At 48.4% G+C, this 57,186-nt stretch carries 52 protein-coding genes, 1 other RNA gene and 2 pseudogenes (2 of these 55 running past the window's edge); 32 read left to right on the forward strand and 23 right to left on the reverse strand.

Annotated elements, in window-relative coordinates; genetic code table 11:
• The 4 genes from ACS18Q_RS03250 to ACS18Q_RS03265 all read right to left on the reverse strand — a co-directional run.
• On the reverse strand, nt 1-910 hold the 5' portion of the coding sequence (locus ACS18Q_RS03250; protein ID WP_004729327.1) for an ABC transporter ATP-binding protein. It extends 221 nt beyond the left edge of the window; only the first 910 of its 1,131 coding nucleotides appear in the window; its start codon is at nt 908-910; its stop codon lies off the left edge, out of view.
• Nucleotides 911-1,028: 118 nt separating this feature from the next.
• Nucleotides 1,029-1,514: a glycosidase gene (locus ACS18Q_RS03255; RefSeq protein WP_441257368.1), complete on the reverse strand. Its 486-nt coding sequence runs from the start codon at nt 1,512-1,514 to the stop codon at nt 1,029-1,031.
• Between the two features lie 79 nt (nt 1,515-1,593).
• A complete protein-coding gene (lpxD, locus tag ACS18Q_RS03260) occupies nt 1,594-2,607 on the reverse strand; it encodes a UDP-3-O-(3-hydroxymyristoyl)glucosamine N-acyltransferase (protein WP_441257369.1) in 1,014 nt (337 codons plus the stop codon).
• 18 nt (nt 2,608-2,625) lie between these two features.
• Nucleotides 2,626-3,660, reverse strand: coding sequence for a porin (locus tag ACS18Q_RS03265; RefSeq protein WP_158107076.1), 1,035 nt, complete (start codon nt 3,658-3,660; stop codon nt 2,626-2,628).
• A 397-nt stretch (nt 3,661-4,057) separates the two neighbouring features.
• Here ACS18Q_RS03265 and ACS18Q_RS03270 point away from each other — a divergent pair, with 397 nt between their 5' ends.
• From ACS18Q_RS03270 to ACS18Q_RS03300, 7 genes are all read left to right on the forward strand, one after another.
• Nucleotides 4,058-5,287 (forward strand): sugar ABC transporter substrate-binding protein, encoded by a 1,230-nt coding sequence (locus ACS18Q_RS03270; RefSeq protein WP_238773096.1) that lies wholly within the window; start codon nt 4,058-4,060, stop codon nt 5,285-5,287.
• A gap of 2 nt (nt 5,288-5,289) precedes the next feature.
• Nucleotides 5,290-6,573, forward strand: a complete 1,284-nt coding sequence (locus tag ACS18Q_RS03275) for a carbohydrate ABC transporter permease (RefSeq protein WP_004729316.1) — start codon at nt 5,290-5,292, stop codon at nt 6,571-6,573.
• A 2-nt stretch (nt 6,574-6,575) separates the two neighbouring features.
• Entirely contained in the window at nt 6,576-7,409 is an 834-nt protein-coding gene (locus ACS18Q_RS03280; protein ID WP_038152777.1) for a sugar ABC transporter permease, read from the forward strand.
• A 15-nt stretch (nt 7,410-7,424) separates the two neighbouring features.
• Nucleotides 7,425-9,218, forward strand: a complete 1,794-nt coding sequence (locus ACS18Q_RS03285; protein ID WP_172561958.1) for a glycoside hydrolase family 13 protein — start codon at nt 7,425-7,427, stop codon at nt 9,216-9,218.
• Nucleotides 9,215-10,138, forward strand: a complete 924-nt coding sequence (locus tag ACS18Q_RS03290; RefSeq protein ID WP_004729311.1) for an ROK family protein — start codon at nt 9,215-9,217, stop codon at nt 10,136-10,138. The genes ACS18Q_RS03285 and ACS18Q_RS03290 overlap by 4 nt, the downstream gene beginning before the upstream one ends.
• Before the next feature lie 20 nt (nt 10,139-10,158).
• Nucleotides 10,159-10,971 carry a TrmB family transcriptional regulator gene (locus ACS18Q_RS03295; protein ID WP_038152741.1) on the forward strand — a complete coding sequence of 271 codons (813 nt, stop codon included), beginning with the start codon at nt 10,159-10,161 and terminating at the stop codon, nt 10,969-10,971.
• A 249-nt stretch (nt 10,972-11,220) separates the two neighbouring features.
• A complete protein-coding gene (locus ACS18Q_RS03300) occupies nt 11,221-11,814 on the forward strand; it encodes an acetate uptake transporter (protein WP_014205631.1) in 594 nt (197 codons plus the stop codon).
• Nucleotides 11,815-11,916: 102 nt separating this feature from the next.
• On the opposite strand, the gene ACS18Q_RS03305 is transcribed toward ACS18Q_RS03300, so the two are convergent.
• Entirely contained in the window at nt 11,917-12,639 is a 723-nt protein-coding gene (locus ACS18Q_RS03305) for a winged helix-turn-helix domain-containing protein (protein WP_172561960.1), read from the reverse strand.
• Between the two features lie 410 nt (nt 12,640-13,049).
• On the opposite strand from ACS18Q_RS03305, the gene ACS18Q_RS03310 reads away from it, so the two are divergent.
• From ACS18Q_RS03310 to ACS18Q_RS03340, 7 genes are all read left to right on the forward strand, one after another.
• Complete coding sequence (locus ACS18Q_RS03310) at nt 13,050-13,565, forward strand: fimbrial protein (protein ID WP_441257623.1); 516 nt, start codon at nt 13,050-13,052, stop codon at nt 13,563-13,565.
• Nucleotides 13,566-13,667: 102 nt separating this feature from the next.
• Nucleotides 13,668-16,094: a fimbria/pilus outer membrane usher protein gene (locus tag ACS18Q_RS03315; RefSeq protein WP_441257370.1), complete on the forward strand. Its 2,427-nt coding sequence runs from the start codon at nt 13,668-13,670 to the stop codon at nt 16,092-16,094.
• A 14-nt stretch (nt 16,095-16,108) separates the two neighbouring features.
• Nucleotides 16,109-16,858, forward strand: coding sequence for a fimbrial biogenesis chaperone (locus ACS18Q_RS03320; protein ID WP_441257371.1), 750 nt, complete (start codon nt 16,109-16,111; stop codon nt 16,856-16,858).
• A 12-nt stretch (nt 16,859-16,870) separates the two neighbouring features.
• Complete coding sequence (locus ACS18Q_RS03325; protein WP_441257372.1) at nt 16,871-17,914, forward strand: fimbrial protein; 1,044 nt, start codon at nt 16,871-16,873, stop codon at nt 17,912-17,914.
• A gap of 11 nt (nt 17,915-17,925) precedes the next feature.
• Nucleotides 17,926-18,939, forward strand: a complete 1,014-nt coding sequence (locus ACS18Q_RS03330; RefSeq protein ID WP_441257373.1) for an OmpA family protein — start codon at nt 17,926-17,928, stop codon at nt 18,937-18,939.
• A 43-nt stretch (nt 18,940-18,982) separates the two neighbouring features.
• Nucleotides 18,983-19,132 carry a hypothetical protein gene (locus ACS18Q_RS03335; protein WP_004729296.1) on the forward strand — a complete coding sequence of 50 codons (150 nt, stop codon included), beginning with the start codon at nt 18,983-18,985 and terminating at the stop codon, nt 19,130-19,132.
• A gap of 60 nt (nt 19,133-19,192) precedes the next feature.
• Nucleotides 19,193-20,149 carry a bile acid:sodium symporter family protein gene (locus ACS18Q_RS03340; RefSeq protein ID WP_441257374.1) on the forward strand — a complete coding sequence of 319 codons (957 nt, stop codon included), beginning with the start codon at nt 19,193-19,195 and terminating at the stop codon, nt 20,147-20,149.
• A gap of 110 nt (nt 20,150-20,259) precedes the next feature.
• On the opposite strand, the pseudogene ACS18Q_RS03345 reads toward ACS18Q_RS03340, so the two are convergent.
• A pseudogene (locus ACS18Q_RS03345) lies at nt 20,260-21,808 on the reverse strand (alanine/glycine:cation symporter family protein).
• Nucleotides 21,809-22,225: 417 nt separating this feature from the next.
• Here ACS18Q_RS03345 and ACS18Q_RS03350 point away from each other — a divergent pair.
• Entirely contained in the window at nt 22,226-22,774 is a 549-nt protein-coding gene (locus ACS18Q_RS03350) for a fimbrial protein (protein WP_286279930.1), read from the forward strand.
• A 62-nt stretch (nt 22,775-22,836) separates the two neighbouring features.
• Here ACS18Q_RS03350 and ACS18Q_RS03355 read toward each other — a convergent pair whose 3' ends face one another.
• Entirely contained in the window at nt 22,837-24,099 is a 1,263-nt protein-coding gene (locus tag ACS18Q_RS03355) for a D-amino acid dehydrogenase (RefSeq protein ID WP_014205622.1), read from the reverse strand.
• 185 nt (nt 24,100-24,284) lie between these two features.
• Between ACS18Q_RS03355 and ACS18Q_RS03360 the strand changes: the two genes are divergently transcribed.
• Nucleotides 24,285-25,175 (forward strand): LysR substrate-binding domain-containing protein, encoded by an 891-nt coding sequence (locus ACS18Q_RS03360; RefSeq protein WP_441257375.1) that lies wholly within the window; start codon nt 24,285-24,287, stop codon nt 25,173-25,175.
• A gap of 130 nt (nt 25,176-25,305) precedes the next feature.
• Here ACS18Q_RS03360 and ACS18Q_RS03365 read toward each other — a convergent pair whose 3' ends face one another.
• The 3 genes and pseudogenes from ACS18Q_RS03365 to parE all read right to left on the reverse strand — a co-directional run.
• Nucleotides 25,306-27,345 carry a TdeIII family type II restriction endonuclease gene (locus ACS18Q_RS03365; protein WP_441257376.1) on the reverse strand — a complete coding sequence of 680 codons (2,040 nt, stop codon included), beginning with the start codon at nt 27,343-27,345 and terminating at the stop codon, nt 25,306-25,308.
• Nucleotides 27,342-28,028, reverse strand: coding sequence for a SinI family restriction endonuclease (locus tag ACS18Q_RS03370; RefSeq protein ID WP_441257624.1), 687 nt, complete (start codon nt 28,026-28,028; stop codon nt 27,342-27,344). Before ACS18Q_RS03370 ends, ACS18Q_RS03365 begins: the two co-directional genes overlap by 4 nt.
• 51 nt (nt 28,029-28,079) lie before the next feature.
• Nucleotides 28,080-29,954 (reverse strand): annotated as a pseudogene (gene parE / locus ACS18Q_RS03375) (DNA topoisomerase IV subunit B); the annotation flags it as partial.
• 84 nt (nt 29,955-30,038) lie between these two features.
• Between parE and ACS18Q_RS03380 the strand changes: the two are divergent.
• Nucleotides 30,039-30,830, forward strand: a complete 792-nt coding sequence (locus ACS18Q_RS03380; protein ID WP_441257377.1) for a TdeIII family type II restriction endonuclease — start codon at nt 30,039-30,041, stop codon at nt 30,828-30,830.
• A 46-nt stretch (nt 30,831-30,876) separates the two neighbouring features.
• Here the strand turns inward: ACS18Q_RS03380 and ACS18Q_RS03385 are convergent, their stop codons facing one another.
• Complete coding sequence (locus ACS18Q_RS03385) at nt 30,877-32,217, reverse strand: DNA cytosine methyltransferase (protein WP_441257378.1); 1,341 nt, start codon at nt 32,215-32,217, stop codon at nt 30,877-30,879.
• A 142-nt stretch (nt 32,218-32,359) separates the two neighbouring features.
• On the opposite strand from ACS18Q_RS03385, the gene ACS18Q_RS03390 reads away from it, so the two are divergent.
• Nucleotides 32,360-33,070, forward strand: coding sequence for an Eco47II family restriction endonuclease (locus ACS18Q_RS03390; RefSeq protein ID WP_441257379.1), 711 nt, complete (start codon nt 32,360-32,362; stop codon nt 33,068-33,070).
• Nucleotides 33,060-33,443, forward strand: coding sequence for a MazG nucleotide pyrophosphohydrolase domain-containing protein (locus ACS18Q_RS03395; protein ID WP_140083128.1), 384 nt, complete (start codon nt 33,060-33,062; stop codon nt 33,441-33,443). The genes ACS18Q_RS03390 and ACS18Q_RS03395 overlap by 11 nt, the downstream gene beginning before the upstream one ends.
• On the opposite strand, the gene ACS18Q_RS03400 is transcribed toward ACS18Q_RS03395, so the two are convergent.
• From ACS18Q_RS03400 to smpB, 4 genes are all read right to left on the reverse strand, one after another.
• The gene (locus ACS18Q_RS03400; protein WP_193250996.1) at nt 33,440-33,718 is read right to left on the reverse strand and encodes a helix-turn-helix domain-containing protein; all 279 of its coding nucleotides are present in this window, start codon (nt 33,716-33,718) and stop codon (nt 33,440-33,442) included. The genes ACS18Q_RS03395 and ACS18Q_RS03400 overlap by 4 nt on opposite strands.
• Before the next feature lie 117 nt (nt 33,719-33,835).
• Nucleotides 33,836-34,561, reverse strand: a complete 726-nt coding sequence (locus tag ACS18Q_RS03405) for a DUF3581 domain-containing protein (RefSeq protein ID WP_441257380.1) — start codon at nt 34,559-34,561, stop codon at nt 33,836-33,838.
• A 450-nt stretch (nt 34,562-35,011) separates the two neighbouring features.
• Nucleotides 35,012-35,378: a transfer-messenger RNA gene (ssrA, locus tag ACS18Q_RS03410) on the reverse strand.
• Between the two features lie 67 nt (nt 35,379-35,445).
• On the reverse strand, nt 35,446-35,934 hold the full coding sequence (gene smpB / locus ACS18Q_RS03415) for an SsrA-binding protein SmpB (protein ID WP_004729276.1): 489 nt from the start codon (nt 35,932-35,934) through the stop codon (nt 35,446-35,448).
• Nucleotides 35,935-36,160: 226 nt separating this feature from the next.
• Here smpB and ACS18Q_RS03420 point away from each other — a divergent pair, with 226 nt between their 5' ends.
• Complete coding sequence (locus ACS18Q_RS03420) at nt 36,161-36,595, forward strand: SRPBCC family protein (protein ID WP_004729274.1); 435 nt, start codon at nt 36,161-36,163, stop codon at nt 36,593-36,595.
• Nucleotides 36,592-36,951 carry an RnfH family protein gene (locus tag ACS18Q_RS03425; protein WP_004729272.1) on the forward strand — a complete coding sequence of 120 codons (360 nt, stop codon included), beginning with the start codon at nt 36,592-36,594 and terminating at the stop codon, nt 36,949-36,951. The genes ACS18Q_RS03420 and ACS18Q_RS03425 overlap by 4 nt, the downstream gene beginning before the upstream one ends.
• 46 nt (nt 36,952-36,997) lie before the next feature.
• Here the strand turns inward: ACS18Q_RS03425 and bamE are convergent, their stop codons facing one another.
• From bamE to nadK, 3 genes are all read right to left on the reverse strand, one after another.
• The gene (gene bamE, locus ACS18Q_RS03430) at nt 36,998-37,357 is read right to left on the reverse strand and encodes an outer membrane protein assembly factor BamE (protein WP_038152730.1); all 360 of its coding nucleotides are present in this window, start codon (nt 37,355-37,357) and stop codon (nt 36,998-37,000) included.
• Nucleotides 37,358-37,511: 154 nt separating this feature from the next.
• Nucleotides 37,512-39,173, reverse strand: a complete 1,662-nt coding sequence (gene recN / locus ACS18Q_RS03435) for a DNA repair protein RecN (protein ID WP_441257381.1) — start codon at nt 39,171-39,173, stop codon at nt 37,512-37,514.
• 116 nt (nt 39,174-39,289) lie between these two features.
• Nucleotides 39,290-40,174, reverse strand: coding sequence for an NAD(+) kinase (gene nadK, locus ACS18Q_RS03440; RefSeq protein ID WP_158141036.1), 885 nt, complete (start codon nt 40,172-40,174; stop codon nt 39,290-39,292).
• Nucleotides 40,175-40,319: 145 nt separating this feature from the next.
• Here nadK and grpE point away from each other — a divergent pair, with 145 nt between their 5' ends.
• The 4 genes from grpE to dnaJ all read left to right on the forward strand — a co-directional run bounded on the left by grpE (nt 40,320) and on the right by dnaJ (nt 46,052).
• Entirely contained in the window at nt 40,320-40,922 is a 603-nt protein-coding gene (gene grpE, locus ACS18Q_RS03445) for a nucleotide exchange factor GrpE (RefSeq protein ID WP_055467113.1), read from the forward strand.
• Between the two features lie 323 nt (nt 40,923-41,245).
• On the forward strand, nt 41,246-42,520 hold the full coding sequence (locus ACS18Q_RS03450) for a dicarboxylate/amino acid:cation symporter (protein ID WP_055467114.1): 1,275 nt from the start codon (nt 41,246-41,248) through the stop codon (nt 42,518-42,520).
• Nucleotides 42,521-42,755: 235 nt separating this feature from the next.
• Nucleotides 42,756-44,666, forward strand: a complete 1,911-nt coding sequence (dnaK, locus tag ACS18Q_RS03455) for a molecular chaperone DnaK (protein WP_143679317.1) — start codon at nt 42,756-42,758, stop codon at nt 44,664-44,666.
• Between the two features lie 237 nt (nt 44,667-44,903).
• Nucleotides 44,904-46,052 carry a molecular chaperone DnaJ gene (gene dnaJ / locus ACS18Q_RS03460; protein ID WP_055467115.1) on the forward strand — a complete coding sequence of 383 codons (1,149 nt, stop codon included), beginning with the start codon at nt 44,904-44,906 and terminating at the stop codon, nt 46,050-46,052.
• Nucleotides 46,053-46,114: 62 nt separating this feature from the next.
• On the opposite strand, the gene ACS18Q_RS03465 is transcribed toward dnaJ, so the two are convergent.
• A complete protein-coding gene (locus ACS18Q_RS03465) occupies nt 46,115-46,552 on the reverse strand; it encodes a type IV pilin protein (protein ID WP_441257382.1) in 438 nt (145 codons plus the stop codon).
• A 96-nt stretch (nt 46,553-46,648) separates the two neighbouring features.
• Here ACS18Q_RS03465 and ACS18Q_RS03470 point away from each other — a divergent pair, with 96 nt between their 5' ends.
• From ACS18Q_RS03470 to ACS18Q_RS03490, 5 genes are all read left to right on the forward strand, one after another.
• Nucleotides 46,649-47,158 carry a GspH/FimT family pseudopilin gene (locus tag ACS18Q_RS03470; RefSeq protein WP_441257383.1) on the forward strand — a complete coding sequence of 170 codons (510 nt, stop codon included), beginning with the start codon at nt 46,649-46,651 and terminating at the stop codon, nt 47,156-47,158.
• Nucleotides 47,136-47,777: a PilW family protein gene (locus ACS18Q_RS03475; protein WP_441257384.1), complete on the forward strand. Its 642-nt coding sequence runs from the start codon at nt 47,136-47,138 to the stop codon at nt 47,775-47,777. The genes ACS18Q_RS03470 and ACS18Q_RS03475 overlap by 23 nt, the downstream gene beginning before the upstream one ends.
• On the forward strand, nt 47,774-49,102 hold the full coding sequence (locus tag ACS18Q_RS03480) for a hypothetical protein (RefSeq protein ID WP_441257385.1): 1,329 nt from the start codon (nt 47,774-47,776) through the stop codon (nt 49,100-49,102). Before ACS18Q_RS03475 ends, ACS18Q_RS03480 begins: the two co-directional genes overlap by 4 nt.
• On the forward strand, nt 49,092-49,508 hold the full coding sequence (locus ACS18Q_RS03485) for a type IV pilus modification PilV family protein (protein WP_206982310.1): 417 nt from the start codon (nt 49,092-49,094) through the stop codon (nt 49,506-49,508). Before ACS18Q_RS03480 ends, ACS18Q_RS03485 begins: the two co-directional genes overlap by 11 nt.
• Before the next feature lie 293 nt (nt 49,509-49,801).
• Complete coding sequence (locus tag ACS18Q_RS03490) at nt 49,802-51,361, forward strand: AbgT family transporter (protein ID WP_055467120.1); 1,560 nt, start codon at nt 49,802-49,804, stop codon at nt 51,359-51,361.
• A 60-nt stretch (nt 51,362-51,421) separates the two neighbouring features.
• Here the strand turns inward: ACS18Q_RS03490 and fghA are convergent, their stop codons facing one another.
• Entirely contained in the window at nt 51,422-52,267 is an 846-nt protein-coding gene (gene fghA / locus ACS18Q_RS03495) for an S-formylglutathione hydrolase (protein WP_441257386.1), read from the reverse strand.
• 107 nt (nt 52,268-52,374) lie between these two features.
• Complete coding sequence (locus ACS18Q_RS03500) at nt 52,375-53,505, reverse strand: S-(hydroxymethyl)glutathione dehydrogenase/class III alcohol dehydrogenase (protein ID WP_004729246.1); 1,131 nt, start codon at nt 53,503-53,505, stop codon at nt 52,375-52,377.
• A gap of 163 nt (nt 53,506-53,668) precedes the next feature.
• Here ACS18Q_RS03500 and ACS18Q_RS03505 point away from each other — a divergent pair, with 163 nt between their 5' ends.
• Nucleotides 53,669-54,556: a LysR family transcriptional regulator gene (locus tag ACS18Q_RS03505; protein WP_004729245.1), complete on the forward strand. Its 888-nt coding sequence runs from the start codon at nt 53,669-53,671 to the stop codon at nt 54,554-54,556.
• A gap of 27 nt (nt 54,557-54,583) precedes the next feature.
• Nucleotides 54,584-55,153, forward strand: a complete 570-nt coding sequence (tadA, locus tag ACS18Q_RS03510) for a tRNA adenosine(34) deaminase TadA (protein WP_158165015.1) — start codon at nt 54,584-54,586, stop codon at nt 55,151-55,153.
• Between the two features lie 224 nt (nt 55,154-55,377).
• Here tadA and ACS18Q_RS03515 read toward each other — a convergent pair whose 3' ends face one another.
• Both ACS18Q_RS03515 and mltF read right to left on the reverse strand, forming a co-directional pair.
• Nucleotides 55,378-55,509, reverse strand: coding sequence for a hypothetical protein (locus ACS18Q_RS03515; RefSeq protein WP_004729240.1), 132 nt, complete (start codon nt 55,507-55,509; stop codon nt 55,378-55,380).
• A 299-nt stretch (nt 55,510-55,808) separates the two neighbouring features.
• Nucleotides 55,809-57,186 carry the 3' portion of a membrane-bound lytic murein transglycosylase MltF gene (mltF, locus tag ACS18Q_RS03520; RefSeq protein ID WP_004729238.1) on the reverse strand. 182 nt of this gene lie beyond the right edge of the window, so 1,378 of the gene's 1,560 nt are visible here — the last part of the coding sequence; its start codon lies beyond the right edge, outside the window; it ends in the stop codon at nt 55,809-55,811.

The following is a 57,186-nucleotide window of genomic DNA, read 5'->3' on the forward strand; positions in this document are numbered from 1 at the left end:
CGTCATCCGTCGTGGCAATATTGATATGCTCCGGTCGGATGCCAAAGCAAACGGGCTTGTTAATATATCGCCACAGCGCTTGTTGTTTTTCGAGTGGAATAAGAATTCGAATGTCGTTGGCAATATCGATATAGAGTTGTCCATTATCCTCTCGGATCACTGTATCGACGAGATTCATTGCCGGCGAACCAATAAAACTGGCAACAAATTTGTTCGCCGGTTTGTTATATAAATTACTAGGGGTGTCTACCTGCATAATTTTGCCCTGATTGAGCACGCAGATTCGATCTCCGAGGGTGAGCGCTTCGGTTTGATCGTGAGTGACATAAATCATGGTGGCAGGGTTGCCTTCCTCTTTTAGCGATTTATGCAGTTGCGCTATTTTTACTCGCATAGAGACGCGAAGTTTGGCATCAAGATTCGATAACGGTTCATCAAATAAAAAGACATCGGGTTTACGAACGATGGCCCGGCCAACTGCGACACGCTGACGCTGACCACCAGACATTTCTTTCGGTTTCCGATAGAGTAAATCGGTGATTTCTAATTTTTCGGCGGCTTCTTCGACTCGGCGTTTAATTTCGTCTTTTGGCCGTTTCTGCATTTTGAGGCCAAAAGCCATGTTGTCGAAGACAGTTTTATGGGGATAGAGCGCATAGTTTTGAAACACCATGGCAATTCCCCGATCTTTGGGCGGCAGATCGTTGACCACTTGCTGACCAATACGTATTTCACCGTCAGAGATACTCTCCAGCCCAGCAATCATTCGCAGTGTGGTTGATTTTGCGCACCCTGATGGCCCAACAAACACCATAAACTCGCCTTCGCGAATATCTAAGTCGATACCATGTACTGCTTTAAAGCCGTTATCATATTTCTTTTCTACTTTACGTAGGCTTACTGTTGCCACGACTATCTCCACTGACCCGCTGGGTCTAAAAGGGGATTGAAATATTCCACTGGATTTGACGTTATCCAATTCGGGAAGAATGGGCAGCTATTATGCTACCCGATCACTGCTTCGGTTGTTATTGGCATTCCGCGATTGCTGCCAGAAGAGGTTTCTTGTCTGGGGCAATTTGTATTGTCCAGACATAACGGCCATCGGAAGGGATGGCTACGACCGTATTCTTAGCAAATCCGCCGCGTTTCAGCTCTTTGACTTCGCCGACTGATAACGCCATACCGGAAACGGTAAACTGCGGCGTCCAGCTCATGGTGGCAAATTGCAGGCTGACATTACCGGCTTTTTCTTGCGATACAACCTGGTAAATACCATCGCCTTTGTAAGCCATTTTATGGTTATCCATATGAATCCACTGACCTTCGGAGAAGGTACCAACAACAAACAGAGAAGGGCTAATTGGGCCGCGATCATTGGCAAGCGTTGGTAAATCACAACTGAAGAAACGGGTGTCGATGTCAGTGGCCAGTTTTGATGAGTCAGACGTGGTACTGGCACAACCGGTTATCAGGGTTGTTAAGGTAGCGGCAAACAGAAGTGTAAGTTTCATATCAAGTCCTTGATCATTTCGTCTTGTTTCAGTTATACAGTGCGGAAAGTCAGCGCTGTATTGGGATTAATCAGATATCCTATTCATTGACGTGTTTGTCAAAAAATCGGGAATACCAATGTTTGGTTTTAGTTGGAGATTTTTTTGTCCGTTCGTGGTGGTGGGTGAGTTTGTTGAGCACCGCCAGATTAAGGTAATAGGCTTTGGCATCTTTGGCTGGATAGCCAAACAAATCGCTGCCCGGTGGAAAAGAGTGGCTGACCCCGGATTTTGCTTTAATCACGGAATGGCTGCCAATTGTAATGTGTCCAGCTGTACCAACCTGACCATGAACAATGACGTGATCACCTAAAATGGTATGGCCGGAAAAGCCACATTGAGAAACAATCAGGCAGTGGCTGCCAATTCGGCAGTCGTGACCAATTTGTACCTGGTTATCAATCTTGCTGCCCCGGCCTATCACAGTGTCACCAAACGTGCCCCGATCGATGGTATTGTTGCTACCGATTTCCACATCATCTTCAATAATTACCCGCCCAATACTTTCGACACGTTGATAGCTGCCATCATGACCTGACATGTATTCGAAGCTGTAGTTACCGATTGAATTATTCGAATCAATGGTCACGTTATTGCCAATCACTGTGCCTTCTTTGATGACTGTATTGGCATGAATCGCCACATTGTCACCAATAGTTACAGCGTTCATAATTTTAACGCCTGGCATGAAATGGCAACCTTTGCCAATTTGGCAGTGCTCACCGATGTATACTCCCTCAAGGGTTGACGTATTTGATTGCTCGAATACGCGATACTTATTGACTTTGTAATAGCGCAGCAGTTGGTTAATTTTCATGACATCCAACTGTTCTATTACGACATGCGCTTTCGCAGGACTTTGCATAATTTCACTAGGCCCCACCAGAACATCTGCGCTGGTTTGTGCAATCTGTTTAAGTTCCGATTTGGCGAAGACGATGGCGAGGCCGCCTTGCCGGTCACTGACCACAGGACGAATGGTGTCGATGATAATCGACGGATCCCCAACAATTTTGCCTGATAGACGATGTGCAATCTCAGCAACACTTAGCATGATGGCCTCTCAATGATGTTAGAACCGATATAAAGCTTGTAAGTAAACGGTATGTTGTGAAAGCTCGCTTTCATTCTTCGCTTCCCAACCGGCCAGTTGACTTTTTTCTTCCACTTCATTGGCGTATTCATATTCGCCTTTCAGCAACCAGTTATCTCCCACAGCTTGTTCGTAGCCTAGAGTTGCTTTACGAATATCTTTGAAGTAGTCGACATTGGCATTGCCGCCTCCGCTACTGGCAGAGTTTTTCGTTTCGTTTTCTCCGAGGCGGAAGCGAGCGTAGAGAACACCGGCATCATCGAAGCTATATTGCACGATTGGTTCAATATACTTTTCGGTGAAATCGCTGATTTCATTGATGGCACCATTCGCTTGATGATCTTTGTTGTCTTTGATCTGATAGTACAGCTCGACGCCTAACTCCCAGTTCCCAAAACGCTTGTATGGTTTGAACAGCAGGCTGTAACCCTCTTCGACACGCTCTCCCCATTCGCTTTTGTCTTCTTTACTGTAGAGATATTCGAGATTAGAGTAAAAACCCCAATTATACTCATTGCTGAAATAGGTGAGATAAGGTCGAACGCTGTGTTCTGCCAAATCTTTGTGCAGTCCACTGACATAAGGAGAAAAAACCTTGCTGCGTGTGTATTCAAGTTCGTAGATAAGCCCGGTCGTCCAGCCGTCGGCGAGATAGAAGCCTTTATTTAATGAGAAGAGGTGTTTAAGGCCATCTTCATTTTCATGATATCCGGGTTCTTTTTGTTCGCGATTTTCTATTTTTAGTCCATATAGCGCACTGAAATTCCAGCGGGAATTGTTGTAATAGACACCAAAGACTTCATGGGTGGTTGTTTTCTCTTTCTTCTTGTTGCCATTGAAACCATCCGTCACTTTATATTCATATTCTAATGATGTACCGACATGCCCGCCAAATTGTAATGCTTCATTGAAAAAGCTGTCACTGGGGTCTATGCCTCGTTCACTAGCCGCAAAAGTGGGGACAGAAAGAGTCAGTGCAGCAGCGATAGAGGCAGAGAGTAAGGTTCTTTTCACGATAGGTCCTTATCAACCACTTGGTTGTTAGTCGTTAATATAATTTAAATGAATTCATAGTAGTTCACTGTGAACGCCTACTCATTCTTCTTGATATGAACCGGTTTTTCCTCTTCGCAATTCTTCAATTGAGAACTCCATCACTGTTACGTCCTTGACTTGTTGATTTTGGTCACAAATTTAATTTTATTGTCGCGTCTTTTTGTCTTTTGAGTTCGTTTTTTGCTCGGTGATCACTCGTCGTCGTTGATGCCAGTTCGTGACGCTGTTTACCTTGATTAGACAAGGTTTTGTTGATGTTTGTCACAATTAATTGCACGGCAATTTCGATAGTAGTTGACTTAAAATAGTCGCAATACACATAGTAGTATTAGTTGAACTACTACATGGTGTTGTGATGAGAAATACATGGATAAAAACCGTTTTGCTAAGCGCATGCGTCAGTTTGCCTCTGTGGAGTCAGGCTGAAGACATTCAACCTGAAGCGGGATCGGATCTACTGATATGGACGGATAGCTCTACGTTGGATTACATGAAGTATGCTGCGGAGTCTTTTAACCGGGATTTTGGTTACGACGTTACGTTTTCCTTTCGCGGGTTGGCGCCGATTGATGCTGCAAGCCGCTTGATTCAAGATGGTGGTTCAGCTCGTGTCGCAGATGTCGCCGAGATTGAGCATGATTTACTTGGTCGTTTGGTTGTTGCGGGGGGAGCGATGGAAAACTTAGTCTCCTCTGAACGTATTTTGTCGACTTTCTTACCGAATGCGACTGCAGCGGCCCAATACGCTGGCAGCAATTACGGTTTTCCCGTCAGCTACGCCACATTAGCGCTTTTTTACAACAAAGAATTATTACCAGCCGCTCCCAAGACTTTTGAAGAAATCATCCAATTTGGCAATGGTTTTAATGACGCTAAGGCGAATCGCTATGCATTGTTATGGGATATCCAGAACTACTATGAATCACGAATGTTCCTGACCTTGTATGGCGCTTACGAATTTGGAAACCAGGGAACTGATGCCAAAGATCTTGGCATTGATTCACCATTGGCACAGCAAGGAATGAATGCGATGAAAATGCTAAAAGCAGCCAATCGTTCTAACCCGGTTGATATGCGTAATGCTCAGGTAAGACGAGGATTATTTGGCGAAGGGAAAGTCGCGGCGATTATTGATGGACCTTGGGCGATACAAGGTTACGACAACAGTGGTGTCAATTATGGTGTTGTTCCAATCCCCACTCTAAAAGGGAAGCAACCCAGAACATTTTCGACCGTGCGTCTGGCGGTGGTGTCCTCTTACAGTGAATATCCCAAAGCTTCCCAACTGTTTGCCGATTATCTGTCCTCAGAAAAAATGCTGCTGAAACGCTACCAAATGACCAAATCTATTCCACCCGTTGAATCACTGATGGAGAAAATCATTGTCGATGCGGATGAGGCCACCTATGCCATTATTGCGCAAGGTTTCCATTCCGACGCAATGCCATCGATTCCTGAAATGGGCTACCTGTGGTCACCGATGGCGAGTGCAATCACGGCGATGTGGGTCAACGATCAGCCGGTCAATCAGGCTCTTGACCATGCGAAATCGATCATTGAAGAGCAGATCGCGTATCAGGAGTAGTTATGCTTTTGTCTCAAACTGTTAAGGACCCGAAAATGAGACTCTCTTGGATCATTATGGGATCAACTCAGTTCGCTCGTGGACATTGGATCACCGGGGGGATTTTCCTCTTGGTGCAAGTCTTGTTTTTATCCTTTGCGCCAGAGATGGCCAGTGCGCTTAAAGGGTTGATTTCGCTGGGGGATGTTGCACAAACACGTCAGGGCTTTCAAGTGATTGCTGGCGACAATTCAATTTTTATGCTGGTGGAAGGGGTGATAGCTCTGGTGCTTGTGGTGTTAACCATCACCACGTATGTCGTTAATGTTCGTCATGCACAAGATTGCTCATGGTGTACGCTCACTCTCCGTGAGCAAGCCAAAGCTATTTATGACGATAAGTTTGCGCTTATTGTGTTATCGCCAGCATTGATAGCCAGTCTGGCATTCATCATCATGCCGATCGCGATTACGGTCTTGGTGTCGTTTACCAACTATTCTGCTCCTCACCACATTCCGCCCAAAAATTTAGTTGATTGGGTCGGGTTAAAAAACTTCCAGACACTGTTTGAATTAAAAATTTGGTCCAGTACTTTTTTGGGCGTGGCTTGCTGGACGGTTATCTGGGCAATATCGGCCACCGTATTAACTTGTGGTTTTGGTTTTGTCCTCGCATTGGCACTGGAAAACCGAAACATCAGAGCTAAGAAATTATGGCGATTCGTTTTTATTCTTCCTTATGCGGTTCCTGCCTTTGTCACTTTGTTGATGTTTCGTTTATTGCTCAATGGCATCGGGCCCGTGAACGCTCTGCTCAATTCTTGGGGCATTGAATCGGTTGCTTTTCTTTCTGATCCTTATTTAGCCAAGATGACGGTCATTGCTGTCAGCGTCTGGGTGGGGGCGCCATATTTTATGTTGTTGATTTCCGGTGCTCTGACCAATATTCCACGCGATTTGTACGAAGCCAGTGAAGTTGACGGTGCGAATAAATTCCAGCAGTTTCGTGAGATAACATTGCCGATGGTATTGCATCAAGTCGCGCCGTCTTTAGTGATGACCTTCGCACATAACTTTAATAACTTCGGTGCGATCTTTCTGTTGACGGAAGGGGGGCCGATTAATCCGGAATATCGTTTCGCGGGTCATACCGACATATTAATTACCTGGATTTACAAACTCACTTTGGATTTTCAGCAATACCAAATTGCTTCGGTGATTTCTATTGTGATTTTCCTGTTTCTATCGGTGATTGCGGTTTGGCAATTCCGGCGAATGAATTCGTTTAAAGATGATGTAGGGGTGTGATGATGAATTCGTTGCTGAACAAACTTGCGACTGGCATTGTTTATCTGTTTCTGACACTGAATGCTTTGTTGGTTCTCGGGCCGGTTATTTGGACTGTGCTTGCATCGTTTAAACCCGGAAATAACCTTTTCAGTTCATCATTTACGGACTTCAGTTTTACGCTGGACCACTACATGACGTTGTTTAACGATACCCCTTACTTAGAGTGGTACAAAAACACCTTTATTCTGGCGACCGCAAATATGTTGATTTCATTGGTGGTTGTCACCATGACTGCGTTTGTTTTTTCTCGTTATCGCTTTCAGGGCAAACGGAATGTGTTGATGAGCATTTTAGTGTTGCAAATGTTTCCTGCTTTTCTGTCGATGACCGCCATTTACATCCTGCTGTCTAAAATGGGGCTGATCGATACTTACCTCGGTTTACTATTTGTTTATGTCACGGGGTCTCTGCCATTTATGACCTGGTTAGTGAAAGGCTATTTTGACGCGATACCGACGTCGTTAGATGAAGCTGCCAAGATTGATGGTGCAGGGCACATGACTATATTCATCGAAATTATATTGCCTTTGGCGAAGCCGATTTTAGTGTTTGTTGCATTGGTCTCTTTCACCGGGCCATGGATGGATTTCATCCTACCGACACTCATTCTACGCAGTGAAGAAAAGATGACGCTGGCCATTGGGATCTTCAGCTGGATCACGTCCAACTCTTCAGAAAACTTTACACTTTTTGCGGCTGGTTCGTTGCTGGTTGCCATCCCCATAACCCTGTTGTTTATCGCGACTCAGAAACACATCACGACCGGTTTGGTCAGTGGTGCGGTAAAAGAATAATTTACAGGAAGCATTATGATTACAAGAAGCTCACTGACACACTTGGCAAAAAGTGCAGACAGTTACGCCTATGATGACCAGACATTACACATTCGATTCCGCAGTGCAAAAGGTGAGGTGGATAAAGTCACTTTGTGGATCGGCGATCCTTACACCTGGGCTGAGGGGGGGTTAGATGGGGGGAACTTAGGCGGCAGCGACGCGCACGGCTGGATAGGGGGAACTGAAGTGCCCATGCTTCGGGAGGGATGCAGCGAGCATCATGATCACTGGTTTGCCTCATATGTTCCGCCTAAAAAACGCGCCCGGTATGGTTTCATTCTTCATGGGAAAGATGGTGAAAAACTGCTGTTCGGTGAAAAGCACTGTGTAGATATTCGCGAAGTCTTACAGGCCGAAGTGGAACTCAGTAACTTAAGCAATTTTTTCTGTTTCCCTTACATTAACCCAGTCGATGTGTTGAAAACACCGACGTGGGTCCGTGATACCGTTTGGTATCAGATTTTCCCTGAACGTTTCCATAACGGGCGCCCCGATATTTCTCCGACTGGTGTTGAACCTTGGGGTAACCAGCCAACCAGTCGTAACTTTATGGGGGGCGATTTATGGGGCGTCATTGAGAAGCTGGACTATTTGCAGGATCTCGGGGTCAACGGTCTCTATTTCTGTCCGATCTTTACTGCACCAGCGAACCATAAGTATGACACGGTCGATTACTACAATGTTGATCCCCATTTCGGTGGTAATGAAGCATTTCGGGCGCTGGTGAGAGAGGCTCATCAGCGAGGCATGAAAGTGATGCTGGATGCGGTGTTTAACCATATTGGTCATCAGTCGCCCTTGTGGTTGGATGTGGTTGAAAAAGGCGAAAAATCGCCGTATGCCGATTGGTTTTGGATCAAACGCTTTCCTGTTTACCCCGAGAAGCCGCGATCAGAATGGGACTACAGCAACCTCAACTACGAAACCTTTGCGAATGTGGCTGAAATGCCCAAGCTCAAGACTGAAAATCCAGCGTGTCGCGCGTACTTACTTGATGTTGCCCGTCATTGGCTGGAAGAGTTTGATATTGATGGCTGGCGTCTCGATGTCGCCAATGAGGTCGATCATGAATTCTGGCGAGACTTTCGCCGCTTAGTTAAAAGCATCAAACCGGATTGCTATATCCTCGGTGAAATCTGGCATGAAGGGATTCCCTGGTTGCGCGGGGATCAATATGATTCGCTGATGAATTATCCGCTGACGCAGGCCGTCACTGATTTTTTTGCTCTTGGAGCCATCGAAAAGAGCGCCTTTATGCATGCGGTTACAAAGTCGTATCTTGCCTATCCGCGCAATGTCAATGAGGCGATGTTTAATTTGCTGGAAAGTCATGACACCACTCGCCTATTGACGCTGTGTCAAAACGACAAACGTAAGGCGAAGCTATCTTACTTGTTCATGTTCACTCAAGTGGGGTCTCCATGTATTTATTACGGTGGAGAGATAGGTATGGATGGGAAGAAGGGCATGGGGTTGGAACTTAACCGAAAATGTATGATTTGGGAGGAAAAATATCAGGATCTTGAATTTAAAGCGTTTATTCAAAAGCTGATTTTGTTGCGAAAGCGCTACCCTGAGTGCAATCAGCCCTATTTGGAATGGATCCCGGTTGAGCATTCGCATGTGATTGCGTTTTGCAAAGGGTCTTTGCAGGTGGTCATGAATAATAGTGGCCAGCCGAGTGCGTGTCGCGTCAACGGCGTTGACATTATCCTGCCAGCCTTTGGATTCGAATTGCGTAACCTTGTATCACAGGAAGTATTATGAAACTTGGACTGTCTGTTGATTCAGAGTGGGTTCGTAGTGTTCTGTTCGACAGTAATAAAAATCTTATCTATCGTAACCAACAAAAGACGTTGCATAGCCCGCAATCAACAACGGATTTGATCATAAAAATGGCGCGGAGCATGCAGCGCATGTTTGGTCCTTTTACACAGATTGGGCTCACGGTTATGCCCGATTGCTGGCAAGCCGACCATAAGGAGTCAAAGGCAGAATTGGCTCAGTCGATAACCGCCCAGCTTGCGATCCCTTGCCATCTGTTTGAGCCCGCGGTGATCGCATTAACTCAGGTTGGGGACCTCCCAAAGGGAAACATTCTGAGTGCGGTGTTGGACGACGGTTGTGATTTGTGTGTCGCCGATGAACTTTGGCACCGTGATCCAGAGGGTAATGTGCTCGATTTGTGTTGGGCACACCAGCCACTCAAAGGGTATGAGAGTCTCATCGATGGTATTACGCCGCTTTGTTGGTGTGGCAGTGATGAGTGTGTACGGCAATATGTGTCTCAAAAAGGGGTCGAACGTCAGTATCATCAGCTTTCGTTGCAGAGCGACTCAGCCAGTCATATTCTCAACGGAATTGAGGATACTCACGGCTGGTCTGCTCGAATATACCGGATCTGGGTCGATCAGCTTGCCCGGGCCTTATGTGATCCGGTGACGTGCTTTCGGCCTGCGCTACTTATCCTCAGCGGCAGTCTGATACTGCGGAGGGATCTGGCGTTGACACTAAAAAGTTCTCTGAGTCGCTATTGCCCCTGTGAGGTTTTGCCTGAGATCGTGTGTTTGTGCGGTGATGAATTCCGCTTTGCACAGGGTGCAAGCTCGATACATAGCGTAAAAACGTTAAAACGCCCTACATTCGAATCACGAGGAGTGCTAACCTTGACAGGAAAAATAGTGTGAAGCATCACCGAGGAACCCCCGTGACCGAACTGGTAACAAAACTGATGGGCTTTGGTTTTACCAAGACCGATGCATTGGTTTACATCAATTTATTGAAAAATGGCCGTGCCAGTGGCTACAAGATAGCCAAAGAAATTTCTCTTTCCCGCTCTTCGGTATATTCATCGATCGACAACTTATACAAAAATGGTTGTATTTTCTTATCCGACGGTGAAACCAAAGAATATGAAGCAAAGTCTCCCGATTTGATCTTCAATCAGATTGAGAAAAAGACTATAGAGGACATTCATATCCTGAAAAAGGAGCTGTCACGTATGATGCTCCAGGAAGAGAAAGAGTTTATTTACAATGTCTCCGGATTCGAGAATCTGCTGCAGAAAGCCAGAGAGCTGCTCAATTTGGCGCAAGTCGAAGTGTATCTGAATACAGATTTTCATCTTGATTTACTCGCCGACGAAATCTCTCAGGCGATAGAACGAGGCGTTCGAGTGATCGTCTTTTCCTTCAACCGACTGACACTGCCACATCCAAAAATTGAGCACTATTCGCGCTCTGAAAACCCGGAACAACGTTATCCGTCGCACCGTTTCATGATGGTGATAGACATGAAACAGGCCATGATTTTTTCGCACCGTGAGGAAACGCAGGGGCTCTACTCTAATAACCGCCTAATCATCAAAATGATGGCAGAGCATATCCACAGTGATATTTATCTCACGGAGTATGAGAAGCTGGCTCCAGATCAGCGTTGCCGAATCGCAACCGTACATGAACTGGAAAATAACATGGTGGCAGATGGCCGCCTGATCTCGCAGGTACAAACCTCGAGCTGATGTTGTTTTGGGATGAAATATCTTGTAAATAATTTATTTTTTATCGCTCTCGGGCCTTTCTTATGTGGAAGGCCCTTTTTGTTTTTATAAAAGTTATTATTTATCAGTCGATTGGCGTTATCTATCGTTCGGGCTTATGGCGTTGTTGTTTTGGTAATCTTAGATCTCATTTTTGAGTCCTATACTTTTATTTATGCGTGATTAAAATCCGCGCGTATTTTTTATCAACACTTTTGTAAGGTAACTTGAATGTCTACTAAATTAGCCAACCCTGCGCCGCTTGGTCTCATGGGTTTCGGTATGACGACTATTCTGCTGAATATTCACAACGCAGGTTTCTTCCCAATCGATTCGATGATTCTTGCGATGGGTATTTTCTACGGCGGTTTGAGCCAAGTGATTGTAGGCATCATGTGCTTTAAGCGCGGTGATACATTCGGTACAACGGCGTTTACTTCTTACGGTCTGTTCTGGCTGACGCTGGTTGGCCTGTTGGTGATGCCAAAAATGGGTCTGCCAGCAAGTCCTGCACCGTTCATGGGTTGGTACCTCGCATTGTGGGGCATCTTCACAGGCTTCATGTTTATCGGTTCACTGTGCTACCCAGTGGCAAAACAAGTGGTGTTCGGTTCACTGACCATCCTGTTTGCACTGCTAGCGATTCGTGATTTTACTGGTAGCGAATTCATCGGCATGATCGCAGGTTTCGAAGGCATCTTCTGTGGCGCAAGCGCAGTATACTTCGCGATGGCGCAAGTGATTAACAACGAGTACGGCCGCGTGGTTCTACCAATCGGTGAGAAGAAAAAAGCGGCTCCGGTTGCACAAGAAATCGCTGCGTAATTAAACGTATCAGGAAAAGGCTGGCCAGGTGCCAGCCTTTTTTGTACCCCAATTGAACTTTAAGTGGCCCACCTCCGAGCATGCGGTTTGAGCGTGGAGACGTTATTCCTGGATCGGGATGGCGGATTCATCTTTAAACAGGCAAATGGTGCGCGCCGAGCCACTGACTTCCATCGCCTTTCCCTTGGTATTGTTAAAGCAGTAAATGGTTTTACTCTCCCCATCAATCGACTGCGTCTTTTCAACATATTCCCGTTCGTCGTCATCAAATAACAGACTCAGTTCATCGCTCAATAGATTAGAGATTCGATGCCCTGATGGGCTGATCGTCAGATAAGCCACAGCGCCAATCATGGATGAAAAAGAGAGCGCACTCACCAGCAGTAACTTTTTACGATACTCGTGATGAGGCTTGGTGATAGGGGGGCGGGGCTTTTTGGGGCGGTTAGTGGCGTGCTTTCGTTTGGTCTCCGTCACGATTTTGTAGCCAATTTTAGGCAGGGTTTCGATTTGAACGACCTGCTTTAAACAACTGTGATTGATTTGCTTTCTAAGGCGAGAGATACACTGATTGAGGCTGTTTTCATCCACCAATAACCCTCGGTTGCCCCAGATGGCATGAAGCAGGGTTTTGCGCATCACAAATGTGTTCTGATATTCGAGCAAGGTGCACAGTGCGACGCACTCATTGTAACTGATCAGGTATCGTTCCCCATCGGTGGAGAAGATGCTGAATTGCTCAGGCAAAAATACACTTCCATCGCTGAACTCGTACTGACATATGTTGAAAGTCGGCTGATATATATAGCCTTCAAACTCTTTCATTATAATCCCTTGTTATCTATGTATGGAAAGGTTTGGTCTATTTGAATGTCACAGAATTAAATATTGTTATCCACAGCATTCGCATGGATTCTATTTATATTTTCTTGTTTTTGCATATTACATGTCATTAATTTATGTTTTTTTATATGAATCACTGTGAAAAAGGGTGTTTCATTGGGTTGATTGTCCGTTTCTTGTTGTAATTCATTCGCTGCGTTTGTTGCGGCTTTTGTGTCGTATGACGCTATCAGTCATGAGCGTAGTTTAATAAACAATGAGTTCCATTGAATTGATCAATGAATAATGAATGAATTGATTAATTGAGTGGGTTAATGATTATTTAAAATAGATAGAAATAATATTTATAACGGAGTTAATTCATGCTTTTTAAAACGAAAAGAAACCTGTTAATGGTCGCCACAGCATCGGTTTCAATGGTTGGTGCGACGTTGTCTGCGCCTGCGCTTGCAGACAACGCCACCAACGTTTATTTCAAGGGAGAAATTGTGGAGGCGGCTTGTGGTTTGGCACCTGACAGCATCGATCAAACCATCGAATTGGGTCAGCACCCAACGCACATTTTTAAAGCGAAAGGCGACCGTTCAACACCGGTATCGTTCAACATCAAGTTGACGGATTGTGATACCACCATCTCCAAAACGGCGAGCTTTACCTTCCTATCGAACCAAGATACCACCGGCAAACTGTTTAGCGTGGAAGGCGGCGCCACCGGTATCGGCGTGCGTATTCTGCACAATGGCAAACCGGTCGATAACGGCGCAGTTGCGGCGAGCAACACCCTGCTAGATGGCACCAACATTGCGTCGTTCTCGGCTGCGTATGAAGCGAACGTCGATGTCACGGCTAATCCGGTGACCGCCGGTAATGCGGAATCGTGGGCGCTGCTTCGCGTGAGCTACCAATAATAAGATTGCCACAGCTTCGGGCGGCGCTCGAGGCTGTGTACCTGCCGTTTAATCTGGATATTCCCAATGCGCTTAGAGTTAACAATTATGCTCTTGGGCAGTATGACTATTGCTTCATTTTCTACATCGGGTGCTGAATTTAATAGCCATTTTATTAAATCATCCAGTGTGGTCGATCTGAGTAAATTTAATCAAGCGAACTATATTCCAGATGGAATATATCAGTTCGATATTTTCTTTAATCAGGATTATCTCTATACCGAAAGAATATCCGTTGTCTCTGAACAGGTGTGTGTGACCCAAGCAATGATTGAACGTATGCCACTTAATTCACTTGGTTTGGGAAAATATTTGTCGACATTCATGCCTGAAAATAAGGAATGTTATCAGCTCTCACAAGTGGCATTTTCAAATATTCAGACCGATTTAACCAAAGGTCGAATGGATATTACCTTGCCGCAGGAATATTTGGCGGAAGAATATAAAAATGGTTTTGTGAATTCAAATCTATGGAACGACGGCATCGGCGGTGTGTTCTTTGATTATCACTCCAATTATTTTGCCACCAAACAAAATCAGGACAGCGATTGGTTTGATGACTGGACGACCTTTGGCGTGGTCGGTGTCAACGCGGGGCCTGTGCGTTTGCGTGCCAATTATCAGCAATCGTCGCAAACCCGAGGCGAGCTCACCTCATACTACGGCTACCTGCCATTGCGCCACATAAAATCCAAATTGAGTTTTGGCAACACCGCGTTTGGTTCGGAGATCTACGCGTCGTTTCGCATGAATGGTGTGCGGCTGCAAAGTGACGATCAGATGTTGCCCGCTTACCTGCGTGGCTACTCGCCGGTGATTTCCGGAACCGTTGAAGCCCCTGCGGTCATTACTCTTTCTCAGCAAGGGCGCGTGCTGAAAGTGGTCAATGTAAATCCCGGCCCGTATGTGATTGACGATCTGTCGCAGTCGAGCCAAGGCGAAATCGATGTCGAAATTCGGCTGGCAGATGGCAGTGTGCAGCGGTATCAGGTTAACGGCGCATCGGTGCAGTATTTGACGCGCCCCGGGCACATTCGTTACAGCCTGTCGGCTGGCGCGCCGGATCGCGACATCTATGCACATCGGCCCGGCTTCGTCTCGGCGGAAGGTTCGTATGGCCTGAATAACCAATGGTCGCTGTTTGGCGGCACGTTACTCTCCAGCGACTATCAGGTTTACACCCTCGGTTCTGGGGTGAACTTTGGCAGCATGGGGGCGCTGTCTGCGGATGTGTCGTTTGCCAACACTGAATTGCCGGATGGTGAATCGTTATCGGGCACCTCGATCGGCGTGAGTTACAACAACACACTCACCGATTGGGGATTGGGGATGCGCGTTGCGGGCTATCGCTTTTCTCAGGAGAAATTCTACGAGTTCGATGAGTACCTGCACAGCTTTGATGCGCGAAATCAGGCTTTGTTGTATCAGGCCAACAATAACAAGAAAGATGAACAGTACATCACGCTGACGCAAAGCATCGCCAACACCAATTTGTTTTTCTCGTACAACGCGCGCAATTACTGGGATTCGCGCCGCAGCTCGGAACGCTACGACCTTACCGTATCGCAACCGTTGTCGGTCAATGGGTTGATGTTTTATCTCAATGCCAACGTGTATCGCGCGCAGAGTCGTCACGTCAGTTACAGCGACACTCAAGGTTGGCAAAGCACCGACGCCAGTCAGGATGAGAACGGGTGGTCGGTGGGGATTTCCATTCCCCTTGGCAACAGCCACACCGTGTCGATGCAGTCGCGCCACACGGGCGATCGTTACGCGCAAACCCTGTCTTATGCGGGGCGTGATAATGCGCGCAATGCCAACTATCGCCTCGCATTTGATGAGTATGAAGGCGAGTCGGTTGGCGTGAGCGGCAACTATCAGCGCAACTTTGCGTATGTCTCGACGTCGCTCGGCGGCAGCGTACAAAGTGATGCGTACAAGCAGGTCAACGCCAGTGCGTCCGGCACGGTATTGATGACTCAACATGGCTTGGCTTACAGCAATTTAACGGCCGGAGACACACGCCTGCTACTCGACACCAGCGTGCCTGATGTGACGATTCAAGGCACGGGCAAACAGGAATCGAATGCGTTTGGTTTAGCGTTGGTCAACGGGATCACGCCGTATCAAAAAAGCCAGAACACGGTCGATTACAAGGCGCTGCCGAAACACGTTGAGGTGCTGGATTCAGTCAAAAGCGTGGTGCTGACGGAAGGGGCGATCGGCTATCAGTCGGTTCGTGCTCGTCAGGGCGAAAGCTTTTTGGCGCGCTTGGTCTCGCGTGAACCCATTCCGTTTGGCGCATCGGTGATCGACGAACGCAATCAAGAAGAGGTCGGCCTCGTCGGCACGGCGCAAGCGGTTTATCTCTCTGGCGTTAATCAAGAGAGCGAATTGATGGTGATTTGGGGGCAAGGCCAATCCTGTCGCATCGCAATGGAAACTTCACAACACGGTGAGCGTTCGATTCGCTTACTGAACTGTCATTAAATGTTTGAGGCGATATGAAAACACATCTCACTTGGGCCGCGCTGCTTTGGAGCGTGTTGGCTGCCAGTGCGCACGCGGCGTTAGCGCTCGATCGCACGCGGATCATTTTTCCGCAGCAGAGCGCATTGGAAACCGTGCGGGTGAAAAATCCGGCTGAACAGCCGTACTTGTCACAGGCTTGGATCAGTGATGAACAGGGCAATGAAATACTTGAACCGTTTATGGTCGTGCCGCCGCTGGTGCGCATTAACAGCGACGATTATGCCGTATTGCGGATTGAAAAAGTGTCGGGGCTGGATGAATTGCCAAGCGATCGCGAAAGCGTGTTCTATTTCCACGTGCGTGAAGTGCCACCGAAAGAGATGGCGTCAAGCGCGCAGAGCCGAGTGGGGCAAACCGGCGGCTCGATTCAGTTTGCCATTGAATCGGTCATCAAACTGTTTTATCGCCCGGCCGCGCTGAGTCAAATCAAGAACATCGATTTGGCGCAGGCCAAAGCGACCTCGATAGAGATGGTGCAGGAGGAGATCTGGCTGGAAAACAACTCACCGTTTTATGCCACTTACTTTTCGATCACCGACAACCAATCGAACCCGGTCAAAGGGTTTGAGTCGATCATGCTAAAACCGTTCAGCCGCGAAAAACTAACCATGGCGGTGAAGGGGGAATACTTCATCACTCACATCAACGATTACGGCGCGCTGATCACCAATCGATATCAATGCGGCAATCAGCGGTGTCAGTTTGTTGATCGTGTGAAATAGGAGTGTTGTGACATGCAAGCGATTCGCGTGGTTCTACTTTTCATGTTTGCCTTGGGATGCTCTTTGGGTGGGTCGTCGGCATGGGCGCTTGCCTGTTATAGCAGCGATGCAGGCGGCGTCTTTGGCGGCAGCGGGCCTGGCGGTTCGAGCCGGTTTTATATCGACCCATCGGCGTCGGTGCCGGAGAGTGCGCCCAATGATCAAATCGTGTGGCGCGGCGCGACTCAGACCGTCAGCATCACCTGTTACAAAGACGCGTCCAATCACCCAACGTTGAAAAAGAATGATGAGCAAGTCTATTTCTGGCCGGGCAAAACGGGCGACATCGGTGTGCCGGATATTCCGGGGATCAAAATCGGTTTTCGTTATCAGGGCATGGATATTTACGGAGCCAAAACGCCCGTCAGCGGCTTTGTGGTTGAGCGGTGTAAAACGGGCGAATCAAACTCGGCGTGTGAGGCGCGCACCCAGATCACCAAAGTGATCACCTTTCAACCGATCATCGTGACCGCATCGGGAACATTTACGGGCTACAGCTCGGCGTTGAACATTTTTCAGGTCGATGGCGAGAAGGGCTACAACAACCGTTACGCCAACTATTTCAGTGTGATTGAAAACATGGATGTGTTGCAGCCATCCAAATGCGAGGTCGAAATTGAACTGCAAAATGACGATATCGACTTTGGCTTGTTGACCGAAAATGATGTGCGCAACAGCGTCACTCAGCCACTGAATATTGTGGTGCGCAATGTCAAATATGGCTCGGATTGTCAGGCCGTGAAGCTGCGCGGCTATTTCAGCAACATTCGCGATACGGGCAACAACCAATACGTGCCGGTGTTTGGTTCGGATGGTCAGCCGATGCAGGGAGTGGCGATTCGAATTGAAGATCAGAACGGTCAACCAGTCGAACTCAATGAGCCGATTGGTGCTGGGTTTGAAATTGAACAAATCGGCTATGAACGTTACCGCGCGGTGTTGTATGCGCGTGATGCCAATGCCATCGACAAGGGCAGCTTTGAGGGCATGGTGGTGTATTCCGTGTCTTACTTGTAGGAAGGAACAGGATGAGCAAAACATTTTTTGTGTGGATGACCATCATCACGGTGCTGGTCTCCTACAGCTTACTGGCCGCCGAAGCAGCCCATGAGTCTTGGGATCGATCGGGGGTGTATTTTTTTGCCGGTGGCGGGAAAGCCGAACTGCGCGGCAGCGATGTGGCCGCGAGCGACAACATCACGCAGCTGCGCTATGGGGTTGGATATGCCTTTCCGTCGCTGAGCACTGAAATTGGCTATCGCGATTATTCAGATGGCAAAGACTTGACCGTTCGAGGTTGGGACGTGGTGGCGAGCCAAACCCTGTTGCAATGGCAAGCACTGGGCCTTCGCGCTGGAGTGGGCGGTTATGTGTATCACTCACAGACCGACAATGCCCTCTATGACAGCAACACGCGCTTTACCGGCGTGGCGCCCATGCTCACGGTGGGCGGGGATTACCAGTTGCATGAAAATATTGACGTGCGGGTGCAGTATGAGCGCGTGTTCAATCTGGCGTTGGTGAGTCCGATGTACGATCGTAAAACGCATGCCGATCTCGACCAAATTAGTCTTTCGGTGGTGGTCAAACCTTGGGCGAGCAACACCTATGCGGCGCCGATCCTCACGCCGCGCCCAGTAGAAGTTGTCGCTGAGGTGCCGCCACCCCTTGTCGAACCGGAGGAATTACGTTTTGAACACGTCTGGGCCAGTGATGATTATGTGTACAACTCATATCAGCTGACGCCTGCGGTGAAAGCGCAGTTAAATACGATCATCGCCGCGCTGGTGACGCAGCCCGATTATGTGATTCATATTACGGGCGGCGCGGATTCACGCATGGCGTATCGTCGCTATAACCACCAATTGGCGCTGCGCCGAGCGCAAGCAGCGCAAACTTACCTCATGCAACACGGCGTCAAGCCCGCGCAGATTGTGGTGGCGGCATCGCTGACCCATCTGGCGCAAGGAGAGGCAGACAATCCGGCCGCGCGCAAAGTGACTATCGATGTGCGCCGCTCCGCCGAGGTGTCCTCCCGTTAATCAAACCTCGTGATGCTTAGCGCCCACGTGACGCATGGAGCAAATGCGTCACGTGAAGGCGTGCCCCAGCAACGACTGGTTTCGTACTGACGTTGCTGACCGCTTTGCTGCCCACGTTGATGCCTATTGGGGCGTAAAACAAGATAAGTCCTTAATGAAAAACAGGTTGTTTCAAGACAAAGAGCTGAGTTAGCTTAGTTGGTGATATTTCACACACTATAAAAAACACAACACACAACAGGAATGTATAACCATGTTAAGGACAATTACTCAGCTGTTTCCGCTGTGGGCGGTGCTGTTCTCCGTCTGCGCCTACGTATTTCCCGCGACCTTCGTGTCGCTGAAAAGCCAGATCGTGCCGCTCCTGACCATCATTATGCTGGCCATGGGGCTGACGTTACGACCGAAAGACTTTCTCAATGTGGTCGCCAATAAAAAAGCGATTGGCATTGGCCTTGTGCTGCAATTCTCGGTGATGCCGCTTGCGGCGTTGCTGATCAGCGTGCTGCTCGGCTTCGACCCGATGCTGACCATCGGCATGGTGCTGGTGGGCAGTGTGGCAGGGGGCACGTCATCGAACGTGATGTGTTATCTCGCCAAAGGCGATGTGGCGCTCTCGATCACCATGACGTCGATTTCAACCTTATTGGGCGTGGCGCTCACGCCGTTGTTGGTGGAATTACTCGCGGGTCAAAGCGTGGATGTGCCAGCGCTCAGCATGCTGATGAGCTTGGTGAAAATTGTGCTCGTGCCGGTTGGTGTGGGGTTGCTGCTGAATGTCTTCTTGCATAGCGTGACGGAAAAGCTGGAGCCGATTTTGCCCTTGGTCTCCATGGTGGCGATTGTGCTGATCATTGCGATTGTGGTGGCGTTGAATGCCGAGCAATTGACCACTATTGGGCCGATTGTTGCGGTGGCGGTTATTTTGCACAATAGCATTGGCCTCGCTGCCGGTTACGCGATCTGCCGCGCTTTAGGGTTCCATGAGAGCATTTGCCGCACAGTGGCGTTTGAAGTGGGCCTACAAAACTCCGGTTTAGCGACGGCGCTGGCGATGAAATTCTTTACGTCCGCTTCTGCGGTTGCCGGCACCATTTTCTCGATTTGGCACAACTTGTCAGGCTCGTTATTGGCGGGATATTGGGCCAAGCGTCCGTTAGACCATCGCGCAGGGGCGACATCCTCCGTGAGCACATCAGACACTCAATAAGTGCGCTCATCATCAACTCGAGCCGTGTAAACAGTCACGAGCCGGAAAAGAAAAGGGCCAACATTGTTGGCCCTTTGGTTTGGTGTTATCCACTGCTTTTTTCTAAGTTATTAGGTTGAAGGCTGCTCAACAGTTTGAGTGTCTTCCACCTCAGCGCTCGGTTCTTTGCCGGTTTTGCGCTTGTACTTCTCTTCCCAGTACGTGGCGTTTTTAATGCCCAGTTTCACCGGGTTGAAAATGTATTCGCTCACGCCTTGTTTTTGCTGATCTTCATAATCTTTCAGCGCCGCCATGGTGGGTTTCGCCATAAAGAAGATGATCAGAATACCCACGATGTTCAGCCAAGCCATCAGGCCAACACCGACGTCACCCATGGCCCACGCAAGGTTTGCGGTTTTAACTGTGCCGTAGAACACGGCCGCCATGATCGCCAGTTTCAGGATGAACATCAGGCCGTCCACTTTGAAGGTACGACGGATGTAAGCAATGTTGGTTTCTGCGATGTAGTAGTACGCCAGAATCGTGGTAAAGGCGAAGAAGAACAGCGCAAAAGCGACGAAGGGTTTACCCACGCCAGGTAGCGCACTTTCAATCGCCATTTGGGTAAACACTGGGCCGTTGGCGCTGATGTCTGCGGCGATGTTTTGCACCAAGAATGCACCTTCTGCGCCGCCGTGTACGTTGTACGCACCGGTGATCAGAATCATAAACGCGGTTGCAGAACAGACCAGCAGCGTATCGATGTAGATCGAGAACGACTGAACCAGACCTTGCTGAGCAGGGTGCTCAACACTGGCCGCCGCTGCTGCGTGTGGGCCGTTCCCCCTGGCCCGCTTCGTTGGAGTACACACCACGTTTTACACCCCAGCCGATGGCTGCACCGATCCCCGCCATTGGCGTGAATGCGTCACCCACGATCATGGCGAAGATGCGTGGCACTTCACCGATGTTGAGCAGAATGATCACGAATGCGGTGATCACGTACGCCAGCGCCATGAATGGCACCACGATTTGCGTGAAGTTAGCGATTCGTTTCACACCACCAAAGATGATGAAACCCAACAAGATAGAGACAACCGTACCAGTAAAGATTTTTGCGAAACTGTAAGTACCGATCCCGGTATCAATCATTGGGCCTGCACCAAATGCGGCTTCCACGGCGTTGCCGATACTGTTCGACTGTACACCCGGCAGGAGCACGCCACATGCGAAGATGGTCGCGATCGCGAAAATCCAAGCGTACCATTTCTGACCCATCGCTTTTTCGATGTAGTATGCCGGGCCGCCGCGGAATTCGCCGTCGTCTTCTTCTTTATAAATCTGTGCCAGTGTCGATTCTGCGTATGCGGTTGCTGCGCCAAAGAAGGCGACCACCCACATCCAGAAGATGGCGCCTGGGCCACCAAAGCCGATCGCTGCTGCAACGCCAGCGATGTTACCTGTCCCCACACGGCCTGACAGTGAGACGGCTAGGGCTTGAAACGATGAAATCCCTTTGGATGAGCTTTTGCCAGATAGCAGCAAGCGCCACATTTCAAAGAAATGACGGACCTGAACGAAACGGGTCAAAATGGAATAAAACAAACCGGCACCCAAGCAAAGGTAAATCAATACCGGGCTCCAGATAATTCCATTTAGAAAATCAACAAATGACTGCATGAGTATTTTCCCTGTTTAAAGATAGTTGTGTTTGTTTTGCGTTCAACATATTAATCTTTTTGTAACTCAAATGTTAATTGATTTGTCTGGTAATGCGCAGGAGCGTGATATGGAACACAAAACTCTGGAGGAATGTTAAATTTTGGCTGGCTTTATTAGCATTTGATTAATTAGTGAGCGTTTTGTGTCTTATCGCATTGAGTACGTAAACAATACGTCTAGGTATGAATAACTATTCGTTATAAAGTGCTGTGCTGAAAGCGGGGTAAAGATTAGATGATTGTTCTGATTAAAAATTAAACAGCATTCAAATGCGGAGTTCGATCCGCTTCCCAAACTCTGAAGCGAAGATTGTATTGTGGAAAAATCTCACCTAAATTTGATGTAAGGCTTTGATTCTTTTAATGGAGTAACATTATGTTGATTCAAATAAACAAAAGTCTTTTGCGTGTGGTGGCCCCATCGTTATTCACGGCTTTGGGTGTCTTTTCTTCCTCTTCAGTGCTTGCCGACAACGTCACCAAAGTCTATTTCACAGGCGAGATTGTTGAATCGGCGTGCGGCCTCGCTTCCGACAGCGTTCATCAAACCGTTCAATTGGGCCAATACCCAACCCATGTGTTTAAAGCCAAAGGTGATCGCACGCAGCCCGTGCCGTTCACGATCCGTCTCACCGATTGCGATACCAATATTGCCCAGATCGCCAGCTTTACCTTTTATGCCAACCCAGATAGCAGCGGTAAGCTATTTCAGGTCGATGGCGGCGCTCAGGGCATCGGGGTGCGCCTTTTCTACAATCATCAGCCGCTGGATAATGGTGCTGTCGCGACCATGAAAACACTGGCCGATGGCGAGAACGTCACGCACTTTGCCGCCGCCTATGAAGCCAACACGGATGTGATCACCTCGCCCGTCACGGTCGGTCGCGCGCAATCTTGGGCGCTGCTGAAAGTGGCTTATCAATAAAACCACCGCGCCAGCATGAGTGCATCACGCTGGCGCAGTTTGTTGCGTTCAAACGTGCTCTGTTAAGAGGCGTTTTGATAGCGGAACACGTTCAGGCCGCTGGTGTCGATCTCCGCTTTGCCGCGGGTCATGATGTCTGCCAGCAGATGCGCGGAACCACAAGCCATGGTCCAACCCAGCGTCCCGTGACCAGTGTTGGTGAACAGGTTATCGAACTGCGTCGCGCCGATGATGGGCGTGCCATCAGGTGTCATCGGGCGGAAGCCAGTCCAGAATTGCGCTTGGTCGAAATCGCCCCCTTGTGGGAATAGATCGCGCACCACCATTTCAATCGTCTCTTTACGTGCAGTTGGAATCGATGGGTCAAAGCCCGCCAGCTCTGCAGTGCCCGCCACACGAATGCGGTCATCAAAGCGGGTCAGCGCCACTTTGTATGTTTCATCCATGACGGTCGATTGTGGTGACAGCTCTGGATTCACGATTGGCACAGTCAGTGAGTAACCTTTCACGGGGTAAACCGGAATATCAATGCCCAGCGGTTTCAGCATCGCTGTGGAGAAGCTGCCCAGCGCCACCACGTACGCATCGGCTTTCAGTAGGCCTTTATCGGTTTGGACACCGACGATCTTTTTGCCTTCCGTCGCCAGCGATTTGATTTGGGTATCGAACTCAAAACGCACACCGTGAGCTTTCGCCAGTTCCGTCATTTGCTGACAGAACAGGTAGCAGTCGCCCGTTTCATCATCCGGCAGGTACAAGCCGCCCACCAGTTTGTCTTTCACTGGGGCCAAGCCCGGCTCCTGCGCGATACATGAGTCGACGTTCATCAATTCAAAACGTACGCCGCTCTCTTCCAGCAAACGCATGTCTTTTTCAATCGAGACCAGCTGCTTTTCATCACGGAACACTTGCAGCGTGCCTTGCTGACGACCCTGATATTGCACGTTGTGCTCTTTGTTCAGTTGGGTCAGACACGCACGGCTGTGGTTGGCAATCGCCAGCATGCGCGCTTTGTTGACTTGGTAGCGCGACAGTTGGCAGTTGGCCAGCATTTGCGTCATCCAACCCAGCAATTTGGGATCCAGCGACGGTTTAATTTTCAGGGGCGCGTGTTTTTCAAACAGCCATTTGACCGCTTTTTGCGGAATGCCTGGCGCCGCCCATGGAGAAGAGTAGCCGTAAGAGATCTGTCCGGCGTTGGCGAAACTGGTTTCTTCAGCGCTGCGCGGCTGTCGGTCGACGACCGTGACGCTGTGTCCTGCCTGAGACAAGTACCATGCTGAAGTGAGGCCGACCACACCACTACCTAATACGATAACTTCCATAACGACTTCCTATGACAAAGGCTGTTGATTGCTTAAAGCGACTGACTGTTTTATGAAGCCGCGATATCAATAGGGCGACTTCTTGTTTGTGGGGAGTAGTTTCTTTGCTTTACCTTTTCTTAACAATCGATAATATTTATCACCAGTGTTTAGTTTTTCTATAAGCAAGCGGTATTAAGCAAGCCATGTTAAAAAGCCACAATGTCTCCGCGTTACATACCTTTATGCAGGTCGCGCAGCACCCGAGTTTCAGTAGTGCAGCGAAAGCACTGCACCTGACTACGGGGGCGATTAGCCAGCAATTGTTGCAATTGGAAGGGCAACTAGGTTTTAGTCTGTTTGAACGACATTCACGAGGCGTACGTTTAACCGAAGCGGGGCAGACGCTGCTCACGGTGTTGCAACGTAGCTTTCAGGAAATTGATTCAGCAATACAAAGCCTTAGCCAGCGTGACAATCGCAAAGAGATTCGCCTCAAGCTGACGCCTTCGCTGGCCTTCAAATGGTTAGTGCCGCGCTTGGATGATTTCTATCGCCATAACCCGGACATTCAGATTCAAATGTTTGCCGAAGGCGCGCTGGTGGACAGTGACCGCCGAGATTTCGATCTTGCAATTGACTACGGCCCGCTGCCATACCCCAAATCAAATGCAGAAATGTTGATGGAAGAATCGTTGCTGCCGGTGATGAGCCCGGCTTATCTGGCAGCGCACCCGCAATTAAGCCATGCCGCTGGCTGGCAGGATGTGGTGTTGCTGCACGATGCCATGCCGTGGGCCAAAGCGCCACGCGATTTTGAATGGTTGTACTGGGCATCCGAGATGGGCTTGGAACTCGCGACCCAGCGCGGCCATTTCTTCAACCGTACCGACATGGCGATGTCTGCCGCCGAAGCGGGCGTGGGTATTGCCATGGCACGTATGGCGCTTATCACCAACGAACTCGACAGCGGCAAACTGGTCACGCCATTTAACCCCATCTCCGCCAACGCTGGTTATTTCCTCATCACCCACACCGCCAACGACACCACCCGCATCTTCCGCGATTGGCTGAAAGCGCAGATTGAGGGCGGGTAAATCATATCACATCATCTGCGTCAACCTGATGCTTCACACGTTCTTTAGATGCGATTAGTTCGGTGCTAAACCATTATTAGGTTTTCACTTGTAAATTAATGGCGTAGCGGTGGTCGTGTCGTAGTGGCTCTTATCTTTTTAAAGCCTCATCAAGTTTATTTTTAACTTTTTCGGTTACCTCTGTGTTGAGTGATTTGAATACTTCCTGAATTCTATTGGAATTATATTTTCCTGCAGAAACCAGTTCCCATAACTCATCTTCAACGAGTAAGTCTGCTCTATCATAACAGTCCGAGAATCGAGAATAATCTCCACTTTCAGGGTTGTAAGGTATAGCTATATAGGTTTGAACTTTAGCGTCAGGTTTCACGCTTAACCGCATAGCTGTCCAGGTTAGGAGTTTTCGTTTCATTGTTCTAAACTCCTTTTTATTTGGCTTGACAGTAGTAATATCTATATATATTTCAGTGCCATCAGGAGTTGTAATAAAAACATCAGCAGTGCTATCAGGGTGCTCTTTTTCAGTTCCTGTTCCCGCTAGTTCAGCTATCTTTTTTAATTCTTCTTCTCTATTCGGAACGTAGCCTTTGAGATCTAACGTGTCTTGTAAGTATTCATTAACTTCTCGACTTACTTCTCCGAGGATTTTATGCTGGCGAGCTACTTTATAACCAGCTTCTTTCGCCAATATTTCACATACTTGTTCATAGAAACTCATACCAAAGGTGGTACTTAATGAGTGCGATACTTTTGCAATCAAAGTTGTTTCGAGTCCCATTAGATTTAGGAAGTACGGGCTAACATCACCGTTTAATATGTCGCTGAGCTTATCGCTGATTCGTGAGTCTAGGTTTAAGATTTTTTCTAATTGAACTTTTACTTTTTCATCCAATGGGGTCATTGTATTTTTACCTTCTATATCATTGAGTAACTGAACCAAAGAATGTCCAAGAGCACGAGCCATATTTACAGGTATTGCATTGCCAATCTGTTTGTAAGCCGCATTCTTTGACCCTTTGAACTCCCAGTTATCTGGGAAAGTCTGGATACGAGCATATTCGCGTACTTGCAACGGACGTGTCTCAAGAGGGTGGCAACGTTCAGTTTGTTTTTGTGCCGGAGATGTGGTCAACGTCAGGCTTGGCTCATCCAGAGATAAGCGTCTTGCCATCCCGGTTTTACCACCGCCTAGGAAGTAGCTGCCACCCATGTATTCACGTTGCAGTTCATCAGAAAGATCACGCCAGTAACCGCCTTGAGGGACTTCGGCCATGATTTCTTTTTTACGCTGTGGGTAGGTTTGTCCTTCTGACTCAGGTACGTCCGTTTCATACAATTCACCGGCATAAAACGCATCACGCAACGTCATGATACGTTTATATGGTGATGGCCAATGAAACTTTACATTTTGGGCCAGATCTTTACGGATCCCCACCAAAATCAGGCGTTCACGCTTTTGTGGGACTTTGTAAAAAATGGCTTTCAGTACACGAGGTTCAACCAGTTCGTAGCCGAGTTCGTCAATCACACCTTTAATGGTTTCCAATGTTCTACCATCATCATGCGTAAACAATGCTTTTACGTTTTCCGCTAAGAAAACTTTAGGTTGCGTTTCTTTAATAGCGCGCGCCATTTCAAAGAATAGTGTCCCACGGGTATCTTCAAAACCTAAGCTTTTACCTGCATAGGAGAAAGCTTGGCATGGGAATCCTCCAGTAAGGATATCAACATCTTCCTCTATTTGAGTAAAATCCAATTTAGCAATGTCACCCTCGATGACATTCCAGTTTGGACGGTTGTGGCGTAATGTTGCACAAGCATGTTTATCCATCTCATTGAGCAAGATACTTTCTAAACCAGCCTGTTCCATACCGATGGCTAAGCCGCCACCGCCTGCAAAGAGTTCCACTAGGTTATATTTTCGTTTGGGTTTGATAGCGTGCTCTTCATCCCAAGGACTTTGTACCATAGTTTGAATCTCTGGATGATGTGCCACTTGTTGAAAAGGTATCTTTCCAGTATCTGGACAAGGCGTTAAATCTCCACGCTTGATTCTAGCGCTCAATGTCGCTTTTGATTGGGAAAGAATATCAGCGAGTACTTCCACGCTGTAATGAAATGCTTCAGTTTTACTTTGTTTGTCAAATATGTCGGGTGTTAGCTTGGTCATAGGCACTCAGGAATAAATAGTACTTTGTTGTTATTTATTACTACCCGTTTAATAAAGAGCTTAAAGTTTTCTTCTGATAGTGAATTACAGCCAGTTATATCGATCAACTGTGACCAGTATTTAGTACCATTGCTAGCATTTAATCGATGCCACTTGATGATATCTGTGCCATTTCTAACCTGTGAGCTAGAGCTGTTTTCGGTATTGTTCCTATTTTTTACTTGAAGACGTTCATTTTTATTTGATACTAGATCTGTACTTTTAACGGTTTCCCCCCAAGCCATATACCATCCATGGATAGCCAACTCCTCTGCTAAGTATTCTTCTAGAAGGTTCCCGATAGCCATTTGTGACCTTTTCAAGAGTTTACTAGCCTCATTGATAGTATTCATATTAATATCGGGTTTGATGGCATTTATAATGGTATCGTTTATGTCATCATCACATGTATTAGTTGGGTTGCCTTGGGTAACTGATTTTCTATTTTTGTATCCGTTTAGGTATTTGTTTAACCACTTATCTATATCGCTTAATGCGAGAGCATCATAATATGTTGCCGCTTTCAGCACGTACTCTAGGCCATCAGGCCTTTCGTAACTTGAGTATTTTGTACTTAAAAGATCTTTTACTTGTCTTAAATGTTCGTCCATTATTTTAGTCCCAACTGTTGGTGTGCTATACATGGAGTCATATGGCTTCTTCGTTGTGCTTGGATAGTTACTATTAGGAGTTGCGTCAGCTAAATCACCGTTATTTTGTAGCCAAGAACGACGGTCATCTGCACGCTTTTTACCTAGCAGCATGTCCATCATTTCCATGGTCGCCGTAGAGTCGTCGATCGTAAGTTGAACCAAACGACGCGTGTTCGGATCCATTGTGGTCTCGCGTAGCTGAATTGGGTTCATCTCACCCAGACCTTTGAATCGTTGCACGTTGATTTTTGCTTTCTTCTTCGACAAGCGCTCTAAAATGCCATCTTTTTCATCGTCATCAAGGGCGTAAAATACTTCTTTGCCGCAATCGATTCGATACAGAGGCGGCATCGCCACGTAGATATGACCAGCTTCAACCAGCGCACGGAAGTGACGAGTAAACAGAGCACATAGAAGGGTTGCGATGTGAAGACCATCCGAGTCCGCATCGGCAAGGATACAGATCTTACCGTAGCGAAGGCTGTCTAGGCTGTCGCTGTTAGGATCAATCCCCAAAGCCACTGAGATATCGTGTACTTCTTGAGATGCTAATACTTCGTCAGCAGAGACTTCCCAAGTATTCAAGATCTTACCACGCAGTGGCATCACGGCTTGGAACTCACGGTCACGTGCCTGTTTTGCCGATCCTCCCGCCGAGTCACCCTCCACGAAGAAGATTTCCGTGCGACTTAAGTCCTGTGCTGAACAGTCGGTCAACTTACCTGGCAGTGCCGGGCCAGAAGCCACTTTCTTACGTACGACTTTTTTCGCCGCTCTCATACGACGGTGCGCGTTAGCAATACAGACTTCTGCCAATTGCTCTGCGAGCTGAGGCTTTTCGTTCAACCAAAGACTGAACGCATCTTTGACTACGCCAGAGACAAATGCCGCGGTTTGACGAGAAGAGAGACGTTCCTTGGTCTGGCCTACAAATTGCGGGTCTTGAATCTTAACCGACAGCACGTAAGAACAGCGGTCGAAAACGTCATCACCCGTTAGCTTCACACCACGAGGTAATAGATTACGGAACTCACAGAATTCGCACATCGCTTCCAACAAGCCTTGGCGTAAACCATTAACGTGCGTACCACCTTGAGCGGTTGGGAGCAGGTTAACGTAGCTTTCGGTGATCATCTCACCGCCTTCTGGCTGCCAAATTACCGCCCAGTTTGCCGCTTCAGTATCCGCCAAGAACTCACCAGTAAATGGTTCTTCAGGAATAACTGGATAGCCTTTTACACCTTCCGCAAGATAGTCTTTAAGACCGTCTTCGTAGTACCACTTATAGTCTTTGCCATTAACTTTGTCGGTTAATGTGATTTCTAAGCCCGGACACAAAACCGCTTTTGCGCGCAGGTTGTTGACTAAGCGCGTCACAGAGAAGTTAGCCGAATCGAAGTACTTTGCATCAGGCCAGAAATGCACGCTGGTACCGCGATTGCGACGACCACATGTGCCAGTTACGGTCAGATCAGACACTTTCTCGCCGTGTTCAAATGCAATTTCATACACTTGACCATCACGACGAACTGTTACTTCAACGCGTTTTGACAACGCGTTTACTACAGATATACCTACCCCGTGCAAACCACCAGAGAATTGGTAGTTTTTGTTAGAGAACTTACCACCTGCGTGCAGCTTGCATAGGATTAACTCTACGCCTGACACTTTCTCTTCTGGGTGGATATCAACAGGCATGCCTCGACCATCATCGATCACTTCGAGTGATTGGTCAGCATGTAGGATGACTTGTACTTTTGAGGCATGTCCGGCTAGCGCTTCATCGACACTGTTGTCGATAACTTCTTGACCCAAATGGTTTGGGCGCGCTGTATCCGTATACATCCCTGGTCGGCGACGTACTGGCTCTAAGCCATTCAGTACTTCAATGGCACCAGCATTATATTGTTCAGTCATTGAAATGGGCTAACGCGTTTCGGTGATCTCAGTATATTAATATGATACTTTTACCATACCTTCTCCTTATTTACGATAAATGCAGTGTTAACTAACCAACAAATTCAAAAACTTATAGCAGATACTGTTAGCGTGAGTATCCATAACTTTTTTCAAGGGAAAGAAGTAAAAACTACGCATATGCTTGATCATATTTTTCCGAGAGAGAGGAGAATTCGCTCGCTTATTGGTGGTTTAGAGACATCAATGGGGACTACGGTCTGGGAGCCTCTTGCCAAAGCGTTTGCTGAGAGTAATGGGTTCGAAGTTCTCGATGAGAAAGCTTTCAACAGGAGGGTACCTGTAATCCCAGATAACGTAACAGAGTTTATTTCGTTGTGGGAAAAGAAAAAGCTAGAGGACAAGGAGCTGACTTTATCTAACTACTGGTTAGAGTTGAAAGAATTTGTCTCACAGAATGTCAATCGTTCTGAACTTATATTTCAGTCTATGCCGAAAGGACAAGGGGTTGATATCCTTCTTGCAAGAGAGGGGGAGCTAATTCTGTGTGATATTAAGACGACACAGATAAACGCAGGTAGTGGGCCTAAGTTTTTAAAAAATTTCTTGAATTGGTATGCCTACTTAGCACTTATGAACTGGGCTGATGATGCTGTATGTTTTTTGGCTTTCCCTTTCGATCCGCACAAAGGTAACTTTTGGAAGCGTGAGGCTGGAAAAGTATCCCCCTTAATACCAAAAGAAGAAGCATTCGTTGGCGACGAATTTTGGGATGATTTGACCGGAATACAAGGTACGACCGAAATCATTGAATCTACGTTTAAGAAGCTAGGTAGTGAGAGATTTGGGGAGAAATTTTCTTACCACTTTGAATAAATCGACTTAAAAAGGAGCTAGTTAAAGCTCCTTTTTATATTCTTAGTTATTTTTTAGTCGAGACTAAAACTTTTCGATGAATACCATTAAACCAATTTTGTTCTGCTAGTTTAACTTTGTTCAGGTTGCTTGTGTCACTAGTATCTAGCGCTTCAATATCATTCAATAACCGAACCAACGAATGCCCTAATGCCCTCGCCATGTTTACTGGCACTGCATTCCCAATCTGCTTGTAAGCCGCGTTTTTTGATCCTTTAAACTCCCAGTTGTCTGGGAAAGTCTGGATGCGAGCATATTCACGCACTTGCAATGGACGCGTCTCAAGAGGATGACAACGCTCAGTTTGCTTTTGCGCTGGGGATGTCGTCAACGTCAGGCTTGGTTCATCCAGAGATAAGCGTCTTGCCATTCCGGTTTTACCACCACCCAAAAAGTAGCTACCACCCATGTACTCACGCTGCAGTTCATCAGAAAGATCACGCCAGTAGCCCCCTTGTGGCACTTCGGCCATGATCTCTTTCTTACGCTGGGGATAGGCTTGGCCTTCCGATTCGGGCACGTCAGTGTCATACAACTCGCCAGCATAAAATGCATCACGTAACGTCATTACACGTTTGTACGGGGATGGCCAATGAAATTTTACACTTTGAGCCAGATCCTTGCGGATCCCCACTAAAATAAGGCGTTCACGCTTTTGCGGTACCTTGTAGAAGATAGCTTTCAAGACTCGTGGTTCAACTAACTCATAACCAAGCTCGTCAATCACACCTTTAATGGTTTCCAGCGTTCTACCTTCATCATGGGTAAACAGGGCTTTCACGTTTTCCGCTAAAAACACTTTGGGCTGCGTTTCCTTAATGGCTCTTGCCATCTCAAAGAACAACGTGCCGCGAGTATCTTCAAAACCTAGGCTTTTGCCTGCATAGGAGAAAGCTTGGCATGGGAATCCTCCAGTAAGGATATCAACATCTTCCTCTATTTGAGTAAAATCCACTTTAGCAATGTCACCCTCGATGACATTCCAGTTTGGACGGTTGTGGCGTAATGTTGCACAAGCATGTTTATCCATCTCATTGAGCAAGATACTTTCTAAACCAGCTTGCTCCATACCAATCGCTAGACCCCCTCCGCCAGCAAAGAGCTCCACAAGGTTATATTTGCGATGAGGTTTGATCGCGTGTTCCTCGTCCCAAGGGCTTTTCAGCATGGTCTTGATTTCGGGAAGCTCCTTAACTGCACAAAGTGGGACTTTGTTTGTTTTTGGACACTTAGTCAGTTCACCGCGATTGATTCTTGCATTGATCGTCGATTTAGATTGGGAAAGAATATCTGCTAATACTTCAATGCTGTAAGAAATATCTTGTTGTTCAGTTTGGACATCAAACATGTATGACGCTTCCAGTTGTTGTGAATTTATGTGTACAAATATACAGTATTTGAATGTGAAGGTCCACCATTTTAACTGTTTTTTTTTACATCTACTATCCCTTCAAGTTTCGATCAATAATATCTAACTATATTAGGGGTTTATGATGAAAAAATTTGATAGAAATGAGTTAAAACGAGCTATACGTGTAAGTATTAAACGAGTCTATGAAGCTCAAACAGCTGATTTAGATTTGTATCGAAACACTTTAGATTGTTTTTCTGCTGCTATTGATTCGACTGCTCAGGGGATTAGCCTGGACGATTGGATGAAACAAGAGAAAGAACGTCAAGTTCAGAAAACTAAGCAAAATGCCATAGGTTCTTTACATGAACAGGTAATGGGGTCATTACCCGGAGTCGTAAACCTAGATGTCGGTAATTTGATCGACATTGTTTGCGAAGAGAAAAAAATTATTGCTGAGATCAAAAACAAGTACAACACAACCAAGGGTAACCATAAAACTCAAGTTTATAGAGACTTAGCTTCCGCTCTAGAAGATAGGCCGGGCTATACAGGATATTATGTAGAAGTGTTACCCGTTAATGGTAAGTCCTATGACGTGCCATACACCCCGTCAGATAATCAGACTAAAAAAAGATTACCATCTCGAGAGGATATTAGAAAGATAGATGGCAATTCGTTTTACACGTTGCTAACTGAGGATAGTAATGCCTTAAAAGAAGCATACTCGTTGTTACCTGAGCTGACAGCTGAAATTATCAATGAAGAATTTGGTACAGAATTGAATTCTGAACTAGTGACCTCATCAGCAGCATTCGACTTTAATTTTGAAAAACCTTATGGAAAGTAAATCAGGGCGATTATTGGGAGAGCTTCAGAAAATAGCGGCACTTAAATCCCAACGAGATTTGAAAGGCTCTTGGTTTAAAGGTAGTTCCACCTATTTAGATGCTCTTGTAGAAGAGATTTCTGAGGTAAAAGAAGAACTGGTATCAGGCAGGCAGTGTTTTCTAGAGGATGAATTAGGAGATCTACTTTGGGACTTCGTGTGTCTAATTGAACATTTAGAATTAGAAGGTAAAGTCGACAAAGAAAGAGTTTTTCAGCGATCTGTTGATAAATATGCTGAGAGAGTGACTAACCGTTCTCCTGGCGAAACGTGGGACGATGTCAAATTACGCCAAAAGCTAGAGCTTAAAAAAGAATGCGATAGCACATCTTAATAACTAAGAGTCTCTCTAATTCGCTCTATATTTTCATTAACCCAATTTTTATCAAATGGCCCCCAAGACTCGATTTGGTAGTGGCCATTTTTTGATGCACCAACAAATGTGCATTCAATATCCAACTCTTGCAGTGCAGTAATGGTATCTTGCGCAGTTCTTCTCGGGATATTGATTTCAGCCTGAATCTTAGGAAGTGTATTGACCCCACGATCTATGAGGTATGCTAGCAATAGGCGCCGATAAAAAGATGTTTGTGTTTTGCTTATTGTCATAATTTTTCTTATTCCCTGAAAGTAAAAAAGAGCTCCAAAGAGCTCTTTTTAATGATCTCATCATCCGGGCAGGTTGAAATAGATCGGAATCACTATAATGTGTTTCGGCCTAGATATCTACGCTGCGTTCGATAATCCTTGTAGAAATGCATCTTTTCTAGCATTAAAACGTTCTACAAGATCGTCTACAGCGGTCTGCTCATAAGGTTTTAAACCTGTTGCAACCATACGTTTCTTTCCATAACCAACGTTTTGGCCATCTTCTTTGAATGCAAAGTTAAGAGTGACAATCCCTCTTTTACCCTCTACCTCAAATGTTGCTTCGGTAAAGCTAACCTCTGGGTGCTTTAGGTTTAATTTTGAAAACTCAACTTCCATGCTTTCGTAAATTACCAGCGGCCGTTGGCAATTAATCATCATTTGCTTCTCCTGCATTAGAGGAACCATGATATGTGGGAAGTTCATTCCGGAAAATTGAACGTAGTTCGTGACAACATGTTCAATAAATTCAGGATCTTTACTTACTTCTCCTTCACGAGTCATGTGAAGATACTCTTTGCCACTTTCGTCAACGACAGAACTCTGCTTATCGCACTTGTTGTTAATGCTAAGAGCTTTATTGTCTCCAACCATCCCTGAGAACTCGAAGCGCATACGCTGACTGATCCCTTCTTGACTCAGAAGAACTGCAAATAGCAAATCGCCAGGAACACAAAACCGTTTGCTATCTTCATCGTGTATTGGGTTGAAATCTCCAGCTACCTTTTTTGCAAAATGGCTTGCTTGTTGCTTTGTGAACTGGAACTGATGGTTATTAGTTGAGAAATAAGGAACGAGAAACATAGTGTGATCAATATGGCTAAAACTAGGCGAAAGTATACATTAAGATTTCAATGGGAATGGTCTATCCAGATGGGCAATTGTTTAGGTCATTAAAGTTTATAGGTACTGCCGGTAGAGTATTAGGAAGTTAGTTTGGAGCTTAAGGCCCGATTCCACCTTAAATTAGCACCGAACTAGATAAAAAGCGGAATGGGCATATGCATTGTCTTTTAATGTTCATCGCAGTTCAAGTTTTAGTGCTCATAATTTGAACTTAAGTCCTTTTGAACTAAAGCGTCATACTATATGTAATTGATAAAAATAGTATAAACTTACCAGAGGTATCTGTATTCAAATAGTATTTAAGAGCAGCTGTAGTTTTCTACATTTTGCAAGAATCTTTTGGTTTATTGATTTCTATTTATTACTGATAAGAAAAAAGACGCCCTAGGACGTCTTTAAACTATGATTTGGTGGAGCTGGCGGGAGTTGAACCCGCGTCCGAAAACCATTCATCTTTGGTACTACATGCTTAGTCGATCTTTAATTTCACCACCGTCTGCGAACCGACACGCTAACGAATGGCTAACCTGAATTAATTCTCGCGCTTCATCCCTCAGGTGGGGGAATCCACGCCAGCTTGATTGGGTTTGACCTTCCTGATTTCCCCGTCTTACAAGCGGAAGCTAGGGAGGAAGGGCTCTGAGCAGGGTATTAAGCTGCTAGTGCGTAGTTTTCGTCGTTTGCGACTATTTTTTTGCGGTTTGTTAACGAGGCCTACCGCACCTCGGCATGCACCTTAGACTTCAAAATTCCCGTCGAATCCTGAATCAGCCCCAAGGTATTGTTCGCATACTACCAGAAAAGCTTTTGCTGTCCAGCCATATGCGTTCAAGTGGTTAAGATTAGCGCAGGTTGTTGCTCTTCATGACACGAGCTTTCTGACGCTGCCAATCTTTTTCTTTCAAATCGTCACGTTTGTCGTGCAGTTTTTTACCTTTCGCGACACCGATTTTGATTTTCACCCATGAGCGAGACCAGTAAAGCGCAGTGGCGATCAGAGTCATGCCTTCACGGTTGATACGACCAAACAGGTTGTCGAGTTCACGACGTGACAAGAGCAGCTTGCGTACACGGGTCGGGTTTGCGACGACGTGCGTGGATGCTTGCTGCAGTGGTGTAATCGTCATACCGGAGATAAACGCTTCTCCGTCACGCAAGAAAACGTAGCTTTCTGCGATATTGGCTTTGCCTTGGCGTAGAGATTTAACTTCCCAGCCTTGGAGCTCCATACCAGCTTCGATTTCATCTTCAATGAAATACTCATGGCGAGCTTTTTTGTTCAGCGCGATAGTGTTGCTACCCGCTTTTGTGTTTGATTTTTTCTTTACCATAGTGGGCGCATTATACGGATTGGTGAAAGGTTAGGAAATGCTTTTCTTTGCGTAGCATAAGGTTAACGGCAACAGAGCTCAAGAGGGATTGATGCAGTAACTTGAGGTCGTGCGGGGATAAACGTACAATCGCTGCAATGTGATATTCCCAACGGACCGATTGCGGTGGGATCATCCGTACAAATGATGAGTTGAACAAGAATTCTGGGTAATGTGAGGAGAAAAGATGAAGCAAGTCAGTCGTTCTGCTCTGGTGTCTTTCAGTGCAGATCAGATGTTTCATTTAGTGAATGATGTGGCTCGTTATCCGGAGTTTTTACCGGGATGTTCCGGTTCGCGTGTGATTGAAGCATCGAACGATAAGATGGTTGCGTCGGTAGATGTGTCAAAAGCGGGTATCAGCAAGACATTTACGACATCCAATGAATTGAATCACGGCGAGTCTATCATCATGAATTTGGTTGATGGCCCGTTTCGAACGTTGCGCGGTGGTTGGTATTTTACGCCGTTGGATGAGCAAGCGTGTAAAGTGGAATTGAAGCTGGAATTTGAATTTTCTAGCAAGATGATTGAGATGGCGTTTGGTAAGGTGTTCAACGAGTTGACCGGGAATATGGTGAACGCTTTTACCAAGCGAGCCAAGCAGGTGTATGCGCTATGAGTATTGAGTCAGACATGATTCACGTAGAGGTGGTATATGCACTTCCACAGGAACAGCGCGTCCTCACGCTGGTGGTGAATAAAGCGATGACGGTTGAAGAGATCATCGAAACATCCGGCATTTTGCAGATGTATCCGGAAATTGATCTGAGCAAAAATAAAGTGGGTGTATTTAGCCGCAACGTGAAGTTGGATGCGACGGTACGCGATCGTGATCGCATTGAAATTTACCGACCGCTACTGGCGGATCCAAAAGAGATTCGTCGTAAGCGTGCCGAGCAAGCGAAAGCGGCCGGCAAGGCGGATCCGGTTACGGGAGGCAAACCCAATGCCTCGCGTAAATCAGACGCAGATTAAGCCACATACAAAAAAGCTCGCCTTGGCGAGCTTTTTTCATGCCTGATCAGTTCAAGCTTTCAAAGAAATTGTCACTTTGCTGGAAGTCACCCGCGATATTGACCAAGGTGCCGCCATTGTTGAAGTTGACCACCAGATTTTTCTGAATGGATGCTTCGTGCCCTGCGGTGTGGTGATAAATGTAGTACCAGGTATCCGGATAACCGTTTTCAACCAACATGGGTGAACCCAGTACAAAACGGACCTGTTCTTTCGACATACCGAATTTCAACTGGTCAACGGCCTGTTGTTCGATGTAGTTGCCTTGGTTAATGTCGATACGATAAACCAGACGTTCTAGAACGCTACAGCCAGACAACATCGTCAAGGCCAGAGGAAGGGCGACAAGCCACTTGGTAAACTGCATATTTAAAATTCTATAGCTGATGAAACTCAAAACTGGGGTGATAATAAACAAGCTCAGGGCAGATGTAAAAACATCCCGTGTCCTCTGAGCTTGTTGAGACTACGAATTTTGAATTAGGTTGCAAAGCGTGAACAAAAAATTCATTTTTTGTGCGCTAGGCAGCAACCAGCAGCTCTTTAGCATTCGCCAGAGTCGATTCGGTGATTTGGCTACCGCCTAGTAAACGAGCCAACTCTGCCACTCGTTGTTCGTGATCGAGTTTGACCATCTGTGTTTCGGTTTTGCCGCCTTTGGTCTGTTTTGCCACGAACAATTGGTTGTGACCACAGCCTGCCACTTGGGGTAAGTGCGTGACACACAAGACCTGCGTGGACTCGCCCAGCGTGCGCAGCATTTTCCCGACGACAGCGGCGGTTGGGCCTGAAATCCCCACATCCACTTCATCGAAAATGAGGCTTGGTGTATCGACTTTCTGTGCGGTGATCACCTGAATGGCAAGTGACATCCGTGACAGTTCACCACCAGAGGCCACTTTGGCAATTGGCTGCAAAGGCTGGCCGGGGTTGGTGGAGACCAAGAAGGTGATGGCATCAAAGCCAAGCGGAGAAGGCCCCCCTTGGTTACATACGTCAATTTTAAACTGCGCATGTTCCATGCTGAGTTCGTGCATGCTTTGGCTGATGAGCTTATCAAGCTCTTTGGCGTAGCGGCTGCGCGATTTGTTCAGTTTCTCTGCTGCGGTCACAAACAACTGATACTTCGCGTCCACTTCATCAGCCAATGCATCCATTTTCTCTTCTGAGCAATCGAGCTGCGCAATTTGTTGCAGCAAATCTTGGTGATGTTGATACAGCGCATTGGGTAAAACGTGATGTTTGCGCGACAGTGACATGATGCGTGAATAACGCTCTTCCACAAACGCCATGCGCTCAGGGTCAACATCAATACTGTCGAGGTAGCCACGCAGCTCACTGTTGGCTTCTTCGAGTTGAATTATGGCATCTGAAATCATGTTTGGCAGCGTGCCGAGTTTGCTGTCCAATTCTGCCAGTTCAATCAACGTGGCACTGGTGGACTGCAACAGACTGAGTGCATTCACTTCGTCGCCTTCGTACAAAAGGTCGATGGCTTTTTGGCAGTTGATCGCCAGATCACCGCTATTGGCCAAACGTTTGTGCTCTTGTTCGAGTTCGGCGTATTCGTCTTCGCCAATCGCCAGCTCATTGAGCTCTTTGATCTGATACTCCAGCAACTGCAATTGCGCCAGGTTCTGCTGGCTATTTTCTCTCATTTGCTTGAGCTGGTTATTGGCTTGACGCCACCCTTGATAGCTGAGGCGGGTCTTTTTCAGTAGGTCGATGTGGCCGGCGTATTGATCCAGCATCGCGAGCTGATATTCCGGTTTCATCAGTTGTTGATGCGCATGCTGACCGTGAATGTTGATCAGCAGTTGACCGAGGGATTTGAGTTGCGACAGGGGCACCGGGCTGCCATTGATGAATGCTCGTGAGCGGCCATCTTTGGTGATGGTACGACGCAGAATGCAATCTTTGCCATCCAAGAGATCGTTATCTTCTAACCAACGAGTGGCGTGAATATTGTTATCCAGAACAAAGGCGGCGCTGACTTCGGTTTTTTCTTCCCCTTGTCGCACCATGCTGGCTTCTGCGCGGCCACCCAAACACAGACTCAGCGCGTCTATCGCAATGGATTTACCTGCACCGGTTTCTCCGGTAATCGTGGTCATTCCTTTTGACAGCTCAAGCTGCAGAGATTTCACAATCGCAAAGTTATTCACACTTAAATGGGCCAGCATTTTTGCACCTGTATAATTGAACAATACTGTATAAGAAAACAGTATATACTGTTTCTTTATACAGTAAAGTTGCCCAGGTGAAAATTTTTAGGTGGCGAAATAAAGTGTGAGCAAACTCAAAATAGCTTGCTCGACCACCCCAGTTTATTCCGCAGGACATGGTAGTAGCTGTAGTCCTCAGGATGGATCAGTCGCAGTACGTTCGGGCTTTGATAAATATGAATTTCATCCCCCGGAGAGACCGACAACGACACCTGACCATCACAGCTGATTTCCTGCGTTCCCCGGTTGTCTGGAGACACGATGAGCTTGATGCGTCGTTTGCCATCGACCACCAATGGGCGGCAAGACAAGGTGTGAGGGAACATGGGGACTAAGGTAATGGCATTGAGACTTGGCGACAAAATGGGGCCGCCGCCGGAGAGCGAATACGCCGTCGAACCGGTCGGGGTTGAGACGATGATGCCATCGGAACGCTGAGAGAACGCGAAGTTGTTGTCGATGTAAACTTCAAATTCAATCATGCGCGCAATCTTGCCCGGGTGCAGCACTGCTTCATTGAGCGCTGCATTGTGGCTTTTGACTTGGCCATGGCGATGAATTTCGGCTTCGAGCAGAAAGCGTTCTTCTTCCATGTAGTTGCCGTTTAGGACATCGGCCAGCCGCGTTTGGAAATCTTCCGGATTGAGATCGGTGAGAAAGCCAAGATTGCCTCGGTTCACGCCGATCACCGAAATGTCAAAGCGCGATAGCACGCGAGCAGCGCCAAGCATGTTGCCGTCGCCGCCAACCACGATGGCGAGATCGGCTTTTTTTCCCAGTTCAATCAGGCTGCCGAAATGGTCTGATGGGATCTCGGTCAAAATTTCGCGCAGTCGCTCATCAATGAACACGGCCTTACCAAGAGACGTTAACCAATCATAAAGATCTTTATGTGTCTGAATCGCTTGTTGATCTCTCGGTTTTCCGATGATGGCGATCACGTCAAACGGGTTTTTCATAAGTTTTCCAACCGAATTAGGCTTGAATCAGAATTCTTCATCCCCATAATAAAGGCAAGTTACGCTTTTATGCGAATTTTTGTGTCAGGAAACTAAGAGATTTCAACTCCTAAGCACATTAAGTGTCGAGAGTTTTGGAGATATCATGAGCAACGAAGAAAATAAGATCAAAGACGAAGAGCTGCAACAAGGTGCGGTTGAAGTAGAAGCGGAAGCCGTTGGCACTGATGCTGATATCGATTGGAATCAAGACGCAGACGAGCTTGATGAAAAGGAAGCGAAAATTGCTCAGTTAGAAGCTGCACTGCTAACGAGTGAAGAGCGCGTGAAGGAGCAACAGGATGCGGTACTGCGTGCTCGTGCTGATGTTGAAAACATGCGCCGCCGTAGCGAACAAGAGATCGACAAAGCGCGTAAATATGCGCTGAGCCGTTTTATTGAAGAGCTGCTGCCCGTGCTGGACAATATGGAACGTGCGATTCAAGCTGCGGATGGTGAGAACGAGGTGGTGAAACCGATTCTGGAAGGTGTGGAGCTGACACATAAAACATTTGTGGATGCGGTCGCGAAATTTGGCCTCAAAGAGATCAACCCAGAAGGCGAAGCATTCAACCCAGAATTCCATCAAGCGATGTCGATTCAGGAAAGTCCCGATCACGCATCAAACACCGTGATGTTTGTGATGCAAAAGGGCTATGAGCTGAATGGTCGCGTCGTACGCCCTGCGATGGTGATGGTAGCGAAATAATCTACCGGCTGTGTATGAAAAGAGAGGCTTATGCCTCTCTTTTTTTGTTTGAAAAACACGTTGGAATGCTTGGTGTATCAGGGATGGCTTAATTAGTGTTGTTAGGTATTCCTGAATAGCTTATGAAACAGCTGGTTAGAGATAAATCCTGTTGAGATCGTTGTTTTTTAGTAAATGTTCTAATTTGCGCCATGTAACATTTTTGTAAATAAATACTTCTGATTGTTATCGCTGTGTGTATGATGCGCGGACGTTTAGCACCTTTGGTGACATAAACGACTTTATAACGATAAATACTCAACACAACAAACTGGAGTAGAACGATGGATAAATCGCTCTCATCGAAAATCTTTTTAGGCTTGTTTGCTGGCCTGGTTCTCGGGACCGCCATTCAATACCTGTTTCAGGGTGTTTCCCTGTTCGACGTGTATCTATTAGGTGCCGCAGAAGGTGCAGGCGGCATGTTCGTCTCGCTCATCAAGTTACTGGTGGTGCCACTGGTGTATGTGTCCATCGTGTGTGGCATCGTTGATCTAAAAGACATCTCCGCTTTTGGCCGTTTAGGCACTAAAACTTTTGCACTTTATATCATCAACACCGTCATTGCGATTGCAGCGGCACTGACCGTCGGCATGATCTTCCAACCGGGTGCGGATGCGAACTTGGCTGGGACTGTGTCTCAAGCGGTGAAACTCACAACGACCGAAACGCCGGATATTTTCTCGCTGGTGGTCAACATTGTGCCAAGCAACCCAGTACAAGCGTTTGCTAATGGCGACATGCTGCAAATCATCTTTATGGCTATTTTGACGGGGTTAGCGATTCAGGCGCTGGATTCACGTGGTGGCCCTGCGATTCGTACCTTTAAATTAGCCAACGAAATCATGATGAAGCTGGTGGGCTTGGTGATGAGCCTCGCGCCTTACGGTGTGTTCGCGCTGATGACGCAACTGGGTGCAACTTTAAATGCACACACGCTGATGTCGGTGGCGGGATACGTGGCCTTGGTGGTGGCGATGTTGGTGTTCTGGATCTTCGTTTTCTACCCAATGGTTGTGGGGATGACGACGAGCGTTTCACCCAAACAATTCTTGCGCGCGACTCGTGAACAGGTGCTGTTCTCTCTGTCGACGGCCAGCTCGAATGCAACCATTCCGGTGACCATGCGCACGCTGACTGAAAAGCTGCAAGTGTCTAAGTCTGTCGCGGGTTTTGGTGTGCCGCTGGGCGCGACCATGAACATGTCTGGTGTGTCTATCTATATTGCGCTGGCAACGATTTTTGTTGCGAACGCCTTTGGTCAGCCGATCAACTCGGCAGACATCTTTACCCTCGGTTTAACCATTCTGTTGCTGTCAATTGGTGCCGGCGGTGTTCCGGGTGGTGGCGTGGTGATGGTGGGCGTGCTGCTGCACCAACTGGGTCTGCCACCTGAAGGATTGGCGATCATTGCGGCGGTTGACCGTATCAATGACATGTTCTGTACTTCGTCAAACGTGGTGGGAGATACCGCTGTGAACACCATCGTGGCGAAGAGTGAAGGGGAACTGGCAACCGCAGATGACGCGCAAGCTGAGCTGGCGACAGAATCGCGTTAAGGCAGAAATTGACCTCTATTTATCCAAGCGAAGCCAAGGCTTCGCTTTTTTCTTACTAAAAATTCAAACTTTTTTTGTTTTTACCCTTGAAAAGGTATTTGTCGCCCTTATCTATGGGGCATACGAGAAGCAAACATACACAGTTTTGTTTGTGAGCGGGGATTGAAACCCGATTCTCCATCCCCACATTAGGGGTATAGCAAAACGAACATAGAATTTATTCGGAGATAGCCTGATGGGTAGAATCATTGGTATTGACTTAGGTACTACTAACTCATGTGTTGCTGTGCTAGACGGCGACAAACCTCGCGTAATCGAGAACGCAGAGGGTGAGCGTACAACCCCTTCTGTAATTGCGTACACAGATGGTGAAACGCTAGTTGGTCAGCCAGCAAAACGTCAAGCTGTAACCAACCCGGAAAACACGCTATTTGCAATTAAGCGTCTTATCGGTCGTCGTTATGAAGACGAAGAAGTACAGCGTGACATTTCAATCATGCCTTACAAAATCGTGCGTGCAGACAATGGCGATGCGTGGGTAGAAGCGAAAGGCCAAAAAATGGCTGCGCCTCAGGTTTCAGCAGAAGTTCTGAAAAAAATGAAGAAAACTGCAGAAGATTACCTGGGCGAGAAAGTCACTGGCGCGGTTATTACAGTGCCAGCTTACTTCAACGATGCACAACGTCAGGCAACGAAAGATGCCGGCCGTATCGCAGGTCTTGAAGTAAAACGTATCATCAACGAACCAACTGCAGCTGCACTGGCTTATGGTTTGGACAAACAGGGCGGCGACCGCGTGATCGCAGTATACGACCTGGGTGGTGGTACATTTGATATTTCAATCATCGAAATCGATGAAGTTGAAGGCGAGAAAACCTTCGAAGTACTGGCAACCAACGGTGACACTCACTTGGGTGGTGAAGACTTCGATAACCGCATGATCAACTACTTGGTTGACGAGTTCAACAAAGAACAAGGCATCAACCTGAAGAGCGATCCACTGGCGATGCAGCGTCTGAAAGAAGCGGCAGAGAAAGCGAAAATCGAACTGTCTTCAGCACAGCAAACTGATGTGAACTTGCCTTACATCACTGCGGATGCAACTGGTCCTAAGCACATGAACATCAAAGTGACTCGTGCGAAACTGGAATCGTTGGTTGAAGACTTGGTTCAACGTTCTCTGGAACCATTGAAAGTCGCCTTGGCTGACGCTGACCTATCAGTAAACGACATCACTGACGTTATCTTGGTGGGTGGTCAGACTCGTATGCCAATGGTTCAGAAAAAAGTGGCTGAGTTCTTTGGTAAAGAAGCGCGTCGTGACGTGAACCCTGATGAAGCGGTCGCTGTGGGGGCTGCGGTTCAAGGTGGCGTACTGTCAGGCGACGTGAAAGACGTGCTGCTGCTGGACGTAACACCGCTGTCTCTGGGTATCGAGACCATGGGCGGTGTGATGACCAAACTGATTGAGAAAAACACCACGATTCCAACCAAAGCGAATCAAGTGTTCTCAACTGCAGAAGACAACCAAAACGCAGTAACGATCCACGTTCTGCAAGGTGAACGTAAACAAGCGAACTACAACAAGTCGCTGGGTCAGTTCAACCTAGAAGGCATTCAGCCTGCACCACGTGGTATGCCTCAGATCGAAGTAACTTTCGACCTGGATGCGGATGGTATCCTGCACGTATCAGCGAAAGACAAACAAACTGGTAAAGAGCAGAACATCACGATCCAAGCATCGGGTGGCCTGAGCGACGAAGAAATCGAAAAAATGGTTCAAGAAGCAGAAGCGAACAAAGAAGCGGACAAAAAGTTCGAAGAGTTAGCGACTGCACGTAACCAAGCTGACCAGATGATCCACGCAACTCGTAAGCAGGTTGAAGAAGCGGGTGACGCACTGCCAGCAGACGAAAAAGAGAAAATCGAAGCGGCAATCAGTGAGCTGGAAACAGCGAAACGCGGCGAAGATAAAGCAGAAATCGATGCGAAAGTTCAAGCATTGATGACGGCCTCTCAAAAGTTGATGGAAATCGCTCAGCAGAAAGCTCAAGCACAAGGTGCTGACGCTGGCCAACAGTCTGCTTCTCCAGAAGATGACGTGGTCGACGCAGAGTTTGAAGAAGTGAAAGACGACAAGAAATAATTGATTGTCATCGAAGGCTTGAATTTGAGAGAATTCAAGCCCTTCACCTTCGTCCTTTGTTGAAAAGGACACTCGAAGTTTGATGCGGGCGTTGGGGGAAACTCTTACGCCCGTCTGTTTGTCAGCTTTATCGCTATAGCTAAGAAAGATGCACTTTTTATCTATATCGATACAAAACACCAAGCGGCGCTAAGTACAGCGAGAACCGTTTGCAGTAACAGATTGGTGATCTAGAACATGTCAAAACGTGATTTTTACGAAGTATTAGGCGTTAGCCGTGATGCCTCTGAGCGTGATATTAAGAAGGCGTACAAACGCCTGGCGATGAAATTCCACCCAGACCGCAATCAGGGTGATGCCAGCGCTGCGGATAAGTTTAAAGAAGTAAAAGAAGCGTATGAAATTCTGACGGATCCGCAGAAAAAAGCCGCTTATGACCAATACGGCCACGCAGCCTTTGAACAAGGCGGCGGTGGTTTCGGTGGTGGCGGCTTTGGCGGCGGCGGTGCGGATTTTGGCGACATCTTTGGTGATGTGTTTGGCGACATTTTCGGTGGTGGTCGTCGTGGTGGCGGTGCGCCGCGCCCACAACGTGGTGCCGATCTACGCTACAACATGGAACTGTCGCTGGAAGAAGCGGTACGCGGCTGCTCGAAAGAGATTGAAGTCCCAACACTGGTGCACTGTGAAGCATGTGATGGTAGCGGTGCGAAGAAAGGCACGTCGGCGCAAACTTGTGGCACCTGTCATGGCCACGGTCAAGTGCAGATGCGTCAAGGCTTCTTCGCGGTTCAGCAAACCTGTCCAACCTGTCACGGTAAAGGCAAGATCATTAAAGACCCTTGTAACGAGTGTCATGGTCAAGGCCGTAAACAGAAGAGCAAAACGCTCAACGTGAAAATTCCCGCCGGTGTGGATACGGGTGACCGTATTCGCCTTGCGGGTGAAGGCGAAGCCGGAGAAATGGGCGCACCAGCGGGCGACTTGTACGTACAAGTGCACGTCAAAGAGCACCACATTTTTGAACGCGACGGCAACAACTTGTACTGTGAAGTGCCAGTGAGCTTTGCGATGGCGGCATTGGGTGGTGAAGTGGAAGTGCCAACACTTGATGGCCGTGTGAATCTGAAAGTGCCGGAAGAAACGCAAACGGGCCGCATGTTCCGTATGCGTGGTAAAGGCGTGAAAAGTGTTCGCGGCGGCGCCATCGGCGATCTGATCGTCAAACTGGTGGTAGAAACTCCGGTGAAACTGAGCGCGCGTCAGAAAGAGTTGCTGCGTGAATTGGAAGAATCGTGCGGCGGCGAAGCGGCGAACAAGCACAAGCCGAAATCTGAAGGTTTCTTCAATGGCGTGAAGAAGTTCTTTGATGACTTAACCAGCTAATGATGCGCCATTCACATTGAATGAGAAAAGCCTGCGTTCGCAGGCTTTTTTGTGCCTGGGGATCAGTGCCAGCATGCGTCCGGTGAACGGGTGCCGTTGCTACTGAGTTCCAGTTTGCTGTACCCAAGGTCGCCACATTGGTCCTGATCTTGCCCTTTCGCAGCTTGCGGCGTTGCTGTGATCACATAACCTGTGCTGCTGAGTGTCACCGACCAAGTGTAGCGATCGCTATCCCCATCACACAAGGTACACGTACCCGCCGAGATCACTCCGCTGGTACTGTAAGCACCATTGTAGTGCTCTTCTAGATAAAGCTGAATCCGCGCCATATTGGCCATGGCCTGTTTGCGATGACCTTCTTTGACATGGTGGGTATAGGCCGGGTAGGCGATGCTGGCCAACACCCCGACGATCACAACCGCGATCATTAATTCGATCAGTGTCATACCCAACGAATGGGATTGCCGCCTGTTGCAACGATTTGTTCGAATCATTTCCATTACTTCCCTGAATCTGCCTGCCTCTATTGTGGATACTGCTAGCATCGGTGCAAGTTGATTCACATTCATCTCATTGTTTGCAAAAGGTTTTGGGAAATGGTTCGCGGGTTTACTTTATTGGAACTGCTGATCACGGTGGCGGTATTGTCGGCGATGTTGGCCTTTGCTGCGCCAAATTTTCAGCGCTTTTCGCAGCAACATCAGATGCAAACCTTAGCGTCTGAATTGCAAGGCTTCCTACAGCAAGCAAAATCCGAAGCGGTGTTTCGAAATCAGGATTTATGGGCGCACATCGTGATGGACCGCAATCCATCTAGCACCGGATTATGGCAAATCATCCTCAACGACAGTGATTCGGTGAGCGCGGGCAGCGCGCTGCTGGTGATGAGTGGGCAGCCATTTCGCCATATCAAGGTCACGTCGGATTTCAGCTCTGATCAAGTGAAATTTGATGGCGTGCGCGGCAAGGTCAAAAACGGCAGTCTGTTTTTTTCGCCCGTCGCCGATGCCACTCAGCAATTGAAACTCAGCACGTCATTTGGTGCCAGCCGCATTATCGTGTGCGGTGAACAAGGAGCGGTGTATGGCTATCCGAAATGCAACTAGGCGCCTTGGCGGCGCGTCGCTGATTGAGTTTATGATTGCAGCACTGGTTGGTGCGATGGCGCTTGGCATTGTCGGTTCGGTGTTTATCTCCAGCCAGCGTAGTGCCGCGCAACGCAGTCAGGAAATTTTGTTGCTGCAAAACATGACCAACGTGTTGCAAGTGATGAAGGAAGATCTGTATCAAGCCGGTTACGGTGGCGTGCAGCGCAAATCGGTCTTACTGTCTGGTGCTACTCGTGTCGTGCACACCGAAGCGGCGCCGCCTCTGCTGGGTTACGTGTATCAAGTGATGTCTGGTGCATCATCAGCGTATCGCAATGTGGTCTATCGTCAGCAAAGTGCCGCAGGCGGCACGATGGAGTTGAAGCTGTGTGAAAAACAGCAGCCCGCGCCATTGAGTGTGGCATCAGCAGCAGATTCTGGATTTAGCGGGAATTGTTATTCCCTGTTTGATGCGCGCCAGATCTCCGTTATAGCGTTTCGCGCACGCACCGAAACGTTAGTTTCCGACCGCGCGAGTGGCGCCGTGACGACGGTTTCACTCACGGCGGCGTTAACTCAGAATCCCAGCGTCAGCCAATCCCTTTCCTTTCACATTCAGCAGAGGAACTGGCAATGACAAGCCATTCTCAACGCGGTGTTGCCACACTGTTACTGACATCGATTCTCCTGTCGGTGGCGTTAGTGGTGACGCTCGGCATGTATAAACATCTGTTTTTCCAAATCAAACGTGCGCAGAACGAAGTCAAAGCCAAACAACAATTTTGGCGCGCCGAAGGTGGATTGGAGTGTGTGTATAGTCTGACGCAGACTCAGCACGCGTTGCCATCGGCCATCAGTTATGCCGATTGTCCCGACGTGGCCTTTGGGTATCACACGCCCGCACCGGGGCAGTTGGCCGTCACCGCAACCTATGGCTACAGCCAACTGAGTAAAACGATTCGTTATCCAGCGCCGGCCTCTGGCGTGTTGAAAGCGACCTCCAATCTCTACTTTGCAGGCGGGATGGCGATGCGCCCCGACCCTGGCTTGAGTCTGGGGGAGAGTCAATGGGGCTGCACCATGTTGCGTTACAGCCAAGATTTTCTGGTGAATGGTGCCCTAAAAAATGATGGCTTGTTGAATTCGGATTTGCCTTATGAAGGGTATCCACTTGGACAATCTTGCCACCCTGATTATCTGACTGAACTCACTGCGACAGGGGCTTCGACGCCCACAGGGCTGAAGCGTGATTTTGTCAAAGATAGCGGTCAAACCCCATTTGAAGACTTATTTGGTGCGCCGCGCAGTGATTGGTTTGAAGTGATGGCCGATAGCCATTTTCAAAAAATTGCCAATGAGAGTTTAGTTGACGGCAATGGTCAAATGCTGATGGATCAAAGTGCGCTTCCCACTCCCGAGATCGTGAGTGACTGTGGCGATAAAATTGCGCAGCAGATTAGTGCTGGTCACGATCTCTTGTGGATATATGGCAGTTGTCACATGGATGATGATGACCTCGAAGCGGTCAGTACGGCCATTGATGGGGCTAGTTCAACGTTGGACGGTGTGATTCTGGTGGTGCACAACGGCTTGCTGTCGACGCATGGTTCACTCACGTTCAAAGGCATGATTTATCACTTTATCTCGGCCGCTGATGATGGCTCGCCGGATTTCACACCCAGTGAAGATGCGTGGAAGTCGCTCAATACGACCCAAACCACAAACCTTGCGGGTGTAGTGGATCACGATCCTGATGTTGTGCCGGCCGTGTCAGTGTCAAACACAGCATATTTTCAAAATGGTGCGTTTTTCCCCACCGGAGGCTATGTAATGGATGCGCCGGGTACGTATGCGGTGTTCACGGCGTCGATGAACTTCTCGTTTAACCGTGATGCGATCGAGGTGCCGCTCAATAAAATTCGTCAATTCAAATGGCAACAAGGATCGTGGCATGGGCAGTAAACACCGGGGATTTAGTTTAATTGAAGTGATGATCGCGTTTGTCTTGATCGGCGTGGGGGCATTGGGATTAGTGAAACTGCAAGCGTATATTGAGCAGCGCGCTGATTTTGCGCTGCACAGCGTGCAGGCGCTTAACCTTGCAGAGCAGCAACTGGAATGGTTTCGCACCCACGGTGCCTCTTCGGCTTCACCGTCATGGGCGCAGGCTGATTTTGACACTGATATTGTCAGTGGAGAGGACTTCTCTCATCCGGGATACGCGCTGAGTTGGCAGGTGCCCGCTGCGACGGTGTCGGGTTCGTTAAAAACGGTTGTCATCACGGCGTCTTGGTTGGATCGACAAGGCCAGTCACAAAGCATTGAGCTGCAAACTGCCGTATCACGATACAATCAATACCATCAATAACTCTTTTCGATAGATTGATTTTGGCCACTTTTTTAGCATTTTGTTTTCTCATTTGCTGAGCTGTTGTTTGAATTATGTTGCTAAAATATAGCTAATATACAAAATGTGTCTCTAGATGTTTCAATCGGTTTGGAATTTTGTGCTTGTTAAAGGACGGTCTAATAGAATGCTTAGTAGCGTTATGTGTTCGCGTGTGAATGGATCGCATGCACACACGAATTGTGTGACGTGGGCAGGCCAAGCCGACATCTATTACTAAGGCCGTAAGCAACAACATCTGTCAGGAGTTACCGATGAGTAACCAAGCCGTAAACTCTACACCACCGGCGAATTCGAGTCGCATGGATGGTTTTCTTAATTTTATCGAACGTGCCGGCAATAAAATCCCAGACCCGGCGATTCTGTTTTTCTGGGCGTTGGTGATCGTTTGGGTTGCCTCTGCACTGCTGTCGAATGTCAGTTTTGATCTGGTGAACCCACGTACGGGTGAAGTCCTTGAGATCAACAACTTGTTGACCGGGCAATCACTGGCTCATTTTCTCGCCAACATGGTGAGCACCTTTACCAGTTTTGCTCCGCTTGGCATTGTTCTGGTCGCCATGCTTGGGGTTGGCGTTGCGGATTCCTCAGGCTTTATTACCACGGGCCTGAAGAAAATGCTCAACTACACGCCGGCGAAACTGCTGACGCCGATGCTGATCTTGGTGGCCATCGTGTCGCATACCGCCGCTGATGCGGGGTATGTGTTGGTGATTCCATTGGGCGGTATCATCTTCCACGCTGCCGGGCGTCATCCTTTGGCGGGCATTGCGGCGGCATTTGCCGGTGTCTCGGGTGGTTTTTCTGCCAACTTTATTCCGTCGGGGATCGACCCGCTGCTCGCAGGCTTTACTCAAACGTCAGCCCAGGTACTGGACGCAACGTATCAAGTGAACCCGCTGGCGAACATTTTCTTCACCGGTCTGTCGTCGATTATCATCGTGGCCATTGGCTGGTATGTGACTGAGCGCGTGATTGAACCGCGCCTAAAACGCATGCCCGTGGATGAAGATGCCGAAGACGCGCCAGATTTAGGCTCGTTTAGCGCCATCGAATCAAAAGCTTTTCGTTACGCTGGCAGTGCGATGCTGCTGGGTATTGCACTTTTGGTCGCGGCCTTATGGCCAGAAAACTCAGCGCTGCGTTCCCCAGACGGTGAAATTACGGCGTTTTCAGCACCGATCATGAAGTCGATCGTGCCGCTGATTTTCATTCTGTTTATCATCCCTGGCATCGTCTATGGCCGTGTGTCCGGTACGTTTAAAAACAGCAATGACGTGATCAAGGCGATGTCGGGCACCATGTCGACCATGGGCGCGTACATTGTGATGTCGTTTTTCTGCGCGCAGTTCCTGTCTGCTTTTGGTCAATCCAACATTGGTACAATGCTGGCGCTGTACGGTGCTGAAGGGCTGAAAACTCTGAATCTTCCGGGTGAAGCGACCATTGTCGGCATGATTTTACTGACTGCGATGGTGAACCTATTGGTCGGGTCGGCGTCGGCGAAGTGGGCGCTGATTGGTCCTATTTTGGTGCCAATGCTGATGGCGGTGGGGATTTCTCCTGAGTTGTCTCAAGCGGCGTACCGCGTGGGTGACTCCGTGTCAAACATCATTTCTCCGTTGATGGTGTTCTTCCCGCTGGTGGTGGTGTACTGCCAACGCTACGTGAAGTCGACCGGGATCGGCACATTGGCCTCTTTGATGATGCCATTCTCGATCGCGATGTTGATTGGTTGGACGCTGTTCCTATTGGCGTATTGGGCGATGGGGATTCCTCTGGGCATCCAAGCGCCGTACACGTACACGCTTTAATCCATCATCGGTACAAAAAAGCCCGCAATTGCGGGCTTTTTGACGTTGAACATCGGCGATTTACACTTTGAGGTATTGCGCGTGAAATTCCAAATGTTCGCCGATAAAGCTCTGAATGAAGAAGTAGCTATGATCGTAACCGGGCTGCATGCGCAGGGTGAGATCAAGGCCTTTCTCCTTGGCGACTTGGGCCAAGGTTTCCGGTTGGAGCTGCTCGTGCAGGAAGCTATCCGCTTCGCCCTGATCAATCAAAATTGGCGTGCGTACAGCATGCGACTGAAACAGTTCGACCGCGTCGTACTGCGCCCACGCTGATTTGTCGTCGCCGAGATAATGACGAAATGCTTTCTGGCCCCATGGCACTGCCATCGGGTGACAGATAGGGCTGAACGCTGAGATCGAGGTGTAGTGGTTCTGGTTTTTCGCGCCAATGGTCAGCGCGCCATGGCCGCCCATGCTGTGACCAGCAATCGCTTTACGTTGATTGACTGGAAAGTGCGCTTCAATTAATTGCGGCAACTCATCTACGATGTAGCTATACATTTGGTAGTTGGCCGACCACGGCTCCTGCGTCGCGTTGAGGTAAAAGCCTGCGCCCAAGCCAAAGTCGTACGCGCCCTGCGCATCATCCGGTACATGGTCGCCACGCGGGCTGGTATCCGGTGCGACGATCGCGATGCCAAGCTCTGCCGCTTTTTGAAACGCGGCCGCTTTCTGCATAAAGTTTTCATCGGTGCAGGTCAGCCCCGATAACCAGTACAGCACGGGCACCGGCGCGCTGGCGGAGGCTTGCGGTGGCAGATAAATCGCAAACCGCATGTCACAGTTCAGCACGTCCGACGAATGCTGGTACTGCTTGTGCCAGCCATCAAAGACTTTTGCCTGCGTCAGGTGGGTTAAACTCATGAAGACTCCTTGATGGGGGACAAACGGTCACTCAAACCGTTGACGCTGCCGCGTAAGGCAACTGCGTCAACGTGATGTGGTTTGCCCCGCATGGATGGGGTGAGCGATTATTTGAAATGGATGACCGTGCGAATGCTTTCGCCTTTGTGCATCAAATCAAATGCGTCGTTGATTTGCTCCAGTGGCATGGTGTGCGTGATGAACTCTTGCAGGCCGAACTCTCCAGCCATGTATTGTTCCACGATGCCCGGCAACTGTGAGCGACCTTTCACGCCGCCAAAGGCACTACCACGCCATACGCGGCCGGTTACCAATTGGAATGGACGGGTTGAGATTTCTTGGCCTGCACCGGCTACACCGATGATGACGGATTCGCCCCAACCTTTATGACAGCATTCCAGCGCTTGGCGCATCACGTTGACGTTGCCGATACATTCAAATGAGAAATCCACGCCGCCGTCGGTCATCTCGACGATCACGTCTTGAATCGGTTGGTCGAATTTCTGTGGGTTAATGCAATCGGTCGCGCCCAGTTGTTTGGCGAGCTCGAATTTGCTTTCGTTGATATCAACGCCGATGATGCGGCTTGCGCCCGCCATGCGTGCGCCAATGATCGCAGACAGGCCGATGCCGCCCAGACCAAAGATCGCCACGGTGTCGCCTTCTTTCACTTTGGCGGTGTTCATGACCGCGCCCATTCCCGTGGTGACGCCACAACCCAATAGACAAATCTCTTCCAATGGCGCTTCTTTGTTCACTTTCGCCAGTGAAATTTCTGGCAGCACGGTGTATTCAGAGAAGGTTGAGCAGCCCATGTAGTGGAAAATTGGCTCACCATCTTTGTAGAAACGTGTGGTGCCGTCTGGCATCAAACCTTTGCCTTGGGTGGCGCGCACGGCGCTACACAAGTTGGTTTTGCCTGATTTACAGAATTTACACTCACCACATTCAGCGGTGTACAGTGGAATGACGTGATCGCCCACGGCCACGCTGGTCACACCTTCGCCAACCATTTCCACGATGCCGCCACCTTCGTGACCCAAGATCGCTGGAAAGACGCCTTCTGGATCATCGCCCGATAGGGTAAACGCGTCGGTGTGACACACGCCCGTAGCCACGATGCGCACCAGCACTTCGCCTTTGCGCGGCAGCATGACGTCGACTTCTTCCATTTTCAGGGGTTGATTCGGGCCCCAAGCGACGGCGGCGCGAGATTTGATGAATTTGTCTTGAGACATGAAGTGGTTCCTTTTGATTGATACAGGGTTCGTGTGAAGAAAGGCCGTTGAATGCGCTTTCTACCAAGAGTTTCAGTATAGTCCTTTTACTCTGCGTGATAATTGAGTCAAAATGAGAATAACTTTTACGATATTGTAATAATAACGCAGTGAATGAGGCGATATGGCAAGTTGGGAAGGGGTAAGCGAGTTTGTGGCCGTTGCCGAAACGGGCAGCTTTACGCGCGCAGCGCAGCGCTTGGCGACGTCGGTGGCAAATGTCAGCCGCCGCATCGCGCTGCTGGAAGAGCGTTTGGGGGTGAAATTATTGCTGCGCACCACGCGCAAAGTGTCGTTGACGGAAGCGGGGCAGGTGTATTACCAACAATGTCGCGCGTTGCTCGAAGGGTTGGAACAGGCCGAACTGACAGTCACGCAGATGCAACAAACGCCCAAAGGCAAACTCAAAGTGACCGCGCCGGTGACGTATGGCGAGCAGAAAATCGCGCCGCTACTGCATGACTTTCTATTGCAGCATCCTCAATTGGAATTGGAGTTTGTGCTCACCAACCAAAAACTCGATTTGATTGAGCAAGGCGTGGATGTGGCCGTGCGCTTGGGGCAGTTGGGTGATTCCAGCTTCATCGCGCGCCGCTTGAGCAATCGCAACCTGTACGTGTGTGCCACGCCGCACTATCTGGCGCAATACGGCACGCCTCATACTTTGTCTGAATTGACGCAACACAGCTGTTTGGTGGGCACTCACGATCATTGGCGGTTTAAAGAGAATCAGCAGTCGCGTGCCATTCGCGTGCGCGGCCGTGTGCATTGCGCCAGTGGCGTGGTGCTACTTGATGCGGCGCTCAAAGACATGGGATTGGTGCAATTGCCGGATTATTACGTGGAAGCGCATTTGGCCAGCGGCCGTTTGGTCGAAGTGTTGCCCGCCTATCGCGATGAGCGGGAAGGGGTGTGGGCGCTCTATCCGCAAAACCGCCACTTGTCGCCCAAAGTACGCCTGCTGGTGGATTATCTGGCCCAGCATTTATCTGCGCCGTCGATGCCGTTATAATGCCGCCCCCAATTGAATGAGGTTTCCATGACAGACACACGCGCCCCATTTTCTCCCGAAGATGAACAATTCATGCGCCGCGCGATGGCGCTGGCCGAGCAAGCTGAAGCGGAAGGGGAAGTGCCCGTCGGTGCGGTGCTGGTGAAAGATGGCCACATCATTGCCGAAGGGTGGAACCGTTCGATTGGCGCCTGCGATGCCACCGCACATGCTGAAATTCAAGTCTTGCGTCAAGCGGGCGAAGCGCTGCACAACTATCGCCTGCTAGAGACCACACTGTACGTGACTTTAGAGCCATGCCCGATGTGCGCAGGGGCGTTGCTGCACAGCCGCGTGAAACGGATTGTGTATGGCGCGCCAGATCTCAAAGCAGGCGCGGCCGGTACGGTGCTCGACCTGTTTAGCAGCCAAGCGGCTTATCATTACGCCACGGTGGAGAAAGGCTTGCTGGAAGACGAGTGTCGCCAGCAGTTGCAGGCATTTTTCCAACGGCGCCGCAAAGAGATCAAAGCGCGAAAAGAGGCTGAGAAATTACGGGCGACTCAAGATGATTCGTGTCCCCCCGGTTCTGCTCAGAATCAAGACGACGCGCAGTAACCCGTCGAGAACAATCCCGTGCTGCGTCTAGCGAGTGCGAGTCGTGGTGCGTGACGATGCGACGTGAAAGGTGAGCGGGCAGCGAAACCAACACTCGGTCAGCGAGGTATGGGTCGCGAGTAAATGGTTCAACGAGTAAATGGGGTAACGAGGAAATAAGGTAACGAGGAATGGCAACGATGAGCAAACATCCCCATGAGGTAGATGTTTGCCGCGTGAATGTTTCAGTCCGATAACTGTACGAACGCACGATGGCGAGCCAGCACTTTTTTCTTGGTATTGGCGAGCATACGGCGGCGACGGTTGGCTGAGACGGCTTTACTTAGGAGTTTTGAGTGCCGTTTACGTTTCAGCATAAAACACCCTCCTACAACGGACGACAAAGAAGAACCCCTTTCCGGACCGAACAGAGGGCCGCCTTCTCCTTTGCGGTCAGCGACCAGAATGTCGTCTGTCCAGTGGGTTGAATACGTCCGTTCTGTTGGGTCTGTCATCCCAGCGCATCATCGTGCGTGAGGATGTTCTTCAGCAGGGAACCCAAAAAATAACAGCTTATCGTGTTTTGATTGCACTTGATTGTCACTGCTTTGAGAAATCACGCAAGCGATCAAGTTCACACATCTATCTTTGGGTTTCCCAACTGAAAATCAAGTGGTTATTTATTGCTCACATTTTGCGCTGAACTGGCCGAGGACACGGTTTCTTCGCTCGACGCCAGTGACTCATCAAGATCGCTATTGTCGTCGATGATCTCCTCTTCTGGCGTGATCACCAGTAGATCATCGGTGCCTGAGTCCACACTGGTCACCTGTTTTTGTTCCATGTGGCCGATGATGCTCTGATAGTAACGACGAATGTTTTCCACGTACGACAGCGCTTCATCACCTCGTGCGTAGCCGTAGCGCGTTTGCGTGAAGTATTTTTTCTGACGCAACTGCGGCAGACGATCTTTCACATCTGCCCACGCATCCGGCGAACCGCCTTGCAGTTTGGTCAGGCGGCGGGCATCCATCATATGGCCGTAGCCGACGTTGTACGATGCCAGCGCAAACCAGATTTTCTCGTGATCGGGAATCGAATCAGGAATGCGTTCCATCATGCGGCGCAGATATTCCACCCCGCCACGCACCGATTGCTCTGGATTCAGGCGGTTGGTGACATCCACGCTGCGCGCGGTAGGAAGCGTCAGCATCATCATGCCGCGCACCCCAGTGGGTGATTTGGCATTCGGATTCCAGTGCGATTCTTGATACGCCAAGGCCGCAATCAGGCGCCAGTCAAACTCCTCCGAATATTTCTGGAACAGAGGCATCCATTTTGGCAAACGGGAATCGAGCGCGCGAATAAAGGCGCGTGTGTCGACATAATCAAAGGTGCCGATATGACCAATGTATTTCTCTTCCAGAGACGCGAGGCTGCCGGACTGTTTCAGATTGCCGAAAAATTCAATCATCATCGCATACAGGCTTTCATCATCGGAGCGGCGCATAAACCACGAGATCGGCTGATCTTCGGTCATCTCAAATGCGGTGGCGATGTCGGGATAGATGCGTTGTGACAGGGAAATCTCCACGGAATCGGCCATGGTGAATTTGAGTTCGCCTTGAGAAACCAACTTGAGTAGGTCGTTGACGTCGGCATTGTTATCGACGTAATAGCGAAATTCCGGATACGTGCTTTTCAACGAGTCGAGGGTGTTTTCAAAATGAGAATCGTTGACCACACTGAAAATCGGCGCGTCGCCGCTTTCCAAATACAGTTCATCCTGTTTGGCGATCAGCTGTTCGATATTGCGTGGGCGCCATTGGCCTTTCTTGTACACCACTTGCTGTGACACGTAGTAGTAAGCCGGACCCGCTCGGTAATCTTTCAAGCGCTGTTCGGATTGGCTTAAACCGGCGGCAATGATGTCGATTTCGCCATTTTTCAACGCGGGAAACAGGCTCGACAATCGGTAAGCCGGCTTCATTTCGAGTTTGACGCCCAGCTCGCGGGCAAATTCACGTGCCAGTTCGTAGTCCAGACCTGAGGGG

It is taken from the genome of Vibrio sp. Vf1514, assembly GCF_052076135.1.
GTDB lineage: Bacteria > Pseudomonadota > Gammaproteobacteria > Enterobacterales > Vibrionaceae > Vibrio > Vibrio furnissii.

Excerpts from the sequence above, each read along its gene's own strand:
- ACS18Q_RS03255 (WP_441257368.1), bottom strand. The coding sequence starts at position 1,514 with ATGAAACTTACACTTCTGTTTGCCGCTACCTTAACAACCCTGATAACC.
- lpxD (WP_441257369.1), bottom strand. The coding sequence starts at position 2,607 with ATGCTAAGTGTTGCTGAGATTGCACATCGTCTATCAGGCAAAATTGTT.
- ACS18Q_RS03270 (WP_238773096.1), top strand. The coding sequence starts at position 4,058 with ATGAGAAATACATGGATAAAAACCGTTTTGCTAAGCGCATGCGTCAGT.
- ACS18Q_RS03275 (WP_004729316.1), top strand. The coding sequence starts at position 5,290 with ATGCTTTTGTCTCAAACTGTTAAGGACCCGAAAATGAGACTCTCTTGG.
- ACS18Q_RS03280 (WP_038152777.1), top strand. The coding sequence starts at position 6,576 with ATGAATTCGTTGCTGAACAAACTTGCGACTGGCATTGTTTATCTGTTT.
- ACS18Q_RS03285 (WP_172561958.1), top strand. The coding sequence starts at position 7,425 with ATGATTACAAGAAGCTCACTGACACACTTGGCAAAAAGTGCAGACAGT.
- ACS18Q_RS03290 (WP_004729311.1), top strand. The coding sequence starts at position 9,215 with ATGAAACTTGGACTGTCTGTTGATTCAGAGTGGGTTCGTAGTGTTCTG.
- ACS18Q_RS03300 (WP_014205631.1), top strand. The coding sequence starts at position 11,221 with ATGTCTACTAAATTAGCCAACCCTGCGCCGCTTGGTCTCATGGGTTTC.
- ACS18Q_RS03305 (WP_172561960.1), bottom strand. The coding sequence starts at position 12,639 with ATGAAAGAGTTTGAAGGCTATATATATCAGCCGACTTTCAACATATGT.
- ACS18Q_RS03310 (WP_441257623.1), top strand. The coding sequence starts at position 13,050 with ATGGTCGCCACAGCATCGGTTTCAATGGTTGGTGCGACGTTGTCTGCG.
- ACS18Q_RS03315 (WP_441257370.1), top strand. The coding sequence starts at position 13,668 with ATGACTATTGCTTCATTTTCTACATCGGGTGCTGAATTTAATAGCCAT.
- ACS18Q_RS03320 (WP_441257371.1), top strand. The coding sequence starts at position 16,109 with ATGAAAACACATCTCACTTGGGCCGCGCTGCTTTGGAGCGTGTTGGCT.
- ACS18Q_RS03325 (WP_441257372.1), top strand. The coding sequence starts at position 16,871 with ATGCAAGCGATTCGCGTGGTTCTACTTTTCATGTTTGCCTTGGGATGC.
- ACS18Q_RS03330 (WP_441257373.1), top strand. The coding sequence starts at position 17,926 with ATGAGCAAAACATTTTTTGTGTGGATGACCATCATCACGGTGCTGGTC.
- ACS18Q_RS03335 (WP_004729296.1), top strand. The coding sequence starts at position 18,983 with ATGCGTCACGTGAAGGCGTGCCCCAGCAACGACTGGTTTCGTACTGAC.
- ACS18Q_RS03340 (WP_441257374.1), top strand. The coding sequence starts at position 19,193 with ATGTTAAGGACAATTACTCAGCTGTTTCCGCTGTGGGCGGTGCTGTTC.
- ACS18Q_RS03350 (WP_286279930.1), top strand. The coding sequence starts at position 22,226 with ATGTTGATTCAAATAAACAAAAGTCTTTTGCGTGTGGTGGCCCCATCG.
- ACS18Q_RS03355 (WP_014205622.1), bottom strand. The coding sequence starts at position 24,099 with ATGGAAGTTATCGTATTAGGTAGTGGTGTGGTCGGCCTCACTTCAGCA.
- ACS18Q_RS03360 (WP_441257375.1), top strand. The coding sequence starts at position 24,285 with ATGTTAAAAAGCCACAATGTCTCCGCGTTACATACCTTTATGCAGGTC.
- ACS18Q_RS03365 (WP_441257376.1), bottom strand. The coding sequence starts at position 27,345 with ATGACCAAGCTAACACCCGACATATTTGACAAACAAAGTAAAACTGAA.
- ACS18Q_RS03370 (WP_441257624.1), bottom strand. The coding sequence starts at position 28,028 with ATGTATAGCACACCAACAGTTGGGACTAAAATAATGGACGAACATTTA.
- ACS18Q_RS03385 (WP_441257378.1), bottom strand. The coding sequence starts at position 32,217 with ATGTTTGATGTCCAAACTGAACAACAAGATATTTCTTACAGCATTGAA.
- ACS18Q_RS03390 (WP_441257379.1), top strand. The coding sequence starts at position 32,360 with ATGATGAAAAAATTTGATAGAAATGAGTTAAAACGAGCTATACGTGTA.
- ACS18Q_RS03395 (WP_140083128.1), top strand. The coding sequence starts at position 33,060 with ATGGAAAGTAAATCAGGGCGATTATTGGGAGAGCTTCAGAAAATAGCG.
- ACS18Q_RS03400 (WP_193250996.1), bottom strand. The coding sequence starts at position 33,718 with ATGACAATAAGCAAAACACAAACATCTTTTTATCGGCGCCTATTGCTA.
- ACS18Q_RS03405 (WP_441257380.1), bottom strand. The coding sequence starts at position 34,561 with ATGTTTCTCGTTCCTTATTTCTCAACTAATAACCATCAGTTCCAGTTC.
- smpB (WP_004729276.1), bottom strand. The coding sequence starts at position 35,934 with ATGGTAAAGAAAAAATCAAACACAAAAGCGGGTAGCAACACTATCGCG.
- ACS18Q_RS03420 (WP_004729274.1), top strand. The coding sequence starts at position 36,161 with ATGAAGCAAGTCAGTCGTTCTGCTCTGGTGTCTTTCAGTGCAGATCAG.
- ACS18Q_RS03425 (WP_004729272.1), top strand. The coding sequence starts at position 36,592 with ATGAGTATTGAGTCAGACATGATTCACGTAGAGGTGGTATATGCACTT.
- bamE (WP_038152730.1), bottom strand. The coding sequence starts at position 37,357 with ATGCAGTTTACCAAGTGGCTTGTCGCCCTTCCTCTGGCCTTGACGATG.
- recN (WP_441257381.1), bottom strand. The coding sequence starts at position 39,173 with ATGCTGGCCCATTTAAGTGTGAATAACTTTGCGATTGTGAAATCTCTG.
- nadK (WP_158141036.1), bottom strand. The coding sequence starts at position 40,174 with ATGAAAAACCCGTTTGACGTGATCGCCATCATCGGAAAACCGAGAGAT.
- grpE (WP_055467113.1), top strand. The coding sequence starts at position 40,320 with ATGAGCAACGAAGAAAATAAGATCAAAGACGAAGAGCTGCAACAAGGT.
- ACS18Q_RS03450 (WP_055467114.1), top strand. The coding sequence starts at position 41,246 with ATGGATAAATCGCTCTCATCGAAAATCTTTTTAGGCTTGTTTGCTGGC.
- dnaK (WP_143679317.1), top strand. The coding sequence starts at position 42,756 with ATGGGTAGAATCATTGGTATTGACTTAGGTACTACTAACTCATGTGTT.
- dnaJ (WP_055467115.1), top strand. The coding sequence starts at position 44,904 with ATGTCAAAACGTGATTTTTACGAAGTATTAGGCGTTAGCCGTGATGCC.
- ACS18Q_RS03465 (WP_441257382.1), bottom strand. The coding sequence starts at position 46,552 with ATGGAAATGATTCGAACAAATCGTTGCAACAGGCGGCAATCCCATTCG.
- ACS18Q_RS03470 (WP_441257383.1), top strand. The coding sequence starts at position 46,649 with ATGGTTCGCGGGTTTACTTTATTGGAACTGCTGATCACGGTGGCGGTA.
- ACS18Q_RS03475 (WP_441257384.1), top strand. The coding sequence starts at position 47,136 with ATGGCTATCCGAAATGCAACTAGGCGCCTTGGCGGCGCGTCGCTGATT.
- ACS18Q_RS03480 (WP_441257385.1), top strand. The coding sequence starts at position 47,774 with ATGACAAGCCATTCTCAACGCGGTGTTGCCACACTGTTACTGACATCG.
- ACS18Q_RS03485 (WP_206982310.1), top strand. The coding sequence starts at position 49,092 with ATGGGCAGTAAACACCGGGGATTTAGTTTAATTGAAGTGATGATCGCG.
- ACS18Q_RS03490 (WP_055467120.1), top strand. The coding sequence starts at position 49,802 with ATGAGTAACCAAGCCGTAAACTCTACACCACCGGCGAATTCGAGTCGC.
- fghA (WP_441257386.1), bottom strand. The coding sequence starts at position 52,267 with ATGAGTTTAACCCACCTGACGCAGGCAAAAGTCTTTGATGGCTGGCAC.
- ACS18Q_RS03500 (WP_004729246.1), bottom strand. The coding sequence starts at position 53,505 with ATGTCTCAAGACAAATTCATCAAATCTCGCGCCGCCGTCGCTTGGGGC.
- ACS18Q_RS03505 (WP_004729245.1), top strand. The coding sequence starts at position 53,669 with ATGGCAAGTTGGGAAGGGGTAAGCGAGTTTGTGGCCGTTGCCGAAACG.
- tadA (WP_158165015.1), top strand. The coding sequence starts at position 54,584 with ATGACAGACACACGCGCCCCATTTTCTCCCGAAGATGAACAATTCATG.
- ACS18Q_RS03515 (WP_004729240.1), bottom strand. The coding sequence starts at position 55,509 with ATGCTGAAACGTAAACGGCACTCAAAACTCCTAAGTAAAGCCGTCTCA.